This is a genomic window from Rhodoblastus sp. 17X3 (assembly GCF_030056575.1).
GTDB lineage: Bacteria > Pseudomonadota > Alphaproteobacteria > Rhizobiales > Beijerinckiaceae > Rhodoblastus.
This window is the reverse complement of sequence record NZ_JASHHX010000001.1, coordinates 1-57,671: the sequence shown is the minus strand read 5'-3', so window position 1 is coordinate 57,671 and position 57,671 is coordinate 1. Positions and strand designations below refer to the sequence as shown.

Here is a 57,671-nt window from a genome sequence, read left to right as displayed (position 1 = left end):
GGGATCGAGATGGCCTTTCGCGATCGGCCAGCCGCTGTGCTGAACCCAGTCGCGTTTCTCGAGGTCGAACTGGCTGAACGTCTTGCACCAGCCCGCCCAGCCGCGCCGATCCGTGCTGCCGCCAAAAATTCGCACCCGGCAAAGATCCAGCGGCTCATAGCGCAGGCCGATATTCTCGCCGCGGCAGAGCGCCTGCGTTGAGCTTTCATAGGTCAGCCCTCCGCTTTCGAGAATGACGACCTTGACGGCCTTGTCGAGGAAATTCGTCGCCAGCGAAATGCCGGCGGCGCCGGCGCCGATAATCAGGATATCGGCATCAATGGATGTGTTGTCCGGGAGTGTTTTGGCGTCTTCGATCATGGCTGCCCCCTGTCCTCTTGCTGACGAACGAACTTGTGGCGGGTTCGAGCCGTGGTCATGAGGCCGGCGCTGTCCTGAAGCGCGAGCCACACCGGACTCCCATCATTGTGGATGTCGAATTGATCGTGATCGTCCTGCGGATATTCGTTGCTGTCCTGGCGCGAAACCAGCCGCCAGACCAGCCAGCCGGCGCAGCGGTCGTCCGCGGCGATCCGGGCCAGCCAGTTGCGATAGATTTGCGGCCGCTCCGGGTCGGACCGGGGGACGCCGAATTCTTCCAGAATGACCGGCTTGCCGTAGGAAACGGCGTAGGCGCAATATTGCGATATCTGATCCGCGAATTGCCCGGCGGAAATTTTCTGATAGCTGGCGTAGCCATGCCAGGTGCCGAAATCGACCTGGGGCAAGCGCAGCTCGGCCAGTTTGTACTGGAGGCTGGACTGTCCGCTGGCGAGCAGATGGCGGCTGTCGAGCGACTTGACGAAAGCCGCCATTTCCAAGACCCAGCCGTTGAACACCGAAAAGGGCTGGATGTCCGGCTCGTTCGCGAGCTCCCAGGCGAAAATCGTCGGGTCGTCCCGGTAAATCACCTTGGACAGGCTGTTGCGCCGCGTGACGATCGCCTGAACCAGCCGCTTGTAATCGGCCTTGGCGCGCGCATCCTCCGCGAAAAAGCGATCGTCGCCCTTGTTGCCATACCAGGCGCTGATCTGCCGCGAGCCGCCGGTATAGGCCCAGTAATCGACGAAGGCGACGATCAGGCGCAACTTGCGCTTCGACGCTTCCTTGACGACGAAATCGAGGCGCCGGAGACCATTCGCGCCTTCGTTGATCTCCATCGCCTGCGTCCTGGGATTGAACGAGGCCATATAGACGCCATTGACGCCGAGATTGCTCGAATCCGCCTTGCTGTTCCAATTGAAGACATTGGCGACGCTTCCATCAGTAGATCCGATGATCGGCGAGACGAAAATGCGCACGACATTGGCGTTCATCGCGGCGGCGTCATCGAGCACGCGCGTGACTTCGACGCGAGAGCCATAGGTCAGGTAATGGTTGTTCACGCCGGCGACGCGGAAGGTCTTGCCGTTCAGCACGAATTCATGGCCGCTGCGGGTCACGAAACCGCGCGATCCCTTTTCCGGCGCTTTCGCCTTGGGCGCCGCCGCGACGTTTTGGCCGGCGGACAGCCAGGCGAAAAGCCCCAGCCAGAGCAAATGGGAGACCGTCGCGCCTCGCGACATACGGCCATGTTTGGGAGAAGCCCTCATCGGGGCTTCTCCAACCCCTGCGAAGCAAAATACTCGGACCCCGCCGCCGCCGTCGCAACCGCATAAGCCGGTTGCGGCGCGACGCGCGGCGCAAGTCCCTGGGCCGTCGCGCCAATCCGCAAGGCGCGAAAGACGACGGGGGCCATGGCCGTGGTTTCGATCAGGAGGCCCAGCAGCCAGCCGAGCGTCAGGTCGTGCAGGTCGCCGCCTCGGCCGCCGAACAAAGCGCCGCCGAGTTCCAGAGCGCAGCCCAGCGACACCAGAACGCTGGCGCTCAGCATCTGATTGCGGACCCGCTGGATCGCAACATAGTGATATTTGATCGCGATCAGGAAGAAGCTCAATCCGAGCAGCCGGAAGCTGTCGGCTGCGACCGCCGCATAGGCCGGCGAAAACAGGCTCAGGATGAATTCCGCGCCAATCCAGCAGACCGCCGCGACGACCAGGCCGATGGCCATGGACACGCCGAGCGACGTGCGAATGCGCCCGGCCAACTCGGTCGGGTTGTTCGCGCCGACGGCATAGACCACCGTGGCCAGCGAGGCCGGCGCGAGATAGGCCACGTTGATAAGCGTCCAGGAGGCGTAAAAGGCGGCGTTGATCGATGGCGAGAGCACCACCGTGACCAGAAACGGCAACAGCAGGCTCGGCGCGAGATTGGCCATGTTCAGCCCGTGATGGCTCAGCACGTCGCCAAAATGAGACCCGAGCAGATGGAAATCGGGACGGCCCACGACCGCCTCCGCGCTTTTGCGCCGGAACGCCGCGAGCAGGACAATCGAGGCCAATTGGCCGCCGAACCAGGTCAGGAAGATGGTTTTTTCGTCGAGGCCGGCGGCGCCGAGCAGCAGCGGCGCCCCTGCGAGCAGAATGAGCTTCGTCACGGCGAAGGCGACATTGCGCGACACCTGCAACTGGCTGCGCATGAGGCCGACCAGCGACTGATCGAGAACCAGCGTCAGGCCCGTCAGGCCGCAGGCCAGGATGAAGACGACGGCGCCGCTGGAGCTGGCGATCTCGCCGAGCGACACCTTGAAAACGGCGTTGAGCGCGAGATAAACGAGGGCGAACAGGGCCGAGAATGCGCAACTCAGCGATAGGCCGGCGGTGATGAAATTTCGCGCGCGGGGGCCCTGGCTGCGCGCCTTACCCATCAGCAGCGCGCCGAGCCCCACCTCGCCAAGATGGCCGATGAAATTCATCAGCGAGATCGCCGCCGCGGCATAGCCGACCGCCTCGGCGGGAAAACTGCGCGCCGCCAGAAACCAATAGAAGAAGCCGAGCGCCGCGGAGATTCCGGTGCCCAGCGACAGCAGCGCGGCGTTGAACAGCAGCGCGTGCTGAGCGCCCAGCGCAGTGCTGAGCCGGCCCCGAGCATAACCGGCCCCGGCGCATCCCAGACCCAGCGCAACCGCTCCGGCCCGACCCATTCCCGCCGGGTCCATGCGGCGCGCGACGTCGCCGAGGTTTCGCATGACCGAACGCGTCAGCGTTTGCGCGACATAGGCGCGCTCGCTCGCAAGGGAACGCTCGCTTCCGGCCAGCGTGCTGAGGCGGGCCTTGGACATCCCTTCGGCGTAACAACGTTTGGAGAAATAGGACGCGGTCAGCCGCGCGGCGGGGACCTTGTGCAGAATGCGCGCGGCCGGCTCATGGATGAAATGACCTCCAGTTTCCTTGGTGGCGCGAATGCAGAATTCGGTTTCCTCGCAGCCGTGCGGCAATCCCTTTTGCGAGCGTCCGAGGCTGGCGTCGAAGCCGCCGACCCTGTCGAAAATATCGCGGCGCAGGCACATCGCCGCGCCGAGAAGATTGCGGGTCGGGCCGGGCTGCAATCCCTCGTAGGAGCAGCCCACGACCCAGAGAAATTCCGACGGAAACCAGCGCGGGCGGGCGGCCAGAAGGGCCGGCTCGATATGCGCGCTGGCGCCGATCGCGCCGGCCTCAACGCAACTGCGCGTCAACAGCGCGACGCAATCCGGCGCCGCGACGGCGTCGTCGTCGAGAAAGAAAATGAAGTCGCCCCCGGCCTGAGCGACGCCCGAATTTCGCGCGCCCGACAGTCCGGGATCGAAGACATTCTCGATCACGATGATCTCATCCGCGAGGCGGCTTCGGATTTCCACCTTGAGGTCCGGATTATGATCGACCACCACGATGATTTCGGCGAGCCGAGGCTGCTGGCTTTCGAGCGACTGAACCGCCTCGACGACGTCGTTCAACCGGTCGAACGTATAGGCGCAGACGACGGCGCTGACTTGTGGCGGCTGTGAGGTCATGGTTTTGATTCCCGATGCCTGAACGACGAAATCATGGCGGCGGCGTCAGCGCCGTCACGATTGATGCGACATGTGCGCGACGCGCGCTGCGCCGCCTCCAGGCTGCCGGACCTTGTTCGGGCTGCCATAGATCGTCTCGATCTTGGGCACAACCGACCTGGCCTTGAAGGTTTCCGCCCTGGCGAGGGCGCCCTCCTCCAGCCTTCTTCGCAGGTCCGGGGAGTCGATCAGCAGTTGCATGGTCTCGGCCAGCGAGCCGGCGTCGCTCGGCACGACATGCAAGCCGCTGCGGCCGTGTTCGACCAGCTCCGCCAGCCCGCCGTGATTGGCGGCGATCATGGTCTTGCCGACCACATTGGCTTCCATCACAATGGTGCCGCACGGCTCAATGAATGTGGAAGGCGCAAGGCCGAACAGGCATCTCTGCCAGGCGTGCATGACCGCGTGATGCGGCCAACTTTCAAACAGGAAGACGTTCGGAGGGAGTTCGTTCGGCGTCCCCGGCGTGCGCCTTCCGATCAGCACCAGCGGCGGCGCCCGCTCCAGCCGCGCATAGGCCTGGAGCAGAATATGCACGCCCTTGTGGCGGTTCAGATCGCCGACGAAGAGCAGGTAGCCGTCGGGCGGAAGCTGGCGCAATCTCGGATCGATCGAGGCCGGAGGGGAGCCCAGATCGTCCGGGATGAAAGTCGGGATCACGCTATACGGGGTCGAACCGTCGACCAGCCCCGATTTTTCCGCGACCGCGTGGCTGACCGCTATAAAATTATCGACGCCGCGGTGAAGCAGCGGCTTGGTGAGGAAATGCGCGGCCGCCGTGACCTGTCCCTTGACGAGGCCGAAATGCGCGCCCGCGCAGGAAAGGCATTTAGCCACCCCCGGTCCGCTGCAATAGTCGCCATTGCGAAGAAGAGTCTTGATCGAACAGGTGAAGCTGTAATCATGCAATGTCGACACGAGCTTGGCTTTGTTGGCCAGCTTCAGCGGCAGATATTGATGGATCATCCAGTTATGGCCGTGGACGACGTCCGGCTTGAATTTCGAAACCAGCCGGCTGAGGCGAAATGTCAGCTCCGGATCCGGGAAGGGCGGCGCATGCGGACGCTCCTCTTCGCTGAACAGCGCCGAGGCTCGCTGCATCGAGCCTTGCAGGCTGTGAACGGCGACGCCGTTCAGATATTCGACCGGCGCGCGATCCGGGTGGGGCATGGTCGCGACCGCCACCTGGTGGCCGCGGGCGACCAGCGCTTCGCTCAGCGAAAAGACATGCCGCTCTTCGCCGCCGATCACCGGCGGAAAGAATTGGGCGAGCATCAAGACACGCATTACCGCACCCCCACTGTTGGCTTGGACAAGGAAACGCGGCGGTAAAGGACTGGCTGTGATCCATTCCGAAAGAGCCGCGCTTCAATTCGCTGTTCGGGACTGGCTTCGTCGTCGGGCGCCGTCATCTGCTCGACAATCTGTTCATTGTCGGCAAGAACCAGATTGGTGTGGCGCGCGACGATCTTGCCGTTGAGCGTCAGCTCGAGATCGTAGCTAACCGTCTGCCTTTCCTTGTTGTGGACGCCGATGACGACCCGGTGATGGTCGCGGCCGTCGTAGGGTGTGATCCAGAATTCCGTATAGGCGAACTGCTGGTGCGCGAGAGCGCCATTGCGGGCCGTCACAAGCGCAAACGCGACCAGCCCGCACACCGTCAAAAGGCTCGCCGCCTGATAGGGATTGATGGCGAGCCGACGCCGGGGCGCTCCCTCGGGCGCCGCTTGCGCGTCAGCGGCGTTGCGACGCGACAGCAGCCAGGCCCCAAGGCAGAAGGCGGGCAGCAGAAGCGCCCATCCTGAAGGCGCGAGGGCGTTGAACCTGTGCAGGACCAGCGCCAGGATGATGACCAAGGCGACACTCACGCCAAGCGTCAGTATGGCGCTTTCAAAACTGGGCATGGGCTGGGGCCGGACGTTTTGCAGCAGCAGAAATCCCGGCAGGACGAAGACCAGGGCGACGGCAAGAGCCGGCCTGAAGCCGAAATAGACAAGCGCGATCGCGCCGGCTGCGGCGACGAGCCAGCCAAGAACATAAGGGGTCGCGGCGGCGTTACGGTCGTCCACTGAGCGCCCTCACGTCATAGATGATCGAATAGCCGTTATCGAAGATGCGGTTCACGCCCTCGATGGAGTCATATTTGAACGTCGCGGCGGGCAGAGGCGGCGCGTCGAGCATCTCGTCGGCGCGCGCGCCGTCGAAATAGGCCCCGACGACCGGCCGTCCCGTGGTCAGGCGCAGGTCCGCGAAGAGATATTCCATTCCCAGCTTGCGAATGACGTCCAGCTCCTCGTCGCCGAAGGTCGGCGCGGCCAGCGTGACGCCGGCGTCATAGCCGTGCTGGAGCGTCGTCGAGACAAGCTGGCGCCCGAAGCCGGCAAGCAGCAGACGGTTGACGCGATCGGCGGCGAAACGATTGCCGGGGCCGAGCCATTCCTTGGTCCATTCCGCCGCGCGGATGCCCATGGGCTCGATCGAGGCGCCGTCCGCCGAGACCTGATAGCGCGCGGGCACCAGAATGCGCGGACCTTCCGAGCTGATGATTCCGCCGATCAGGATGACCGTCATCGCTGCGCCGATCACGGCGGCGCGCAGGACATTGCCAGATTTTCCCTGCAACAGGCTCGTTACGCAGATCGCGAGCACGAGGCCGACGCCGAGGAAGGCAAAAGGACCGATGCGATTGCCGATTTCCCATCCGCTTCGGGTCATTCGGAAAACCATGCTGACCGGATAGCCGATGGTGATGAGCGTCAGCAGGATGTGCCGGCTGTTGCTCCAGCAAAAGATCGCCGGCCATGACGAGGGACTGCGGCGGCTGAAAAGCCCCGCCCAGGACAGGCTGCGAAAGAACCCCAGCGCCAGCCCCACGCAGATGAAGCCGACCGATCCCAGCGTCAGGACCCTTTGCCAGAGCGGCGCCACGACGCCATCGTCGCCGGTGAATAATTTGCGGTTCGACTCGCCCAGATGCAGGATGAATTGCGACACTTCCCGAAGCCCGTTCTGGAAGACAGGTCCGAGATAGCCGGCGCCCGGATTGCCCATCGCTTTCGACCACAGCACGGGAACGAGCACCGCCAGCGCCGCCGTGACGCCGCAGCGCCACAAGGTCCCCTTGCCCGGATCGCGCCGGATCGCCTCGACGAGGAAAAAGCCGAGCAGCAGGAACCCCAGCGCATAGGCGGTGACATGATGCGTCATGGACAGGGCGAAGAGGGCGACCAGGAACAGCGGCAGGCGCAAGAGCCAGCGGCCGCCATCGTCGCCAAGCCTCAGATCCAGCAGCAGCGCCAGGGTCAGGAGGAACATGGCGAGGCTGGCGTAAGAAAAATTCGTGTCGAAAAAGACGAAGGTGGACGAACCCATGTAAAACAGGCAGCCGAGCGCCGCGACGCGGGCCGAGCCCGAGATCCGTTCGTAGATAAGGAACAGCGCGCCGATGAACAGGGAGCGCGCAACCATCAGCACGAGGATCGCAGACGCGAAGAACGACAGACCGGAGAGATTGGCGAAGGCCGTCGTCACGATTTCGAGGCCGGGATAATAGGGGCCTATGGGAAACAGCACATTGGCCGCAAACAGATGTCGGTCTTCCATGATCTGCTGCGCGCCGACCCAATGGAGATATTCGTCATGGCCTACGAAGACGACGGGCGCCCGGATGACGCGCAACGCGAACAGGCCGAGCGTGACGATCATCACATTGGCGATGCGTTCCGTTCGCGAAACATTCACCAGGACGAGCCGCGCCGCGATGGGCGCGAACATCAGGGCGATGGAGCAATAAAACCCGGGGACGGCCCATGACTGGCCGACCCGGCTGGCGTTCGCCGCGCAAGCCGCAAGCACGAGCGCCGCAGCCACATTGATCGCCAGCAATTGGGGCCAGATCAGCCCGCCGGAATCGATCTGCGCATCCGCCTCGGGCTGAACCGCGCCAATGCCGAGCCACCGCATTATCAGCCGCCAGACGCCAGACTTTCCCGCGCGACGGGAGGGCGGCTGGTAGGACGCCCGAGCGCCCGTTCCCAACGCCCCGTCGATGAACTGCAGAACAAGTGGGCGACGAGCGCTCGACATTTTCACGTCATTCCTGAAGCATCGCGCAATAAGATCTTCCGAGCCAATTCGATGGACCTGAAAGACTCGGAACCAGAAAGACTCGGGACATGGCCTCGAAATCGGTCGAAGCTATTCCGCCGGCGCCGGCGCCAGGGCCTTTGGCGTGACCCGTTCCCGCAGGATGGCTTTCAGGATTCGCCAGCCGTCGGGCAGCGCGCGCAAATTGCTCTCGCCGTGGATGCGGACGGATTCGAAGCTGGCGACCTCGACGATCTTCAGCTTGTTCTGAAGGGCCTTGATGTTCAGGATCGTCTCGACCTCGAAGCCGGAGCAGTCCGAGCGCAACACAGGGAAACAGCGTTTCCAGAAGGCGACATATCCGTAGCAGAGGTCGCTGAAGGATCCGCCATAGAGCGTGCGGACGGCCATGGTGAGGCCCCAGTTTCCGAGCTTCCGGATCAGGGTCATGTCAACCGTGCCGGCGCCCTGGATGAAACGCGAGCCCTTGACGAAATCGGCGCCCGACATCAGCGTCGCGACATAGAGAATGATCTCTTCCGGATCCATCGATCCATCGGCGTCGAGCATGACGATGATGTCGCCGGCGGCGGCCTCGAAACCCGTCATCAGCGCGACGCCCTTGCCGCGGCGTTTCTCAGTGATGATGCGCGCCCCCGGATAGAGCCGGCGCACGACCTCGACCGTGCCATCGGTCGAGCAGCCGTCGACGATGAGCAATTCGAAAATCCAGGACGGCAGGCGCGGCAACAGCCAGGCCAGGTTCTCCGCCTCGTTGAGCGTCGGGACCACCAGCGAAACGCGAGGCAAAGGCATATTCGACGTCAAGTTGGAATTGGCGGGGTTCGCCGCTAACGCTGTTGAGCCTGCATATGACGCGTTTTGCATGATGCTCTCCTACACTTGACTTCCAGAACAGATGAAACCTCGAGTATCGACCGCTCGCGATGGGCGGCTCGCGGCAAACTAGTCTTTCGCGTTGAGCGCCGGACGGGTCCGCGCCTGGACGAGATCGCCCGGCTGAAGCACGGTCGTGCCCGTGGCGGTAAACTGGGCGACGCCTTCTCCCTGGCGCCGGACGATCACGAATTCCGTATCGAGAGCCCCCGGCGTCGAAAGCCGCGTCCGCGCCATAGCTCTCAGCACATTGGCCGCGGCGTCGCTTTCTCCCGCCGCGATGGTCGCCTCGGCGCGGGCTTCGCTCGCGTCCTTCTGGGCGTTGACCTCCGCCTGGTCCTGACGGGCCTGCAATTGCTGGCGCGCCTGGTTGTAGCGGTCGCGCGCCAGATTGAGGGAATTCAGAGTCTGCTGATTGCGATCCTGGACTTCCATCAATTCCGTCTGGGCCTGAATCAGCACCGGCCGGGCGATCGTGCCCGAGTTCATCAGCTTGTTCAGATTGGCGACGCGCTCCTTCCTCAGTTCGATCGACTGGTTCAGGATCGGCAGGCGCGCCTGTTGCAATTCCATTTCGGCTGAGGCGGATTCGACCGCGCCCTTCATGGAGGCTTCGTCCGAGGCGAGCGCCTGCATTTCCGCGCGGCGCGGCGCGAACTCATTGAAGACGAGCGCTTTCGCCTTCTCCTGGCCGGCGAGATTGGCGAGTTCAGCCGGGATGGCCGGCCGCCCCGTCGTGCGCGCGGCTTCGATCGCCGTGCTGCGCGCCATCATGCGCATGGCGCGGTCGAGCGCGGTTTGCAGCCGTTCTGTTTCGCGGGTCAGCTCGGCGACAACCCATGGCTCGACCGGCGCCTTGTCGAAACCGCCCGCGAGCGCGACGGCGTGCAGCACAGTCATGCCGGGCGTATAATCATAGCTGCCCGCGTTCTTGATCTGGCCGATTACATAGATCGGCGGATTGACGACGCTCAGGACGTTGACGAAGCCCTTACGCCCCAGAAAGGCGTCGAAGGCGCATTCGACCTGCCGCTGAAAGTCGCCCGTCCTGCGGCCCGCGGCGTTGAATTGCCCCAGCATCGGGATCGAGATCGCGCCGTCGTCCTGGACGATATATTCGGCGGACAATTCCGCACGCAACTGGAAGGCTTTCGCTGGCTCCTGATGCTGCCTTTCGCCGCCCCACTTGCCGTCTTGCGTCGGCAGCACTTCGTAGAAAGACATCTTCACCTTGTCGCCGCGACCGATCGCGACGCCCTTGCCGCTGTTCCCGGTCTGATCGGCGGCATCCTTCTGCGCGCAATCCTGCGCAGGCGACACGATTGGCGTCGCGGCCGCGTTTGCGTTTGACGAGACGGCGGTCACGGGCGCGGCCGGCGACGACTGGTCCGCCTGCGCCTGAACGGGACGCTTGGCTCCGCTTTCCTGTCCGGCCATGGCAGGGGTGTAGGCCGGCCTTCCGTCGGCGCAAATCAGGACAAACCCGGCGGCGAGGCCCAGCGCGACGAGCGAGGTGCTTTTCACCTTGTTCGACCTGGCGGATTTCGGCATGAAACCGCCTTCATTGACGGGAGCCGGTTGCGGCGCCGCCGCAGGGATGTCATCCGCGAATCCTTGCCGGAATTCCTCGCGGATTTCCGCGGCGGCCACGGAGCCCATGGGCGGCAGCGAGGCCAAGGGCGCCAGGGAGGCCAAGGGCGCCGCCGGTTTTGCCGCGCGACCCGATCTGGCCCCGATGACGACGCGATAGATGTCGAGGAGATTGCTCGTGCAATCGTCCCAATTGGCGATCTCCACATTCGGCGGGCGGCCGGGCGGGCAGTCGATGAGATCGAGCACGGCGTGGGCGATCTCAGCCGGCGGCGCGTCGGGATCGATCGTGCGCAGAAGGCCCTTGGCGGCCATTTCGACGAAGCCGGTCGAATTGCTGGCCAGAACGGCGCGTCCGAGCGAAATCGCCTCGAGCGCCGCCACGGGATGGGCTTCGTAGTCGCTCAGCAGGACGACCGCCGAGGCTCCGGCGAGGAAGTTCGACATGTGCCGGCGATTTTCGGGCGGGATGCCGCCGATCGTCACACGGTCTTCGACGCCCAGCTCGCGCGCCGTCTCGATCAGCGTTTGCTTGTACGGCCCCTCGCCGAGGACGCGCAGCCTCGCGCCGGGACGCGTCTTCAGGACTTCCGCGAAGGCCCGGATGACCCGATGATGTCCCTTGTAGCGCTCCAGCCTGCCAATCGTCACGATCAGCGGCGACGCCGGATCCAGCGCCGACGATTCATCCCCCGGCTCGATCTCGGCGCCGTTCGGCACGACGATGAATTTTTCGCGCGGGATCCGAAGAGTGCGCGAAAACAGATCCGCCTCGAATTCCGATACGCCGATCAGCTTGTCGGCGCGCTTGATGAGCGGCCTTAGCACTTCGCGCTGAACCCCCCGGATCAGATTGCGGAAATCCGACGAATGGCCGCCGCTATGGAAGGTCATGACGAAGGGAGCCTTCTTGCGGATCGCCGCCAATTGCGCGATCGGCGGCACGAAGGTGTGAAAGCCCTGAACATGGACGATGTCGGAATCCGCTTGCAAAACCTCGCGGTAAAGCTCCGGGGCGAAGAAAGCGTCGCTGGATTGCGGATAGACCGGGACGCGCGTCACGCGTATCCCCGATACGATCTCTTCCCGGGGCAACTCGCCTGTGGGATCGCCCGTAAGGACCCGCACATTATGGCCCCGTGCAGCCATTCGTCGCCCGACCTCGAACGTGTGCATTTCGATTCCGCCAATAAAAGGCAGAAATTTATGCGCGACCAGGAGGATATTAAGGCGGTCCGGGGAGTTGCTTGCAGAATTGGACTCGCCCGACACGCGCTTACCAGGAGTTTTCGTCGCCGACTTTTCCATTGGAGCCTCGTCTAAGCTTGAAAAGACGCCGTGCATTCTGTGTAACGCCAACTAATATGCTGGCGTCGCGCGCTGCGATCTCGGTCTTGCTGGCGAGAGCGCCGCCTGCGCGCCTCACCCTTTAATGAGCGCATTAATTAACTATTAACTAATCATTGATTAATTTGGCTGTCAAGGCGCTCGGGATTAAGCTCTGCCTTGAGCGCCGCTCTCGCAAGGCTCAAGCCTGTAGCGCAAGCATCGCTGCATTTCTGCGCCGCCCTTGAAATTGCTGCCTTTTCGTCGAGCCTCCCGTCTTCCGGATCATTTTGGAACGAGGCAATGGAATCCGGCCAAAAACGGCGGCACAATTCGCAGATTCGGCAGAGTTTCGCCTCTTGGGACGGCTGTTCACGCCAACGGCCATAGGCTGGCGCCTTCCGGAGCAGGCGGTCGGAAGTTTAATTCAAATCGTTGTTTTTATTTGATGATCTGGGAAAGGGCGGAGCCGCTTATTCATGCGGTGCGCAAATAAGGAAACATGTGACTAATGAAGCTTTGACCTTGACGATCCCAAGCCCGGTAATTAATTATCACGTTTTAGTGAGGCTTTCCGCGGCTGATCGGCAGGCAATGATAGCGGAGGACCAGCCGGCGGCGCGGATTCCGCGAGAATGCGCTTGATACGCTGAGCGACCTTGCTGGGAATTTTCGCCTGCAGCTGGAAACGGACATGTCCGCCAGGAACGCCGCTCATAAGGACAACCAATTTGCACGTAACGATCATGAACGCCCCAACCATGTTGTAACACGCTTGAGCAAGACTTTTAATTAAGAAGGCGTACCCTTAAATAGGGTGGCACTTAAGTCATATGATCGCCACACTATCATAGTCATTATTGCGCCGCAACAAAGCGTCCTTTAAAAATCAGCGGGCGAGGTTCGGATGGCTAGCAGGCGGCGATTTGCCCTTAAATTAGAATGCGCTTAATATGAAGCATGAAGAGCAAATCGCGATGCTGATTCCTGATACGCCCGGCCTTTCCGGCACTCCCTCGAACGATGGGAAGAAGGCCCTGTTTGCGGAGCGTTTGCGCGCCGTCATGGCCGAAAAGCGGCTGTCCGTTTCTTCATTGGCCAAGCTTGTACAGAACGAACTGCCGGGCGAGACCTTCAACCCGGTGAATATCTCGCATTACCGCGCGGGACGGTCCATGCCGCGTCCGCGCATCTTGCGCGCGCTGACGCAGGCGCTTGGGGCCAGCTTCGAAGATATCGCGCCATCCGCGGCCGAGGACGCGTTTCGCACGCCGCCGGCCATCACCGACGAACATAAGGTTCCGGGTGACGCCTCAGGGTCGGGCCCGGATCTTGCCCAGCTCGCGGGCGCCGACGCGGCGGGAACAATTCCTTCGTTTCACCTCGAGGATCTGGCAGGCGGCGAGGCGTGGCTGCAAATCAACCAGCGCCTGTCATGGTCGACCGTGATCAAGATTCTTCAAGCGTTGAAGGGCAAGGACTGAGCGGGGCGCAGGGTCCCGTTGCAGCCGAGCAAAGACGCCGCCGGGTGCGTGCGTTTACGCTGCGGCTAGACAGGCGATCCGCGGAGAAATCGAAATAGCGCGGCGGCTCGAAATCCGCCAGCGTCGGGAGCCGAAACGCCCGACGCCAGCGAAGTTCGCGTTCAGGAATGTCCCGGCCGGCTCAGGAACGACTCGTCGTGCGAGAACGCCGCCGCCATTTTCGTCGTCAGCGGCGCTGCTCCCTGATCCTTCTCGAAGCCGCCAGCGATATACTGATTCAGCAGCGCGACGGCGTTCGCGGTCGAAGCCGGCGTCATGGGCGGCGGATCGACCACGACGATTGACTGCTTGGCCGAGGTCGCAACAGCCCCGCCAATCGTGTCGCTCGCCGACACCGACAGCGTCGCGATCGGGTGCTGAGAGCCGGTATAATGCGACGTCAGCGTCAGGCCGCTATTGACCTCGGCCGCGCTCAACGGGATCGACTGGCCAGAGTAGGTATGCCCGAGACCGTCGGAAATGGTTTCGTAGGACGGGAGTCCTGCGATCGTGACCTTCACGTCGGTTGCGGAGGCCGACGCCGCCACCTTCACGCCCAGGGGGACTGTTCCGCCGCCCCCGGCGACGTTCAGGCTTGGATCGGCGATCGTGAGCGTGGGGGCCATGCTCGCGTCGGTCTCTGTGCTGATCCTGAAATTATTGGCGCTCAACTTGTCCGGCGTCACGCCCGCGATATCGATCGATCCCGTAGCCCCCAGCGCGAGCAGCGTGCCGCCGTTTCCATCGCTCTTCAAGGCGCCCAGGATGCTGCTGACCGAGCTATAGCCGCCCGCATTGTTGCGAAGTTCGATATAGCCGTTCCGGTCCTGCGCGAATCCATTGATGACGTTGGCGCCGGAACTGGTGTCGACCGCGATGCGCAGGCCGGAGCCGGTGTCGAATATGGTCGCATTGACGCCGCCGCCGAGGATCGCCGTTTCGTTATTGCCGCCCAGTCGAAGCGTCGCCGCGCCCCCGGTCAGGATGATCGTATCGTTGCCCTGGCCGCCATTGACGACGTTTGCGCCCGCGCCGAGCGTCACCGAATTGTTCCAGCCGGCAAGGGTGATCGTGTTCGCGCCGCCGCCCGCGACAATGGTCGCATTGCCTTGGCCGCCACTGACGACGTTCGTTCCTCCTCCGAGCGTCACTGAATTGTTCCAGCCGGCAAGGGTAACCAAGTTCGCGCCATTGCCCGCGACGACGGTCGCGTTGCCGGCGCCCGCATTGATCGCGTTCTTGCCATTGCCGGCGGTGACGACGTTATAATAGCCCCCAAGCGTCACGGTGTCGGAGCCGTCGCCAAGCGTGACATTATTATTTCCGCCGCCGCCGATGACCGTGTCATTTCCGCCGCCGGCCGTCACGACATTGTAATAACCGTTCAAATTGACAGCATATGGATTATCGCCCAGCGCCAGCGTCTGATTGCCGGAACTGCTGTTGATGTTGGTTACAGTGGCGACAGGCGCCACCGGCGTCGTCGGCGTGACCGGCGCAGTAGGTGTAATTGGCGCAGTCGGCGCGACCGTCGTCAGGTTGAAGGTCACGGCGTTCGACGTTCCCGTGCCGGCGACGTTGGAATCCGTCGCGGTCAGGACATTCGCGCCCGTATGGGCCAGCGTCACATTCGTCGACCATTTTCCGTCCGCGCCGACGACCGCCGTCCCGACCTGAGCGGTTCCGTCCAGAATCTTCACCGTCGAGCCGGCGTCCGCGATATCGACCGTGCCCGAGATCGTCTGGCTCGCCTGCGCGACCGTTCCGCCCGCGCTGGTGATCGCCACTGTCGGCGCCGCCGTCGTCAGGTTGAAGGTCACGGCGTTCGACGTTCCCGTCCCGGCGACGTTGGAATCCGTCGCCGTCAGGACATTCGCGCCTGTATGGGCCAGCGTCACATTCGTCGACCATTTTCCGTCCGCGCCGACGACCGCCGTCCCGACCTGCGCCGTTCCGTCCAGAATCTTCACCGTCGAACCGGCGTCCGCGATGTCAACCGTGCCCGAGATCGCCTGGCTCGCCTGCGCGACCGTTCCGCCCGCGCTGGTGATCGCCACCGTCGGGACGGTCGCGGTCGGGGCGCTCACATTGGAGCCCATGATCGTGTCGCCGCTGCCCGCCTTTTGATAGAGCTGAACGTCATTGACCAGTATTTGCATCGATTGCGGAGTCGAACTGTCCATGCTGGTGCGCCATGAGGATGCGGCCGAAGTCGCAACCTGATTGCACATGATCAATTCCATCGGCTCGTTAGGGATCGGCGCCTCGGCGCTGGTGATCTGCGCCATTTGCTTGCCGTCGAGGTACCAGGTGATCGACTGACCCGGCACCCAGTTGATCGCATAGGTGTGGAAGCCGGCCGTCAGGTCGACGCCAGTATCGATCACGCCGCCGAAGGTGCCGACTGGCGTATGAAGATGATAGGAGAACGTATCATTCGGATTGGCGGAACCATTGGTAAAGCCGCCTTCCTGGATGTCGATTTCAAAATTATTGCCGACATTTCCTGCGCCGGAGGCCGGCAGCAGCCACAGGCCGGGCCAGGAGCCGGCGCCGCCGGGCTGCTTCATGCTGATTTGAAGGTAGCCGCCGTTGAATTCGACCTTGCCATAGGTGTCGACGACACCCGCCGTCACCGGAAAGGTCTGGGGCACCACCGCGCCGTTCACATAATTCGCGCCGAGGACGCTTTTCTGCTCGGCGTTAAGCGTCAAGCCATTGTTGACCGAGACTTCGTAGGGCATGAAATATTCGGCATCATAAATGCCGCCCAGCCCGCTTCCACCATTTCCATTGCTGTCCCATGGACCGCCCTGGGTGGAATTGCTGGTCATATAGGTATTCCAATAGGCGGAATTTAAACCCGAACCGGAAAAGTCATCGCTGAAAACGAGATCGCTCGAGCTGAAGCCCGAGGGCGGGGGGAGATTTGCAGACATTTTCGTTCCTTGGTTCGACGAAAAGTATCCGAAGCCCCCACTCCGAATAGCGTATTTGTTTCCGTTGCGAGAAGCGCCTCCACAGCAACAACAACTCAAGCAACCCTTGGCTGCCCCAGAAACCAGGCTCGATTACGAATCACTTGTACGAGCCATATATTCCAGACCTAAATCGCAACTATGGCAAAAACGTGCCAGCGACACTTTATCCCGCAACGCAGCAACGACTTGTCCTTGCTAAACTTCGCAGTCCCTCGCGATTAATCCGCTAATGGCGCCATTAAGCGGAGAGGATCGGCCGCCGGCGTCGCGCGCCCTCAACCTTCGCGCCGCCGCCGCCCCGGCACGAGCCTGAATATGCCAATCATCGCTTTTGACGAGCCCAAGGAGGCGCAAAGGCGAAAACCAACGGCCCATTCCGTTCACGTCCCTTTCATTTCGTCGCCCAATCTATTTTCGCTGTTTTCATACTGCTTAATTTAATGTAATTTATCTTCATGGCATTGCTCGAAGGCGGTTCCGCGTGAAAGGGCAGATGGATCGATGACGTTCATTTCACGCGCATTTCGCAGTCCCTTATCGGCCGGAGCGCAACTCACGTCGCGCCAGCAACGTGAATCCGCCGTCCTGACGCCTGCGACAGGCCCGGCGGCGAGATTAAAGCCGTCGACATTCGGGAGATGGCGCTGAAGTAAAACATTGGCGATCGAGAACGTTCGGGGGCGTCTCGCGCCATTTGCTTTCGCAGCGCGTCTAAACAAATTCAGACATTGCTTTTCTGGTGTGCCCCCACATGCCGGAGAACGGCCCGGCGGACGCTTTGCGAAAGGCGTTGTAGGGATTCGAGCACGCTCGATCAAAACCCTGGGTATCCCTCGCGCCGGGTTCGAATTCGCCAGCCGCTCGGTTTTCGTGTGAGGCCGCTGGCAAGCGAGCGATTTGATGACGCGCGCGTCGCGGGCGTTTGCCTCCTCTCAAAGAGCCAATCGGCGGCCCGTAGGGCCGCCCCCCAAGAAAGGAAGCCGGCCAGATTGGACAGGATCTGAACGGGAAATGACAAGTAGCGCCAATTCCAGCTGACCATGGAAGTCCACATCGCCGCCCATTCCGGGAACAGGAGGATTGTTCAAATGACCAACCAGTTCGCTGTCATCGTGGGCGCGGCGATTATCGCCCTTACAATCCTTCTCGGGAATGTCAGCGATTCATACCAGATCTCGGCGGGCACCGACTCGCATGGCAATCCGTTCGTCTGGCGCGTTAATGTGCGCTCCGGAAAGATTCAGAATTGCTATCTCGATCGCAATGCGCCGAGTGCGGAGGTGCAGCCCCAGGGCGCCCCGCCGAAGATGATCATTCAATGCAACCCCGAGTGATAGGCGCTGGGGCCTTCTTCGGCGAAGCATCGGATGAACAGAAACGCGTCTGACGCGTCCCGCGCGTTCAGCAGATCAGGGCATGGCTGGAAAATCGCTCCGCCTGTGGGCGGCCACCAGTTGCTTCAATGACTGGGGCTCAATGACCTCGACCTTGTCGCCCCACGCATAGAGGTGCCAGCACATCTCCAGCTGGCCAGACGCCCTGAAACGAACGACGAGCGAGCCATCGGCCTCGTCCTCCATCGTCTGATCCGGGTGAAACTGGTAAAGCCGCGCATGCTCCGCCGCTTCGGGACAGAACCGCCACGCCACGTCGCCATATTCGGCGTCATTCTGATAGACGCCGAAGGCCCGGTTGGCGAAAGTCTGAAGATCGAAATTGCCCGGGCGGACGAAAGGCTGGTCGGTGACGCGCGCCGCGTCGACGCCGTCAAGCCGATAGGTGCGGATTGCGCCATGCGGGTCGTTGACGGGGCGCCCGACGATATAGCGGCGCGCGCCGGCAAGGACCCCATAAGGCGCGACAAGGCGGATTTTTGCCGCTTCATCCTTCCGGGAGCGGTAACGCAGCTCGAGAATGCGGCAGCTCTTGAGGGCTTCGAGGATCGCTTCTCCCGCCGCCTCGTCGAACTTGGGCCGCGGGCCGGGCCGGGCGATGACCCCCTGCGCCTCCAGCAAGGCTTCGTGGTCGGTTTCGAGCCGCGCCATCGAACGCCGGGGCACCAGAGTCAGGATCTTGTCCTTCAGCCGGTGCAAAGCGCGAACTTCCGGCTCCGATCCGGAGCGGCCCAGTTCTGAGATGGCGAGGTCGAGCGCCGCCAGTTCCTCAGGCGCGAGGCTCATCAGATCGCGGAGGTGTCCGCCCTCGAATCGCCAGCGTTTGCGCCCGTCCTCGCCAAACGAGGCGACGACGTCGGGAAACGAATCCTCGAGCGCGCCCATCATCCTCTGAGCCGTGCGATGTGCGCAGCGGAAACGCTCCGTCACATCGTCCAGCGTGATGCCGGTATGGCGACCAGCCGCCAATGTCGCGAGTTCGAGAAGCTGATCGGCCTTGGCGAACGACATCCACCCACTCCCATGACACTATCTGTCACCCCCATGCTACAGGCGAAGCCTTGAACAGGACAACAGGGGGCGGGCGCCGCCGGTCGACTTCAGCGCCGCAGGGCGCCAAGCGGGCGAATTCGGCGTCCAGGACGCCCTGAATATCCCGTTTATGCTTTGTTCAGATGTCCGTTTCTGTCGTCCCGGCGTGCAATTTTCATTTCAACGCAGATGAAGGAAATCGCCATGCTTACGAGACACGCTGAAATGCGCTGCCAGCAGCGCGGCGTCCGCCCCGAAGTCGTCGCCACGCTTCTTGACTATGGCCGGAGCGTCCGCCGGCACGGCGCCGACATCTGCTTCATGGATCGCTCGGCCCGCCGCCGCGCCCGGAACGCCTTGGGAGCCGACGCCTATGCGCGGGTCGCGGACCGGCTCGACGGCTATCTCGTCGTCGCCGACGACGGTCAGATCATCACCGTCGCCCCGCGTCTCAAGCGGCTCAAATTCTGACGCCGGCAAGACACGGGGAGTTCAAGCCTGCCTTCAATACCAACTACGTCGATATTGTTCCTGCCGCCGACAGTAAATCCAGCCTTTTTGAAATTCCTTTGTAGAAAAGAGAGTGCTTATGTGTGAGCGTAAATCATATCAACAAACCCGATCGCCGAGCGATCCCGCCGAGACCAGATATCTGGTCTGCCTCAACGGATATCCTGTGGCGTCCGCGCCGGATTTCGACGACGCAGTCGCTCAGGCGCAGCAGATATGGCCGCGCTCCTGCGAGGATTCCTTTTCGATTTACGAGATTGAGAGCCGCATTCATTTCGACCTGATCACGGGCGACGGCGGCAGGCGGATAAATCCGCGGTGATCGGCGCCTTTGCGCGACGGGCCTTGTCCAGGAACGAGGCCCGCCTTTCCGAGCAGAACCGGGAGGAGATGGTTCGCTCCAAGCCTCGATTTCCGGCCGGTCCGTCGGCTTCTCCCTGGGCGCGCCAATTCAATTCGGGGACGAATATATCGCTGTCAAGTTTCCTCTCCGAAAACCGGGCGCGGCAGGCAGGAGAGCGTCCGCTTCCAGACGCTGGTCGACTGATCAATCCGCCATTGTCTCGGCGGAAATCCGGCTCCCGAACACTGAGACGACTTTCGCGATGGCGCCGTGAGATTTGTCGGGCGCATCAATTCGTCAGTTGCGCCGCCCGTTCGCTGGCCGCCTTCACCGCCCCCCAATCACCCGCCGCAATCAATTCGGGCTTGAGCATCCAGGAGCCGCCGACGCAAATGATGTTCGGAAGGGCAAGATAGCTCGGCGCGCTTTCGAGCGTCACGCCTCCCGTCGGACAAAAGCGCAATTGCGGCAAGGGCGAAGCCAGCGCCTTCAGATAGGGCGCTCCGCCCGCCGGCTCGGCGGGGAAGAACTTTGCGAAGCGGTAGCCCCGCTCGATCAACGCCATGGCCTGGGACGCATTGGCGACGCCCGGCAAGAGCAGCGCGCCCGAAGAGTCTGCCGCGTCCAGCAAAGCTTCCGTCGCCCCCGGCGACACCGCAAAGCGCGCTCCAGCTTCCTGCGCCGCCGCAAGTTGACGCGGATTTAGCACCGTCCCGACGCCGACCACCGCGCCTTCGACTTCGGCGGCGATGATGCGGATCGCTTCCAGCGCCGCCTCGGTCCGCAGCGTCACTTCGATGGCGGACAGTCCGCCGGCCACAAGGGCGCGCGCTAATGGCGCCGCGTCAGCCAGCTTCTCGATCACGACGACAGGGACGACCGGCGCGCGGCGTAGAATGTCTTCGAGGCCGTCTTGCGGAAGTTGCGTCGTCATGCTTTCGCTCCTGAGAAGATGCTTGCGCCCCTGTCGGCGGACCCGACCGAAGCGCGAAACTGGGAAAAGAGCTCGCGGCCCGTTCCCACATGCGAGGCGGAGAGATCTTCGCTGGCGAGCGGACGCGCCGCCCATTCCTCGGCGGGAACCAGAACCGTCAGCGTACCGGCGACAGCATCGAGCCGAATGATGTCGCCATCCTGGACTTTGGCGATGGGGCCGCCGTCCAGAGCTTCCGGCGTCAGATGGATCGCCGCGGGAACTTTGCCCGAAGCGCCCGACATCCGGCCATCGGTGACGAGCGCGACCTTGAAGCCTCGATCCTGCAAGACGCCGAGCGGCGGCGTCAGCTTGTGCAATTCCGGCATGCCGATCGCGCGCGGCCCCTGAAAGCGTATGACGGCGATGAAATCGCGCTCGAGCTCCCCCGCCTTGAAGGCCGCCTGCAGCGCCTCCTGCGAATGGAACACCAGCGCCGGCGCCTCGATGATATGCCGCTCCGGCGCGACCGCGGAGGTTTTGATCACCGCCCTGCCGAGATCGCCTTCGAGGATGCGCAAGCCGCCCGTGGCGCTGAAGGGCGCCTGCACGCCGCGCAAGATCGCATCGTCCCCACTCGACGCCGGACCTTCGCGCCAGGCGACTTCTCCGTCGTCGCCGAGGGTCGGCTCCTGGCAGTAGGAGGCCAAGGTCCCGCCAAAAACGGTGGCGGCGTCCGCATGCAGCAGCCCGGCGCCCAGCAATTCGCGGATGACATAGACGGTGCCGCCCGCAGCATGAAACTGGTTCACGTCGGCCTGACCGTTCGGATAGACCCGCGCCAGCAGGGGCGTGACTTCGGCGACCTGTTCGAAATCGCGCAGGTCCAGCGTCAATCCTGCCGCCGCCGCCATGGCGACGAGATGGATTACGGCGTTGGTCGAGCCGCCGGTTGCGGCAAGGCCCGCCATCGCATTGACGACGGAACGCTCGTCGATCATCTGGCCGACAGGCAGGAATTGCGCGCCCAATGCGCTGTGGGCGATGACCTGCCGGACCGCAGCCCGGGTCAAGGCGTCGCGCAAGGGCGTATCCGGGTTGACGAAGGATGAGCCCGGAAGATGCAGGCCCATGAATTCCATGAGCATCTCGTTGGTGTTGGCCGTGCCGTAGAATGTGCAGGTGCCCGGCGCATGATAGGAACGCGCCTCCACCTCCAGCAGTGCGGCCCGATCGACCTTGCCCTCGGCGAAGAGCTGGCGGACGCGGTTTTTCTCGGCGTTCGGGACGCCCGAGGGCATAGGTCCCGAAGGAATGAAAATGGCCGGCAGATGCCCGAAGGACAAGGCGCCGATCACGAGCCCCGGAACGATCTTGTCGCAGATGCCGAGCAGCGCCACGGCGTCGAAGGTCTGATGCGACAGCGCGACGGCCACCGCCAGGGCGATGACGTCGCGCGAGAATAGCGACAGCTCCATGCCGGCCTCGCCCTGCGTGATCCCGTCGCACATGGCGGGGACGCCGCCGGCGACCTGGGCCGTCGCGCCAAACGCGCGCGCCGCGGACCGGATCAGTTCGGGATAGCGCTCATAGGGCCTGTGGGCGGAGAGCATATCGTTATAGGCGGTGACGATGCCCAGATTTGGCGTCGAACCCTTGCGCAGCGCCTCCTTGTCATCGGCAGCGCAGGCGGCGAAGCCATGCGCCTGATTGGCGCAGCCCAGGCGCCGGCGCTGAGGCGCGGCGGACGCGGCGGCGGCGATCCGGTCAAGATAGCGCGTCCGCGCGTCCCTGCTGCGCCGGGCGATCGCCCCGGTGACGTCGCCAATTCTGTCGTTCAAAATAGCCATGATCTGTCCTCGATTTCTGATCGCCTTGCGTCAGCAACGTCAGGCGCGCCAGAACGTCTCCAGCGGCCGGTCGCCGCGCAAAAATGCGCGAATGGGCATGTCTTCGACCGGCCCCGGCTGTTCGGCCGCGCGCAAGGCGCGCAGCTTCGCCTCGCCTTCGATGTGCAGAAGGATCAGGCCGGCGTTCCTGAGCGTTGGAAAGTTGAGCGTGACGCGCGGCTCGACGGCCCCGGGCGCGCGGACGATCGCCACTTTCCGCTTGGTCGAAGGGTTCAGGGCTTCCGCCAGACCGTCGCCGTTCGGGAAGAACGAGGCGGTGTGGCCGTCCTCGCCCATGCCAAGGACGGCGACCGCCAAAGGGAACGACAGAGCGTCGATACGAGCGGCGACCTCCTCAATTCCGCCTTCAGGCGACGGACTCGGACTGGTCAGCGGGATGAACCGCGCCGCAGCCGCGCCGCCGCGCAAAAGACAATTGCGCACCAATCGGGCGTTCGAGCGTCCGGACAATTCGCCGACCCAACGCTCGTCGACCAGCGTGATGTCGACCGCGCCCCAGTCGATTGGCTGCGCGGAAAGCGCTTCGAAAAACTGAAGCGGCGTTGAGCCGCCCGACACGGCCAGAATAGCACGGGGGGCAGTTTGCAGCCGCTCCGCCAAAGCTGCGGCGACCCGACGGGCCAGCGCGCTGGCCAGCGCCTCGCTTGTCTCGAAAGTTCGCAGCGCGACTGGCGTTGGGCCTTTGGACCGGGACTCGCTCATTCGCCGTCCTCGACCCAGGTCCGGCCGTCGCGCTCGATCAGGGCGATCGAGGCCGACGGCCCCCAACTGCCCGCGACATAGGGACGCGGCGCCTCTTTCGACTCCGCCCAGGCCTGACGGATCGGGTCGATGAACGCCCAGGCGGCCTCGACTTCGTCGCGCCGCATGAACAAGGTGGCGTTGCCCCGGATCACGTCCATCAGCAGCCGCTCATAGGCCTCGGGGGTATGAACGCCGAAGGCTTCGGCGAAGCTCATATCGAGCGGCACATGCTGAAGGCGGAAGCCTCCCGGCCCCGGCTCCTTGATCATCAGCCAGAGCTTGATGCCTTCATCGGGTTGGAGCCTGATGACAAGCTTGGTCTGGTGAACCTTGCCGGCGCTCGATGGAAACAAGGCGTGCGGAGCTTTGCGGAAGACCACGACGATTTCGGAAATGCGTTCGGGCAATCTCTTGCCGGTGCGCAGATAAAAGGGAACGCCCGCCCAGCGCCAGTTCTCGATTTCGAGTTTCAACGCGACGAAGGTCTCGGTGACGGTGTCGGGATCGCCGACTTCGTCGACATAGCCGCGCACGGCCTCGCCGAACGCCGCGCCCGCGCGATATTGTCCGCGCACGGTCCGCTCCGAGGCGTTGCCCGCGTCGATCTTCAGCAGCGACTGGAGCACCTTGCGCTTTTCATCGCGCACGGCGTCGGCGGTCAGCGACGCCGGCGGCTCCATCGCGACGAGACAGAGCAGTTGCAGGAGATGGTTTTGCACCATGTCCCGCAGCGCGCCGGATTTGTCGTAATAACCTGCGCGGCTTTCGACGCCGATGCTTTCGGACACGGTGATCTGCACGTGATCGATATGGCCGGAGTTCCAGAGCGGCTCGAACAGGGCGTTGGCGAAACGCAAGGCCATCAGGTTCTGAACCGTCTCCTTGCCGAGATAATGATCGATGCGGTAAATCTGGCTTTCCGCGAACACAGCGCCCAGGGCGTCGTTGATCGCGGCGGCCGACGCGCCATCCTTGCCGATGGGCTTTTCGACGATCACGCGCGCCGCCGGCGTGATCAATTGATGCGCTGAAAGCCGGTTCGCGATCTTGCCGAATAATTCGGGCGATGTGGCGAGATAGAAAGCCCGGACGCGCGCCGGATCGTCTCCCAGAATTGTCCCGAGATCGGCCCATCCTGCGTCGCCGCCCGCATCCACGGTGACGTAATCCAGCAAGGCGACGAAGGCTTCAAGCGCGTCGGAGTCCTTGACGTGGGCCGGATCGAAACGCTTCAGCGCATCGGCGACGGCGAAGGCGAATTCGTCGCGGCTCATGCGCTGGCGCGACACGCCGACGATGCGTGTCCCCGGCGAAAGCTGGCCCTCGATATGGCGGCGGAACAAGGCCGGATAAAGCTTGCGATAGGACAGATCCCCGGTCCCGCCGAAAACCACCAGATCGAACGGCTCGACTTGCAGAATTTGTGTGGTCATTGCAGAGAAACCTGTCTCGTGTTTCACGGTGATCGATCCGCATGTTCGTGTTCAGGCGGCGCCGGCGCGCTGAGGCGGCCCGGCGGCGTAGGGTGAAAATTTTGCGCGAAGTTCGGGAGCGGCGCGGCTGAATGTCTTGACGACAGAATTTTCAGCCACGTCGGACGAGGTCAGAACACCTTCAGCTGCCGCTCATTCCTGCTGATATCCTCGGCGCCAATCCCGGCTGCTTTCGCGAGGTCGACATTCAATTTGAAGCCGACGATGAAGGCGCTCGGAATATTGCTCGCCCGCTTCGGCTCGTTGAGGTTGTCCGGGTTGATGATAGCCTGCAGGTTCGGCGAAAGCTGGACCGCCGGCGTGATCTGCCAGCCGTAGTTCAGCTCCATCATGACCATGTAGGGCGGCGGCTTTGTGAAGCTGCCAACCGTCGCGCGCGCCAGCCGGACATTATTGAGCGCGTTGTCGCTCCACTTCTCCAGGTTGACGACGAAACCGAGCGTATCGGCGTCGCGCCCTGCGAAGGTTCCCTGCTGCAGCAGCCCGAGTTCGTAATATTGCTGCATGACCGGCTGACCGGAGGTCGCGCTCATGAAGACGCCGAAAACGGTCAGGCCGCGATTGGAATGGGGATCGGGCCGCGTGATCATCTGGTCGAACCGCGCCCAGACGCCGGAACGGCCGAACAAGGTCGCGTAGGGCTGGCCATTGATCGCAGCGAAGCCGCCGTTTTCGGAATAAATCGGGCTGGTATAGGTGGAGCGGTCAACCCAGCCGCCAATCTGGTAATGACGCGGCAGATCGTCATTCTTGAAGCTGGTCGCATAGCCGGCCTCGAAGGGGACGATCGCGCCGGTCGCATTGGCCGTACTCCAGATGCCCCATGGATAGGCCTGGTCGTGATCGAGAGGATTGACCTCCCAGACGCCGCCGTGGAGGTAGATCTTGTCGGTCAGCCAGGCCTTGACGTCGCCGCCCCAGCTCGACGACGGAAAGCCGGAAAAATTACTGGCGAAATAGATCAGCGCCGGATTGCCGCAGGTCGAGTTCACCATGAAATGGCAATAGATCGGCGAATCCAGGAAGGCGATATTGGCGGGGCTGCGCCCGATCGTGACATCCAGGCGATCGTCGAAGAACTTGCGCTCGAGCGTGAACACCGCGAGATGCACGCTCTGGATGCCATAGATTTCCTGAGGTCCGATCGAGCTTCCGATATAATAGCGGGACAATTGGATGCCCTGCCGATCGACCATGGCGAAATGGACAAAAGTGTCTTTCGCCGCTTGCGAGGCGAGCATTTTGCCGAGGTCGATGTCCAGGCCGAAATAGACCTGGCCAGCATAGGTGGCGCCTCGGCTTATTCCGCCGACCGGATTGCCCGCCGGCTCAGCCGTATAGCTGGACGACACGGTAACGCCATGGTCGTACAGGGTCTGCCCGACATTGGCGAAACTGTTCTGCACCTGCGCGCCGACAAGGTCGCTGGCGCTGGCGCCGAAACCGGGCGTGGCGACCGCCTTGTCCGAACCCGCTTGCTGCGCGAAGGCTTGCGCTCCCATGAACAGCGCCACCGATCCGGCCAAGGCTGCGATTGAAACTCGTGTCATTTCGTCCTCCCTCCCGACCGATTGCGCTTAACGATGAGATTCCCAGCCCGCATAGTCGGACACGTTTTTCCGGGTCACAAGCTGAGGCGGGATGAGCGTGGTGGCGGCGGCAGGCTTTTTCCCGTTGAGCAGGTCATTGCCGAGCTGCACGCCAAGCTTCGCCATCGCATAAGGGTCCTGGCTGGCGGACGCCTCGATCAGGGTGTTCGCCTTCAGCGCCTTTTCGATATCGGGCGCGCCATCGACGGACGTGATGACAATATTCGTGCGCCCGAGCTGCTTGGCGGCGAGATCGCTGCCGATGGCCTGCGGATCATTGATCGTGAAAACGGCGTCGAGCTTGGGGTAACGGGTCAGGTATCCCTGCATCACGGCAAGGCCGCCGTCGCGCGAGCCTTTGGCGTCCTGATCGGCGGAGAGAACCTTGATTCCGGGAGCAGCCGAGAACGCCTTCTTGCAGCCTGTCACGCGATCGATCACCGAAGAAACCTGCGGGCCGTTTTCGATGATAACGTCGCCCTTCCCGCCAAGCTTGTCGACAATGAACTGGCAGGCTTCTTCGCCAGCTTTCACATTGTCGGTCATGATCGTGATGTCGGCGCCATCGGCGGCGGTGTCCACCGCCACCACGACAATGCCGGCGGCTTGCGCACGCTTGATCGCGGGGGCGACCGCATGGGGGTCGCCCGGGTTGAGCAGGATGAGATCGACGCCGGCGGCGATGAAATTGTCGATCTGGTTGAATTGCTTGTTGAGGTCGTAATCATAACCCAGGGTCGTCACCTTGACTCCCGGGTTGATTTTTTGCGCCTCCGCCGCCGCGCCCTTCGAGATGGCGACGAAGAAGGGATTGCCCAGCGAGGCGAGCGAAATGCCGACCGACTTGAGTTCCTTCGCTTCCGCCGGCAGCGTCAGCATGACGGCAAGCAGCGCGCCCGCGATTTTCAATTTAGACATTTTCTTCCTCCCGTTGATTTTTTCGTGTCGTTTCAGGTCCGCGCGGAGCCGCGCAGGCGATAGCGGTCGAGCGCAACAGCGCCGATGATGACGAAGCCCTTGATGATGAATTGCCAGATGTCCGAGACGCCGGTCAGGACAAGGCCATTGGTCAGGACCGAGATGATCAGCGCGCCGATCAGGGTTCCCCAGATCGAACCGACGCCGCCGACGAAGCTGGTTCCGCCCAGAATGACCGCGGCGATGGCGTCGAGCTCATAGGACTGGCCGAGCTGCAGGCCGTTGGCGGCATAGAGGCGCGCCGCGGACATGGCGCCGCCGAGGCCGGACAGAAGGCCCGAGACGCCATAGACGAAGAGCAGAACAAGCGGCACCCTGATGCCGGATAGCCGTGCGGCGTCGGGGCTGCCGCCGACCGCATAGATGTGCAGGCCGAGCACCGTACGGCGCAGGACCGCCCAGGAGATCACGACGGTCGCGAAAGCGATGACAACGAGCCAGGGGATGTTGAAGATCGAGCCATTGCCGATGAAGGCAAAGGGTAGATCGGGATTGAAGACGGTTGTGTCATTGCCGAGCAACCGGGCAAGACCGCGCACAGCCGTCATCGACCCAAGCGTCACGATGAAGGGCGGCAGCCGCAGGAAGGCGATCAGTCCGCCATTGCACAGGCCCAGGACCAGACCTCCGGCGAGCGCCGCGGGGAAAGCCAGAAAGGAGGCGCCGGGGACCAGGGAAATCGAGACGGCGACCATTGCGGAGGCTGCAAGGATCGACCCGACCGAGAGATCGATTCCCCCCGTCAATATGACGAAGGTCATCCCGGCGCCCAAGACCGTATTGATGGAAGCCTGCTGGGCGATGATGGATAGATTTTGCCAGCTCAGAAACCGGCCGCTTTGCCACGCATGGCTGAAATCGGCGGTTTCCGCATATCCCGTGACCAATTGGAACAGGATGCACAGAATGAGGAGAACCGGCAGCATGCCCATCGTCTGGATGAGCGGCATGAAATTGAGCTGATGCTTCTTCAAAGCATCCTGCAAGGCATTCCCGGTTGATGCGTTCATGATGCGCGGCTTTCCAGGTTTGAATAGTGGGTGTGGCGATGCTCGGGGACATCGCATTCGGATGCGGCCGTCAGAATGGCGGCGATATTGTTCTGGTTGATCGCGGCGTTGGACGGACCGCCTAGTTCGCCAGCGATGCAGCCCTCGCGCATCACCAGAACCCGATCGCAAATGCCGATCAGCTCGGGCAATTCCGACGAGATGACGATGACGCCGATGCCTCGCTGGGCCAGATTGTCGATCAGGCGATAAATCTCGGATTTGGCGCCAATGTCGACGCCCCGCGTGGGCTCGTCGAGGATCAGCACCCGAGGATTCAACTCCAGCAGCCGCGACAGCAGGACCTTCTGCTGATTGCCGCCCGAAAGCGCGCCGACGAGTCCCTTCGGCGAAGACACCTTGATGTTGAGATCCTTGATCGCCTGGGCGCTTCGTTCCCGGCTTCTGCGGAAATTGAGCAGTCCGCCCATCCGCGCGTCCCGGCTGGCGACCCCGACATTGATGTTGTTGCAGATGGACATGTCGAGGAAGAGCCCAAGCTCCTTGCGATCCTCGGTCAGATAGAGAATGCCGGCGCGAATGGCGTCGAGCGGCGTCGCGATCCGCTTGACGACGCCATCGACCGCGACGCTCCCGGCGCTCGCTTTGTCGGCTCCGTAAATCAGGCGCGCCAATTCGGTGCGTCCGGCGCCAACCAGTCCGGCGATGCCGAGGACCTCGTTCTCATGCAGTTCGAGCGAGCAGCCCTTGACGCGCCGGGCGTCGGACATTCCCTTGACCGAAAGGATCGGCTTGCCGCGAAGATTATGGGCGTCGTGATTCTTTTTGTAGAAGGTCGAAATGTCGCGCCCGACCATCATCTGCACGATGGCGCTGGGGCTGATCGCATGCGTTTCGAGCGTTCCGACATAGGTTCCGTCACGCAAGACCGTCACCCGATCGGAGAGCTCATAGATCTCTTCCATGCGGTGGCTGATGTAGACGATGGCGAGACCTTCATCGCGCAGCGCGCGAATGATCGTGAAAAGCCGTTCGGTTTCGCGCTCGGAAAGCGTCGTCGTCGGCTCGTCCATGATCAGGATTTTCGAATTGGAATGGACGGCGCGCGCGATCTCGACGAGCTGCCGCTCGGCAAGGGTGAGATCGCAAACCTTGGCGTCCGCCGTGAACGAAGCTCCGAGGCGGCGAAGCACATCGGCCGAGCCTTCGATCATCGCCGCCCGATCGAGCCAGCCGGCGGCTAGCCCTTTCCCCCGAAGCTCGCGCCCGAGATAGATGTTCTCGGCGACGCTCAGATTGGGAGAGAGCGAAAGCTCCTGGTAAATGACCGCGACGCCGAGCGCCTTTGCGGCCATTGGCCCGGTCATGGCGACCAAGGTTCCGCCGATTGAAATTTCGGATCCGGCGTCGGGGCGGATGGCCCCGGCGAGAATTTTCATGAGCGTCGATTTCCCGGCGCCGTTTTCGCCCATCAAGGCGTGGATTTCGCCTTGGGCGACGCTGAATTGCACATTGCGCAGCGCCCTGAGCTTGCCGAACGTCTTGGAGATATTGCGCATCTCCAGGATCGGGCCAGCCGATCGCAATTCGATCTCCGACATGTTTCCCTCCCCGACTGACACGGTCTTGAATGAGCCTTGCTCATCGATCGGACGCTGTTTGTCGCGCCTCTGTGTCTGTTCTGGTGATCCAACCTCCCACCAGTTCGCTCCCTTGTCAATAGATAAATCATTTTGGTTTAATAATTGACGCAGACGCCGATCTGGTGCATGTTGAGAACAACGCACAGGCCTCGACGCCAAAAGGCGGCGCTTGCGCCGCGCCAAGCCACAATAGAGAATTTCCGCGTTTCTTCGTTTCTGGACAGCCCTGATGATATTTGACGCAGCTGCGACGCCCCTGGCCGGAGAGAAATCTCGCGGCACCAATCTTCTCGGAGTTCGGGCCTATAATGAGCGGCTCGTCCTTTCCCTCGTGCGCCGTTTCGGCCATCTGCCAAAGGCCGAAATCGCCAGGATGACCAGCCTGTCGGCGCAGACGGCTTCCGTCATCGTGAGGTCGCTTGAAGCGGATGGATTGCTGCTGCGCATGGAGCCCAGCCGCGGCCGGGTCGGCCAGCCCTCGGTGCCGTTGAAACTCAATCCCGACGGCGCCTATGCGCTCGGGCTCCACATCGGCCGCCGCACCGCCCACCTCATGCTGATGGACTTTGTCGGCTCCGTTCGCGACCAGATCCGCTGCTCCTACGCCTATCCGGATGTTGGCGAAATTCTGACGTTCACCACCAAGGGCCTCAACGAGCTGACCAGCAAATTGAGCGGCGCGCAGCAGCAAAGGATCGCCGGCCTTGGCGTCGCGGTTCCCTTCGAACTGTGGAACTGGTGCAGCGAAGTCGGGGCTCCCGACGCAGCACTCGAGGCCTGGCGGAACTGCAATCTGCAAACCGACCTCGAAACCCTGTCGGGATTGCCGGTTTCAATCTCGAATGACGCGACCTCCGCCTGCGGCGCCGAGCTGACGTTCGGCAAGGGCCGCGAACACGAAGACTTCCTCTATTTCTTCATCGGCTATTTCGCCGGAGGCGGCATCGTTCTGAATGGCTCACTCTATCCGGGGCGTCAGGGCAACGCCGGCGCGCTCGGCTCGATGCCTGTCCTCGTCAGGAACAGAAAGACCGGCGTTTTGGAAAAGCGACAACTGATCCATTCGGCTTCGCTGCACAGCCTGGAGCAACGTCTGATCGCCGCCAACATCGATCCGGTCGCCTTCTTCAAATCCCAGGCGTGGGATGGCCTCGGCTCGATCCTTGACGATTGGCTCGAGGAAGCTTCGGACGCCCTCGCCCAGGCCATCGTCGCCTCGGTGTCCGTACTCGATTTCAGCCGTGTGATCATCGACGGCGGCTTTCCCGCCGAAATACGGCAGCGGCTCGTCGCTCTGGTGCGCGAAAAAGCGCGCGCCTCCGATCTTCAGGGGCTTTCGCCTTTCGAGATCGACGAAGGGTCGATCGGCGCGACCGCCCGCGCCATGGGCGCCGCGAGCCTCCCTTTCTTCTCCCGTTTTCTGCTCGACCAGAATGTTCTTTTCAAAGGAGACGCATGATGCTCAAGGGCATCGATCCCTTGCTCGGACCCGAACTGTTGTGCGCGTTGCGCGCGATGGGGCATGGCGATGAAATCGCCATCGTGGACGCCAACTATCCCGCGCAGGCCCACGCCAAACGCTGCCTGCGCGCCGATGGCCATTCGGCGACCGCCATGCTCGAGGCCATCCTGACCGTGTTGCCGCTCGATCGCATGGTTGAAGCAGCAGCCTTCCGACCCGTCCCGCCCGATCGCCCCGCGCATGCAATCCATTTTGAATTCGACGAACTCGTCGCCGCCTATGAGCCGGGACTCCCTGTCGCGCCACTGTTGGGCGAGTCGTTCTACGAACGCGTCAAATCCGCCTATCTGATTTTGGCGACCGGCGAACGGCGTCTTTACGGCAATATCATCCTGCGCAAGGGCGTCATTGAAGAAGACGTCGAGGCGCGCGACGACGTAACCGAAAAGGGCCGGCGGCCCCGCCAGATCGAAAGGCTTGCGCAATGATCCTCGTTTGCGGCGAAGCCCTGGTCGATCTGTTCGTCGATGAAAATCCGGATTCAGGACTGGCGGCGCGGGTCACGCTCGGCGGTTCGCCCATGAATGTCGCGATCGGCCTCGCCCGTCTCGACGAAAAGGTCGCCTTTTGCGGCGGGATTTCCTCCGACCGTTTCGGCCTGGCCCTGCGGCGAAAGCTGGAAGCCGAGCGGGTCGACCTCAAATTCGTCATCGACTCGGACCGGCTGACGACCATTTCAGTCATCACGACCGATTCCTCGGGCCAGCCCAGCTATTCGTTTCACGGCGAAGGCAAGGCGGACCGGGAAGTCGCCTTCTCGATGATGCCAAACCGCTTGCCGGACGACGTTCACGCGCTGACTTTCGGCTCCTACACATTGGCTGTGGCGCCGGTTGCGGATTCCTATCTCGCGCTGGCGCAGCGGGAAGCCGCGCGCCGGGTCATATCGGTCGATCCCAATCTTCGCCTGACCGTCACGCCCGATCTCGCAGCCTGGAAGAGACGCTTTGACGCCTTTCTGTCGCTGGCCGACATCGTCAAGGCGAGTGAGGAAGACATCGCCCTAGCCTATGGGGAAGAGGCCTCGATCGACGAGGTCGTCGCCGGATGGTTCGCGGCGGGCGCAACGCTGGTGCTCGTCACCCACGGCGGCAACGGCGCGACCGGCTATCTGAAAAGCGGCGAGACAATTGCCGTCCCCGGAAAACGGGTCGATGTCGTTGATACGGTCGGCGCGGGCGACACCTTTCACGCCGCGATCCTGAGCTATCTCAACAAGTCCGGGCAATTGAGCAAGAGCGGCGTCGCCGGTCTGACCGCGCAGGAAGTCGGGCGCGCCATTGATTTCGCGGTGACGGCGGCCGCCATCACCTGTTCCCGGCAAGGCGCGGACCTGCCGAGCAAGACGGACGTCGCGGCGATGGTCAGCGGGTAAACGACGCGACATCCGGCGCTCGCTCGCCCGCGTGCAAAGCAAGACAGAGGCAGTCCATCACGACGTTCGCGAGACGGCGGCGGCTTTCGGCTGCCTCGGATTAGCCGCCCGATGACCCAAATGAGGCTTCAAAACCATGAAAAGCGATGCAATCGAAAAGATCTGGAAGCAGCTTGCAATCGAGCATGAGAGAACGGCGCATCATTCGCTCATCGATCTCTTCGCCGACGACGAGACCCGCTTCGAAGCCTTCTCGGCCGGGCTGGACGATCTGCTGCTCGATTTTTCAAAGACCGCGCTGAGCAAGCCCGCGCTCGAACTTCTCCTTCAACTGGCCGAGGCCTGCGAAGTCGCCCAAAAGCGGGAAGCGATGTTCGATGGCGCGCCAATCAACATCACCGAAAATCGCGCCGTGCTGCATACGGCGCTGAGAAATCAAACAGATCGTCCGGTCGTCGTGGACGGCAAGGACGTCATGCCGGGAATACGCGACGAACTCGTGCGCCTCGGCCGTTTCGCCGAAGGCGTCCGCTCCGGCTCGATCAAGACCGCGCGCGGACAAAGCTTTTCCGATGTGATCCACATCGGCATCGGCGGTTCGGATCTGGGCCCCGTCATGACCGTGCAGGCGCTCGCTCCCTATCATGACGGGCCGCGTCTGCACTTCGTTTCGAATGTGGATGGCGCCCATCTCGCGGATACGATCAAAAATTTGGATCCGGCGCGGACGCTCGTCATCGCCGCCTCCAAAACCTTCACGACAATCGAAACCATGACCAACGCCAATGGGGCGCGCGATTGGCTCGCGAACACGCTTGGCGACGCGGCGACGACCGCGCATCTTGTGGCCCTTTCCAATGCGGTCGATCGAGCCGCCGAATTTGGCGTCGCGCCAGATCGAATCTTCGGTTTCGGGGACTGGGTTGGCGGCCGCTATTCGATCTGGTCGTCTATCGGCCTCCCCTTGATGCTGGCCATCGGCGAGGCGCGCTTCAAAGCTTTTCTCGCTGGGGCCTTCGCGATGGACGAACATTTCCGGTCCGCGCCCTTGCATGAAAATTTACCGGTTTTGCTCGGCCTGGTCGGAATCTGGCATCGCAATATTTGCGGTTATCCCTCGCGGGCCATCCTTCCCTATGACCAGCGGCTTCACCGCCTGCCCGCCTATCTTCAACAACTCGACATGGAATCGAACGGTAAAGGCGTGACCCTTTGCGGCGCGCCCGTGACGCGGCCGACCGGCCCGATCATCTGGGGCGAACCGGGCACGAACGGCCAGCACGCGTTCTATCAACTGCTGCACCAGGGCGCCGACGTCATCCCGTGCGAATTCATTGTCGCGGCGCAGGGACACGAAGCGGATCTCGCCCACCACCATTTGCTCCTGGTCGCAAATTGCCTCGCGCAATCTGAGGCGCTGATGATTGGGAGGAGCGCCGCCGAAGCCGAGTCGATCCATCTTGCAAAAACAGGCGACGCGGCGGCGGCGCGAGCGCTCGCGCCGCATAAAGCCTTTCCCGGCAATCGCCCGTCGACAACAATCGCCTATCGCAAACTCGACCCCTATGCGCTGGGACGTCTGATCGCGCTCTACGAGCATCGCGTTTTCGTGGAAGCCGCCATCTTCAATATCAACGCCTTCGATCAATGGGGCGTCGAACTCGGCAAGGAACTCGCGACAAACCTCCTTCCCATCGTTTCGGGCGTCGAGACTGCGACCGGCAAGGATGCGTCGACCTTCGGCCTGATCGCGCATCTTCGAACGCTTGCATCGCCGACGCCGCAATATTCCCGCCCCGCCGAGGTCTCGCCATGCCCCTGACTATCGCCGTCATCGCCCATGACGAAAAGAAAAGGGTCCTCGCCGAATGGGTCATCCGCCATCAGGCGCATTTGCGCGCCCATCGGTTGATCGGCACGGCGTCGACCGGAACATTGCTCCACGAGTCCTGCCCGGACCTCCACATCGATCTCGTGAAGTCAGGTCCCCTCGGCGGCGACCAGCAAATCGGCGCCATGATCGCGGAAGGAAAGATTGATCTTCTGGTCTTCTTCCCCGACCCGCTCACGTCCATGCCGCATGACGTCGATGTGAAGGCGCTCCTGCGGCTCGCCCTCGTCTACGACACGCCCTGCGCCTTCAACTCCGCCAGCGCCGACCAGATTGTCGCGAGCGGAATGCTCAGACCCAAGTCGCCAGACGCGAACCTGAGCGGACAAAAATAGCAGATCCGCCCAAAACTCCGCCGCCCGCATGATGGCCTCTTCGGGTCCGGAAGGCGCGTCATGCTCCGGCCCTCAAGGAGAAGCCGCGTGCGCCATGACTTTAAGCATCCGTTTAACGGCAAATCATTGCCGTCAACCACCGCGGCGATCGTGGGCGCACCCTGATTTGCCTCCTTCGGGAGGTCTAAACGAAAAAAAACTCCGGCTGGAGGGCCGGAGCTTTTGGTTGAGCAAATCCATTTGGTTGCGAGGGGGCGCAACCACCGAAAATTGACGCTTAATTGCAAAGCCTAAGGTCGCCAACGAAATTTCGATCGCCGAACGTCTCAGACGGCCGTGGCGTGTTGCAGTTGACCGCAGTCGACCCAATTCGGAAGTTGGCGGCAGGTGCGCCAGCGGCTGCCGTCGGGGACATTGCGGACCTTCCCGAGGAACTTGTCTCGGCGGTGTGGAACATTCGGCAGGCGACGTCAGGATTGTCATGTATTGGTGTCGAAGATGATCGATTTGCTCATGCCCTGATCGATGCGGTTGCACGAGCGTCGAGTCGTAGGACAGAATGTTCGATCATGGGCTAAAGGCGACATGGCGCGATCCATGTTGACGATCTCGGCCACCCGGAACTGGCTATCCGCTCGCGCCGCTATCGGCCATATCCCGAACCTCTAAGCGCAGCAATCATATTAATGTAATCGTCCGTCCACGGCGCAATCGTTGGAAGATTGTCATCTCGTCCCAACGCCGACCACCGCTTTTCCGTCAGCAAAGGCGCCAAACGTTCAGGCTGGCGCGCCAAGACGACCACAGACGAGGAGGTGTGGATGACGTTCGATCTATCAAGCGTCACGGTCACCGCGCCTGAGAGACCTCGTCTCAACGCGATGGCTTTGATTATGGGCCTCAGGTCGTAAAACCGATTGGAAACATGAAATACGATCACGCCGTCCGCGGCTAGGTGAGAGAGGTAGACGTCCAACGCCTCCTGCGTCACAAGATGGGTTGGAATGGCGTCACCGGAGAAGGCGTCGACTAGAATAAAGTCATATGGCTCCGCATTGCGGTCGCGGGCGGCAAAATTCAGTCGGGCGTCGCCGATAATAACCTCAAGCCGGGCAACGGAGTCCTTTAGATACGTAAATCGCTCCCGGGCCAAAGCCTCGATCCCCGGATCAATCTCATAGAAGTCCACATGCTCGTTCGCTTCGAACCATATCGCGCTCGCGCCTGTGCCCAGACCAATCACGGCGCTGCGCGACGGGTGCACTCTGATGCTTGCCGCTTGCTGTAAGGCGCCTCCGTGATAATAGTAGGTAACAGATTCGTCGCGACGCGCGGCGTTCAGGAACTGCGCGCCATGGATCGTCCACCCATACGCAAGTGTGCGATATGCCGGCACATCGTTCTTTGCTGCCATATCCCGGACGGTTTTGACCCCGTAGAAATTGCGAAAATGCTGACTATGCCCCGTTACCCAATCTGCAACGACAAGAAAGCCGATGCAGGCAACCGTCAGCAGCGTTAACAGCGTAAATCGCATCCCACCCTTAAGAATCGGCAAGCGCCACCATCTCAGGATGCGGTTGGAACGCCAACTAGCGGCGACGACTGCGAGAGCGGCTATCGGGAATTCCGCCACGGTCGTAAAGGCGACGGGCGCAACAAGGCTGACCACCATGCCACCAATCAGGCCGCCGACTGCAATCGTCAGGTAAAATGCAGTCAGTTGGCTGGAAGGAGGCCGGAGGAGATAGAGACATCTATTCGCAATGAGACATAGTGCAAAAAATAAAATCAAAACTCCAGCGATTGCCCATATGCCCAAGAAAAAGATACGGCCGAATATCAACGCGCAAATTGCGATTTCGATCGCGTAGGCGTCCAGGACGCGAACGAGACCGATGGGCCTCCTCGCGAATACGACGATGAAGCTTCCGAGATATAAAGCCAGCGGCAAGACCCATATCAGCGAGATTGAGCCAACCTCATAAGCGATGACATTCGTCGTGGCGACGAGCAATGCGGAAGACGCCGTGCTCAGCGCCAACCATCTACCGACGACGGTCCAGGCGACGCGATCCGTGTTGGCGGGTGGAATCACGCTGCGTGTTTCTCGTCGAGGCCGCAGCATCAGCCATGTGAGGGCTGTTGCTCCGATATAGGCTAAATAGATGACGCTCCATATCCAGCGTTGCGCCGTTACGCCCAAAAAAGGTTCGATCACGAATGGGTAGCCGAGCAGCCCGACCATCGCCCCGAAGTTCGAAACGCCGTAGAGGAAAAATGGCTCCGACAAGCTCTCGGCGGTTGAGGTCCGATACCACCAAACCTGCGCGACGACGGCGGTCGAGCTGAGAACAACAAAGGGCAGCGATATCTGACTGAACAATCCGAACGTCAATGCCGCAATCGGGGCTTGAGGCGCCACGGCGGAACTGAAGCTCAACGGCAACTGAACGATTGGCATTAGAACGATAATAAGGTGCCAACCGCCAATTCGAGGCGCTACAAGGTGTGCATAGAGATATCCCGCAAGGAGCAGCGCCTGAAAGACCATCAGGCTGACGGCCCAGACATGGACGGCGCCGCCGAAAAACGGCGTCACCATTCTTCCGACGATTGGCTCCATCACAAACGTAAGAAACGCGCCTATGAAAACCATGGCGGCGGTAGAATATGTCAAACCCCGCTGAGGCGAATTCCGAGCGAACGTCAATTTCAATTTGAGATTCCCGGTAAGTAGTTACACTAAAATTACGGCACGTCGACAATGGGAGATAAATATAGAGCCTCGTGTCGATATCGACGGTTGTGAGATGCACAACTTCGAAATCGCCGCTAGCAACTGCCGAAAGCTCGCATTGGTCTTCTTGTCCCTGAAGGAGACTGCTCCCCAAGCCGTGAAGGATTGGTAAGCGGCGATTGGTTCGCAACTTGACGCGATGATAGCCCCTCAGGCCCCTTTCCATTTAATCTCTGCCTTTCGGCCTAGGACCTGTTCCCGCCCATTTGAGCCGATGAGGATTCCCGGCGCGAATTTCCGCCTTGGGTCATTATTACCGGTTCGTTCGCTGAATCCAGAGTCTGCTATCTCCAAAGTGGCGGTCCAATGAGGAAGGACAACTCGGCGCCAAGTCCGGACATTGCCGGGCACTATGGCTATCTTCCGGAATCGGATCGAAGCAGTCTTTCGGAGAAGACACTGGCGAGCGATAAGCGTCTCCGGCGTCTGCGCGGCCGGCGTTTCCGGCTTGGCCAAACGCCACTCGTGGGACAATGTCGGCGCGTGGTTCCTATTCGAAACGCAATGCGACGATCGGATCCAGCCGCGCGGCGCGTTGAGCGGGATAAAGGCCAAACGTCGTCCCGATCAATCCGGCGAAGCCACAGGCCACAAAAATTGACTGCGGACTGATCAGGACAGGCCAGCCGGCCTCCCATGCGATCAGGACCGCCGCGACGGCGCCGAGTAATGCCCCGCTCACGCCGCCGACCAGGGCCAACAGCGACGACTCGATCAGAAACTGGCTTCTTACATCGCTGCGGCTCGCCCCGACCGCCATACGCAGGCCGATTTCTCTGGTGCGTTCGGTAACCGACACCAGCATGATGTTCATGATGCTAATGCCGCCGACAACGAGCGAAACCGACGCCACGGCGGTCAACAGAATGCCCAGGATCTGCGCCGAAGCCCCTCTCGCATTCAGGACGTCAGCTGGATTTTCGATTCCGAAATCGTCAGGCTCGTCACGCTGAACGCGATGCCGCTGCCGCAGCAACATTTGTATCTCGCCGGTCACATCCGCCATCGCCGCCGCGTCCGTGACCTTGACCGCAATGAAATCCATGGCGTCACGGGAGGCGCCTCGCACGGCGCCAAGAACACGGCTTTTCGCGGTCGAGAGGGGAATGAAGACGACATCATCCTGACTACGGTTGGCCGCGCCTAATCCTTTCTTGTCCAACACGCCAATGACCGTGAAGGGCGCGGCGCCGATCCGGACCGTCTCGCCGATTCCATCGCGGCCTTCGAACAAGGCCTCGACAATGGCCGATCCGACTATCGCGACTTTCGCGCCGGATTCCATCTCACTGTCCGCGAACGTGCGGCCCGCTGTTATCTGCCATTCACGGGCCACCAGATAGTCGGTGTTGATCCCGGCAACCAGCGTCTTCCAGTTTCTGTTTCCGGCAACAAGGGGCATGGAGCGCGACAATAAGGGGGCGGCGACTTGTACATCCGTCAGTTCGCGGCGAATTGCCGCCGCGTCTTCTTCGGTCAATGTTGGCCGCGTTCCCGCTTCCAGCCTGACTCCGCCGGAACTTTGCGCCCCGGGGACGACGAACAGGAGGTTGGCGCCAAGGGTGCGGATCTTTTCGGAAACTTCCGCCTGAGCGCCTGCTCCGACCGACACCATGCAAACCACCGCCGCTACCCCGACGACGATCCCCAACGCCGTCAATGCGCTTCGCAGCTTGTTGGCGCGCAGCGCGGTCGTGGCGATGCGCAGGCTTTCCAATAGATTCATAGCTTTTCGCTCAGGATAAGATCGTCGGGTTTCGGTCCCTCATTCGGCGCCGCGTCATCCTTGATGATCTTCCCGTCATGCAAGGTGATCTGGCGTTCAACGCGCCGCGCGACCTCAGCGCCATGCGTGACGATGATGATCGTGCGGCCTTCGCGATGAAGATCTTGGAACAAGGACAGGATTTGGTCGCTGGTGACGCTATCCAGCGCGCCGGTCGGTTCGTCGGCCAAAATGAGCGCTGGATCGTTCACAAGCGCGCGCGCAATGGCGACCCGCTGCTGTTCTCCGCCGGACAGCTGGTTGGGGTAGTGGCGGATGCGATCGGACAGACCAACCCGATCCAGCGCGGATTCCGCTCTGTGGCGCCGCTCGCGGCGGGTCGCGCCCGCATAGATCAGCGGCAGTTCGACGTTCTCCCGCGCGGTCGCCCGCGGCAAGAGGGCTGGCAATTGGAAGACAAAGCCGATTTCCCGGTTCCTTAGTACGGCGCGGGCAGACTCGCTCAAACTGGCCACCGCGCGACCGCTCAAAACGTATTCGCCGCAATCCGGCCGCTCCAAAAGACCGAGAATATTGAGCAAGGTCGATTTCCCGGAGCCCGATCGCCCGCGAATGGCGATAAATTCGCCGCTTTCGACGGACATTGAAACGTCCGAAGCTGCATGAATGACCGTCCCGCCTGAGGGGTATAATTTCGAAAGTCGGCGGGCGCTGATGAGTGGCGGCATGTCAGAACCCCAACCGAAACCCGAAATAATCCTTCCGCTTCTGCGAATTCGCGAACCCGATGATTAACGCCTGGCCCTTGGTCAACGGGCCGTCAAGCAACGCCGCGCCGGTGTCGTCGCTGGCGCCCAGCTTCACGGCGAGCGGATTCGGCCGTCCATCGCTGCCGAGCACCCACACGATGGCGCTCGAACGGGGCGGGGTTTGGTTCCCGAGTCGGCTGCCGGCCAATCCGCTTCCCGTTTGGCCGCCCTCGATTTTTGGCCGGAACCGCAACGCCTGACCGGGGATTTTGAGAACCTCGCCGGTATCGCTCACTGCGATCCGAAGCTGGGCCGTCATTCCCGGTAAGAGCAGGAGATCCGGATTTGGGGCGGAGATGATCGCCGTATAAGTGACGACGTTTTGGACGACCTCGGGAGTTTTGCGGATCTGTATGACTTTGCCGCCGAAGGTCTGGTCTGGATAGGCGTCCACGGTGAACCTGGCGATCTGGCCAATTCGAAGCTGCCCAACGTCAGCCTCGTCGATCTTTCCTTGGACGTCCATCTCCCGCAGCTCATTCGCGATTTTGAACAATGTCTTCGCTTCGAGGCTGACAGCGACTGTTTGGCCCGGATTGACGTCTCGTTTGATGATAATTCCATCAATCGGAGCGCGCAGGACGGTGCGATCGAAGTCGACCTTCGCCTGATCGAGCGCTGCCTGTTTTTGCTCGACGACCGCTTGCGCATTGTCCAGATTTGCCTCGGCCATATGCGTTTCTGCTTCAGCAATCGCAATGGCTTCCGCTTTCATCTGAATTTGCGCAAGCGACGCGCGCAAATCGGAGGCTCCGGTGTCGCGCAGCGCCCGCGCCTGGCTCAAATCTCGTTCCGAACCGCTGCCCGTTCGCTCCAGCTGGACCTTCCTTTGGAAATCCCTTTCCAGTTCGCCTTGTTTCGTCTTGATCGCGACCGCCTGCTCTTCCGCAAGCGATTTGGCGGTTTGCGCAGTTGTCACCTCGACTTTCGCCCGTTCGAGCGCCGCATCTTGCACCAGTGCGGTCGCGCGGGCGACGCGCAATGCGGCGCCCGCCTCGTTCACTCGGGCTGCGTAAATGTCTTGGTCGAGCTGTGCAATCGGCTGTCCGGCTTTGACAGAATCATTGAAATCGACAAAGACGTCGGCAATCCGGCCCGAGAGTTGCGAACTGACATCGACAGTGACTACCGCCTCTACGGAGCCGCTCGCTTTGACAAAAGTCGCGATCCTCCCCGGCCGGACTGGAGCGGTGAGGTAGGTCGGCGCCGAGCCCGTCTGGTCGTAAAAAAAGCCTAGCCCCGCGATCAGGACGCCGACCGGAATAGCGAGTTTCAGGAAAGGCATGGCGCCATACCTCTCGCGGATGCCGACCGCCCCCTTTAGCCAAAGGGGGCTGAGGCAAAGTGACACGCTGCGTTAGGGCTTCTGTGTGACATTCTGACAGGCGATGTCATATTGGGAGACCGCGTTCGGACTTCCGGCATGGATGGCCGACGGACCCGATCCGGCGTAAACCTGTCCGGCCTTGCCGCCCGAACTCGTCGCCGATGGCTCGTTGAACGGCGCACCTGGCGACGCCGCCGAATGGCCGGGCGTCAATAAGGCGGAGCCGGATCCACAATTCACGCCCGCTGACGTGCCCGGTTGTCCCATGGCCAAGACCGGTTGCGCAGCCGATAACGCAAGGACAGCACCGACCGCAAAAGATGTAATGATGGTTTTCATGCCTAAGCTCCTTTCGCAATTCCGATCAGGTCGCAGAGCTATATCTGTCATAACAGACGCCGCTGCGCCCTTCGCTAACCGACGCATGAGGCCAACGGCCGCAGTGGAGCAGCAATGGAGGCAAATATCACAAGAACGTCAGATTCTCCGACCACGGGTTTTGCGCTACGAGGCCAAGGCCACAGCAGGCTGGCGCATTACGCAGACGATCGCATGGCGATCAATGGTTCCTGATCGCCGGTCTCGCAGGCGCTCCAACGTCGCGAGAACGGATTCAGGCAGAAAACACGTGTATTTTCAAATGACTAATTCGACAGATTCTGACAAAATTGTTAGTTTCGGAATATCCGAATTTGGATCACGAAAACGTGGAAATACTTATCGGCAAGATGATCTGACCGGTTTCGCCTTGACGTCCATTTTTGAATCAGCCGGCGCCTTCCGAACTGAAAGGACGCAACTCGCCGGATTGTTGAAGCTTAAGTCGCACGACAAGTCCCGGCGCTTTGTCGATAAGTTCGACACGCGCCCCATGAAGACGCGCGACCGCGGCGACGAGGCTGAGGCCTAACCCGTTGCCCGGGCTTTGGCGGCTTCGCTCGAGCCTGTAGAAGCGCTCGAAAACATGCTGATGTTCGGATAATGGAATTCCCGGTCCGTCGTCGGCGACGGAAACAACCGAATCGCCGTCGCTTTTTTTGACTTCCACCGACACCTGGCCCTTGGGGCGACCATGCTTGACGGCGTTGTCGACGAGATTGGCGACGGCGTCGAACAGGAGATCTCGGTCGCCCATCGCGACGACGTCGGGATCTCCAATGACTTTGAGATGAACTCCGGATTCTTCGGCGGCGGCGTCGAATAATTCGACGACCTCATTCGCTATGGCGAACAAGTTGACCGGCCGAAGCGGCGTCGATCCTTCATTTGCTTCGATTTGGGAAATTCGCGTAAGCGAGGCGAACATGCGCAGGACGCCATCGAGTTCGATGATAGCTTCCCCAATCACGGACTGGTCGCGCGCGGCTTCGCGCTCCCCATGGTATGCTTTTTCGAGCCGTCCGCGCATGCGGGCGAGCGGCGTACGGAGATCATGCGCCACATTGTCGCTCACCTGTTTCACTTGCTCCATCAATTCTTCGATGCGGTCGAGCGACCGATTGAGGTTTGCAGCCAGTTCATCCCATTCGTCATGTGTCCCGCGCAGCGGAATTCGCTGACCCAGACCGCATTGCATGATGGCGCGGCTGGTCGCATTGACAGCCTCGATGCGCCCCACCGTTCGCCGCGTCACAGCCACGCTGGCGAAAACTGCAAGCGCGAAAATGAACGCCAGGCTGAAAACAAAGGCCGCCTTGATTTTTTCGGTGAAACGGTCGAGCTCGGCAATGTCCCGACCGACAAGCAGGTGGCTGCCATCGGGCAGCGTCGCGGCGACGGCGCCCAACAAAGGCGCGCCATTACGCATTCTGAATTCCACCCATCCGACCGATGTTTTCGCGGACGGCGGCCACCCAGCGAGATTGCCGGCAACAGGCGCAAAAGACGGATCGGCGAGCAGATAGACATTGCTTTTGGATGCCGGGACGGAGGCTTTTTGCGACAGTGCGGCGATCAACGCATCTCGCCCCTTCGTCACAAAGACGTCCCGCAACTCGCCCATCTCGGTTTCGGTCGCGCGCGTCGAGTGATCCAGGACATAATTCGTCGTCGCCCAAAAGACATAAGCGAATAGCCCGACGACGACCGCGCCAAAGATCAGGATCGCAGCGAGGGCCTGCCGGAATGTCGAGGATCGAAGCGTTTTAGCCAGGAGCTCGGACACAGAAGCCTACGCCCCTTATGGTGTGAATGAGTGGATATGCTTGACCGGCCTCGATCTTCCGGCGCACGCGGCCAACATAGACGTCGATGATGTTGGTCATGGGGTCGAAATGCAGATCCCACACATGTTGCAGAAGCATCGCCCGTGGGACGACATGGCCCTGATTGCGCACGAGAAATTCAAGCACCTGAAACTCTCTTGGCAGCAAGTCGATCTTCTGGTTGCGGCGGGTGACTTCCCGCGACACCAGGTCGAGCTCAAGGTCGCCGACGCGCAAGACGATTTCCTTGCCGGGGCTTTCACTTCGACGCAAGAGGGCCTCGACACGCGCAAGTAGTTCCGCGAAGGCGAAGGGCTTGACGAGATAATCGTCTCCGCCAGCGCGCAGGCCGCGTACGCGATCGTCAACCTCGCCAAGTGCGCTCACGATCAGGGCGGGCGTGAAAACACCCTCGTCCCTCAGCAGTCGGATCAGTGAAATTCCGTCAATGCCCGGGAGCATGCGGTCTATCGTCATTGCGGCGTAATTGACTGAACGACCGAGCTTCAGACCTTGATCGCCGTCGAGGGCGAGGTCGACTTCGTAGCCATGCGTCGCAAGCGAATCCACGAGCTGCTCAGCCGTCTCGCAGTCGTCTTCAATGACAAGAATGCGTGATGGTTTGCCGATCATTTCGCGGCATCTCTAAGTTTGCGCCGGAAGCTGCTTGCGATGATGATCCTGTCACAACAATAGACATCCGAAAACTAACTTTTTTGTCAGAAACTGTCGCATTAGTCATTTGAAATAATTTGACTATTCTGGTTCCATCGGATCCCGCGATCTTGGAGCGCCGGTGCGCCCGTCTCGCTTATCGAGGATCGGATCATGAAAAACCGACGGTTGATTGGCTTGGCCGCTGCGGCGCTCGGCGGGGCGATGATGGTTGCGGCGCCGGCTGCGGCGTTCCGCGGCGGCGGGGGCTTTGGGGGCATGCACGGCGGCGGAATGCATTTCGGCGGCGGCGGCTTCGGCGCGATGCGTGGCGGCCCGGCGCATTTTGGCGGCGGCGGATTTCGCGGGGGCATGGCGTTTGGCCCAAGAGCCGGAGCGCCATTTGTTCACCAGCGCGTCGCCTTCCATAATTTCGCCTTCCGGCGGCATCACCGTTTCAACAATGTCGTGTTCGTCGGCGCGCCCTTTGTCGGCGCAGGCTATTATGGGGATACGTGCTGGCGCCGCATATGGACTTATTACGGCTGGCAATGGGCCAACATTTGTAATGACTACGGCTATTGAGCCGCCCGACCGGCGATGACCCAGGCTTCCTTCGGACGCCGGCGCTCGTGTGCAGGTGAAATCGACTATGTCCGTGCTCACGATCAGAGGCTTGACGATGCCTGGACGGAGCTGTTGGCGCTCAAAGGCCGGTCACTGGGCGTCGTTCGCCCTGGCAGCCGCGATTGGCGTAGGCGTCGTCGTGGGATCGTCCGCACGCTTCAGCGCCGCTGCGGCTGAGATTGATCCGCAGGACGCCGAATTTCTCGCCACCATCAATAGGATCATCACGGAATCCGCAGCCCATCCTGCAGCGCAGACCCATCACGCTTGCGATCGGATTGTGACGACGGCGATCAATATGGACGCCGTCGCCCAGAGCGCGACGGGACCGGTCTGGGTCCGCATGTCGCCCCAGCAGCGCGTCGCCTTTCGCGCGGCTGCGCGACGATGGGCGATCCGCGATTGTATTCGGCAAAACCAGGGGGCCGAGGGAAACCTTCTCGAATTGCTTGGATTGAAGCGGGGCGAGGACAGCGCGCGTCTCCTCGCCACGCGTTCCAGCAAGCCGGCCCACATGATTATCTGGCGTCTTCACGGCGTCGGAAAAGCACAGGCAGTGGATGTCGTGGTCGATGGTCGCAGCGCGGTCATTTCACTGCGGAACGAAACGAAGGCTCTTCTCGGCCGCAACAATGACGACATTGACGTCGCGACGGAGATGCTGGGCCGCTAAATGCGGGATCGTGTTTGAGAGACCTTTCGATATGACGGCTTTGTCTCCGTTGATCCGCCTCGAGAATGTCAGCCGCAAATTTGATGACGGCGCGGTTGTCGCATTATGCGACGTAAGCCTCTCGACCTATGCGAGCGACTGCATCGCCCTCTTGGGCAAGAGCGGCAGCGGCAAGAGCTCTCTCATTCATATGCTGTCCGGCTGCGACGAAGCGACGACCGGCAAAGTCTTTTGGCGCGAGGAAGAAGTGTGCGACCAGCGTGGGTGGCGAAGACTTCGCGGGCGCCATATCGGCATCGTGTTCCAGGAATTTTATCTGCTGCCGACATTAACCGCGATGGAAAATGTCGAATTGGCGCTGATGGATGGACGCTCTTCGCGCGAGCGCCGGCGCCGCGCCGCCGAACTGCTGGCGAGGGTTGGATTGGAAGCGCGCATGCGCCACCTTCCGGCGGCTCTATCAGGTGGCGAGCGTCAGCGCGTCGCGATCGCCAGAAGTCTGGCGAACACGCCGGCCCTGCTGCTCGCAGACGAGCCGACAGGCAACCTCGATTCCGCCAATGCCGCATCGATCACGGAGCTCCTGCTGGAAATCCAGCAAACGCACTGCATGGCTCTGGTCATTGCGACCCATGACGAAAATCTCGCCGGGCGTTGTCGCCGCCGCGTCACGATCATGGATGGGCGCATTGTCGACGACTCGAGCGCACCGCTGGCGGCCGTTGAAATTGGGAAAGCGCGTCAGCAACGAACGATGGGGACATCGCCGTGAATCTGTTCACGCTCGCGCTTCGCAACCTGCAACGAAGAGCCACGCGTACGGCGGTCGTCTCGTTCAGCGTCGGCCTCGCTGTCGCCTCTGCTCTGAGTTTGGTCGCGCTTGCAGACAGCGTCAGCCGTGGCGTCGCAGAAGGGGTGGATGAGCGCGGCGCCGATCTCACCGTTCTCTCACGCAACGCCTCCGATATTTTTTCCGGCTTCATTGCCGAAGATGTCCAGAACAAGCTTGCGTCGCTCCACGGCGTCAAGGCTGTCGCAGGCGAGCTCTTGATGTATGCGCCGGTGGATCACGATCAACAGAAAGTCCTGACCGGCTGGGCCGCAGACAGCTTCTTCTGGAAAGGAATGCCAATCGCCAGCGGCCATGTTCCCGGGCCGCACGAAGGTAGGGGCGTCGTCCTTGGGGCGGGAGCAGCGGAAGCATTGCACAAGGATGTCGGAGACACGCTCGACATCCTCGACACAAGGTTCCGCGTCGTCGGGATCGCGAGTTATCAGTCCGCGCTCAACCGCTCGATGATCTACATGGCCTTGTCCGAAATGCAGGAGATCGCCTACAGGCAAAATCAGGTCACGATGTTTGAGATCAAGCTACAGCCGACGCTTCCGCCGGCTGCGATCGAGGCGATCAAGTCGGAGATCGGGCGAATGGATTTGCTATTCGCCACGCCGACAGATCAATTGCTCCAGCGCGACCGCAATCTTCTGGTCATGAAGGCCATATCGCGATCGGTATCGCTGATCGCGCTCACGATGGGGGGGCTGAGCGTCCTCAATTCACTGCTGATGGCGGTGCAGGAGCGTACGCGGGAGATCGGAATCCTATCGGCGATCGGATGGTCCAGGGCGCGAACAATGGCGTCGATCGTGTTCGAGGGCGTCCTGATCGGGATAGCGGGCTGTATCATCGGGATTCCGCTGTCCTACGCCATATCCCTGCTGTTCAAATACCTCCCGGCCATTGGCGATATTTTATCTTTTCACCCCAGCCTCTCGATGACGCCGCCGACGCTGCTGGCGTCGATCGCCCTCTGCGCGGTCGGATCGCTTTATCCTGCCTGGCGCGCGGCGTCGATGAGCCCGGCGGAGGCGCTGCGGAGACCTTGAATCCTGGCCGTCGCGGCGAGGCGACCGCCCCGGACACACTGCTCGCAAAACGAGAGGAGAGAATGAAATGGCGTCTTTGTCAGACTACGAAATTCTTCTCGCCCCCGCTCGCCAACGCTTCGACGAAAGCTTTGGCGTGAAAAGCCTGCAGGCAATGGAGGATGCGACCCGCGCGGAACTGTTCCTGATGAATTTCTGCGCCTTGGGCGCGCATATGACTCAGCCGGTAGAGGGCTGGATTCGCCGTGCGGGCGTTCGTTGCGAGCAGATCGGGTTCACGCAGGTCGGACGCGCATTGGCCCGTCATGCCTCCGCGGAGGCTGATCATCACCTCTTGATGATCGCCGATCTGCGGTCTCTCGCCGCGCGATGGAACGCAACCCACGCGCCCTCCGTGGACGCCGATGACATGCTCGATCAGGCGCCCAGCCCCGGCGTCATGACATATTGCCAGATGCACGAAGAAAACATCGCGGGCGAAACGCCATTCGCTCAGGTCGCGATCGAATATGAAATCGAGATGCTGCCCTTGCGTTACGGCCAGCTGGTTGTGGGGCGTTGCATCGAATTGCTCGGTCCCGACATTATTTCCTGCCTTAGTTTTATCACGAAGCACATCATTCTGGATGGCGCCCACACGGCCCTCAATGCGCGAGCGCTGAACGATCTGATCGAGCGCGCGCCCTGGAGTCTTTCCGCGCTCGCAGCAGCGGGTGATGCGTCTCTAGTGGCTTATCCAAGCTTTCTTGGCGACTGCGTGCGGCTCGCCGATATGCAAGCGAAGGGCGCCCAAAGCCATTGCGTCCCTCGCGCGTCGCTCAGCTGGCGGCTGAAAGAGCCGCCCGGTTGGAAACTGGATCGGGACAATAACAGGTCAACTCTCGATTGGCTCGCAGAGGTCAGGGCTCTTCGCGGGAAGGCTTTTTACGAAGGCGGCCGCCGGCCGGCGTTCAGGACTCCGGCCGGCGCCTTTCTCGATCCTGATCCAATTGATCGCCACGCCTTTCATGTCCTGGCCTATGACGGGTCCAAACTCGTCGGTTGCGTGCGGCTCTATCACCTCGATCGTGATGGACCCGCGTGTCTCACCGAAAAAACTCTCGGCGCGGAAATGTTTTCGCAGATGCTGCGAATATTGGGAGCAAGACACGATGAAATTGTGGAAATCGGGAGATGGGTCGTCGACCCTGAATATCGCGCGAAAAATCGCGATTTCGGACTGAGCGTTCAGTTGGCGGCGGCATCGGCCGCCGTTGCTGACGCTATCGGGAAAGCTTCCGGCACGTTGCATGGCTTCGCGATTTGCGGCGCGGGAACAAGAGATCGTCAAGACAGGATGCTGACCCGGCTCGGCATGGCGCCGATCGCCGGAATCGGCCCCGTTTACTGCGAAAAATATCGCGACGCTATCAGCGTGCTCTGTTGTTCCTCGGCACAGCGATTGTCTCCGCTGTTAACAGGGCTAATCGATAAAATGGCGGAAAAAATTGGACTGTTTAACGCCCTCGGGGATCCATTCCTTTTCGGACAGGAACTTGTCCAGCGGCGAGATCCTGGTTCATATCCTGCCGGATGAAGAACTTTGCAATCAGTCGGAAATTCATGGGGCTCCATCCGGCGTTGTGAGCGCAAGCGCGGCCAAGACTCGTTCTGTGATCCTGCGGCACCTCGCGCCCTCGAATGAGAACGCTTCGTTCAGGTTGGCTCCGACGCGTTGTTCGAGCGTCCATCTGAGCCTGGCGCGAGCGCGATGCAGCCGGGTCTTTACTGTGGCCTGCGGTAAATTCAGCGCGGCGGCCACCTCATCGATGGTCATGTCCTCGACGGCGCGCATCATGAAGACCGTACGAAACGGCGGCGGAAGGTCGTCGATGGCTTTTTCGAGCATTTTACGGATCTGCGCCCGTTCGGCGTCTGTTTCCGGATTGCTTCGGTTTGAAGGGAAGGCGATGACCTCGGCCTCCAATCGGTCATCCAGCTTTTCGATCTCGATCATGGGACGTTGCTTCCTTCGCCGCCCGAAAGCTTCGTTGAGGACAATCCGCACGAGCCAGGTCGACGCCTGGGATTCGCCGCGAAAGCCGCCTGCGGCCGCAAAGGCATGCGTCCAGCCCGCCTGGACAATGTCCTCGGCCTCGACGTCATTGCCCGCCACCGCTCTCGCGACCCGATAAAGGCGGCGATTGTGCCGCTGCATCAACGCGACAAATGCTTGCGTGTCGCCGGCTCCCGTGCGCGCCAACAGTTCGATGTCTGATACGGCGTCAAGAATCGTGGCCCGGGTCGTGCTTTCTTTCATTTGAATGCTCCGAACTGCCTGGCCTGCGATGTTGATCCGCCCGCGACGCACAAAAAAGCGCGCCGCAGCGTCCGTCAGAGAATTGACGGTCGCGCCGGGAAAAAGTTCCCGGGAACCTTTTTTCAGGACCGGCATCCAATGGCCGCCGTCAAAAAGGGGCGGAGCTTGTTGGCCTCCGTCTCCCCAAGGAGAACAACCATGATCCATGCACGAAGCATCCTCGCGGGCGCGGCCCTGTGCGCTTTGGCGATCGGCGCGCAAGCGCAATCGCCTTCACCGCTAACCGACCCGCAAATCGCTCACATCGCCTATACTGCGGGACAGATCGACATTGAGGCGGCGAACCAGGCGCTGCAGAAGTCGAAGGATAAAGACGTCCGCGCATTCGCGGAAGAAATGGCCAGAGATCATGCGGCCGTCAATAATCAGGCGCTTGCGCTGGTCAAGAAGCTCAATGTCAAGCCCGAGGACAACGCCACCAGTCAATCCCTCGTGCAAGGGGCCGACAAGAAAAGAGGGGAATTGGCTAAGCTGAGCGGTTCCGCTTTCGACAAGGCCTATGCCGAGAACGAAGTCGCCTATCACAAGACTGTCAACGGCGCCCTTGCCGGCAGCTTGATTCCTTCAGCGAAAAACACCGAACTGAAGGGACTCCTGGAGACTGGATTGAAGCTTTTTACGGAACATGAAAAGCACGCCGAACATCTCGTTGGCGAGCTGAAATAGGTTGCTTGCATGATCAAATCTATGGTCACAAGGACGCTGACAGCCTCGCTCGTAGCCTTGATCGCGACGGGCGGCGCGACGGCTGATCCGTCGGTGCATTCGATCGTCGTGAATCATCTCGCCTATGGCGAGGCGCCAGAGGGACTGCGGGTCGGCGACGTCATTGAATGGAACAACGCCGATATCTTCCGGCATACAGCGACCGCCACGGACGGCAGTTTCGATATTGACCTGCCGCCCGGTGCGAAAGGCAGGACTATGCTCAAGCGAGAAGGCGACATCCATTACTTTTGTCGCTTTCATCCTGGAATGAAAGGCGCGCTGAATATTGCCCCCTGAACCGAAGGAGACCTTTGCGTGGCGCTCGCCGATTCTCTCCAATTTCGAGGGGTCTGTTACGTGCGTTCGAATTGAACCGCACTTTCCGTCAATTTTGGATGATCGTCGCGCGGTCGCGCAGTCTGCCGCCAATACACCAATCGTCGATTTTCAGGCAGGCAAGATCGCGGCGTCTCAGTTTGCAGTCGATCGCCAAGTTGAACATCGGGAGGTCGCGCTTTCACCATGCGCCATGTCGAACTCAAGATTCCTCTGGCGGTTTCAGATGCCGGAATTGGCGCAGCAGCAAGAGGTCATAGACGATCTTGAGGCTGCCGCAGATGACGAGCGGCGCCGCCGGCCAGGACAAGGCGAAAAGCGCGCCGGCGAGCGCCGGGCTCAGCGATGAGGCGAGGCTGCGCGGAACAGAAGTGAAGCTCGCGGCGGCCGCGCGTTCAGGCGGGGTGACCACGGCCATGACATAGGATGAGCGTGTCGGCACGTCCATCTGCGAGAGCGCCGCTCGCGCCAGCAACAGCCCCAGGGTCAAGGGCAACGACGGCGCGAAGGCGGCTGCGATGAGGCAGGCGCTCGACGGAATGTGGGTGAACACCATCGTATTGACGAGGCCGATGCGGGCCGCCAGCCATGCGGCGACCGGAAACGAGAATGCGGAGAGCACGCCGGTCCAGAAGAAGAACAGGCTGGCTTGAGAAAGCGACAGATCGAAACGCTGGAATAGCCAAAGAGCCAACAGGGACTGAACGACAAAGCCGCCAGCGAAAGCGTCGAGGCTGAACAAGGCGGCGAGCTTGTAGACGATCTTGCGCGACGGACCGAGCGCTGCGCCTGCCGCCTGTTCGGGCGGCGGCGGGCGGCGCGGAACGCAAGCATAGAGAAGACCGCCGCCAAGCCCGAGCGCCGCATAAAGAAGGAACATCGCTTTTGTGGCGGATGGCTCCGACGCGCCAGCTCTGACGAGAAAGTCGGGCAGCGACGCGGCGAGAGCGCCTCCGGCCCCGGCCAAGGCCCCGACGAGGCTATAGCGGGCGAACACCCGCGTGCGATCCGCGTCCGTCGCCTCGCGCGTCATGACGGCGTGTTCGATCGGGACGAAGGCGCTGGCGCTGCCGCCGGAGGGGTTGATGGTCCCGACAAAGGCGACGACGAGCAGGGGCGCGTAGGCGTCGACAAGCGACAGGGCCAGACCGGTCGCCGTCATCAGGCCGGCGGCGCAGAGCAGCAAGCGCCGGAGATCATGGCGCGTTCCAAGATGGCCGATCGCCAAGGTGAGCAAGGCGGAACCGAGCAGCGCCGTCCCCGCCAGCGCGCCGACTTCGAATGCCGAAAAGCCGAGGCGCAGCAGGTGAAGCGGCAGCAGCACCGCGACGAAGCCATCGCCGAAGTCGCGCGTTCCACGCGCCAAAAAGAGAAGCGTTAGCGGCGCGCCCATTGGTTGCAATCGGGAGCCGCTTGTTGCTCGTTGTTTGGTCACCGCACAAAACCGTCGAGTATGACTTCCGTCCCTTCGACGACGAGCTTCACCGCGGCGCCCTTCTTCCAGACGACATAGCAGCTCTGACCAAAACTGTCGGTCACGCAGAGGCGATTGCCCTGGATCACCCATTTGTCCGTGACTTTGCGGCCCATGCTCATCCCCTCGATCACGCCCTTGGGGCGATAGCGAAAGGAGAAATGGATGTCATCGGAAAACGTCCTGCCGACGAGCGCCTGCGTGATTTGGGGACCTGTAAGCTGTCGAAACCCTTCGCTCTGCGGTGAAGCGCCGAAGGCCGCAGAGCAGACTATGAGGCTCGTGGCGAATAGCCCCATTCCGGTCATTTTCCGCATTGCGATCAATTCGTTCCCACTTGGTTGCTGTTCCGCGCCCAAGAGCGCGTCATTTCGGCCGATAGGCCCGGATTTCGGCTGGTCGGCCCGCATGGGCTGGAACGGCGACGAACAAACGGTCGCGTTCAGGCGCAAACAGGCCGGTGCGCGCGCCAGAGCGGGTTTGCAGCAGCGACTGGCTTCGAAGGCCGCCATGGCTGGCGTCGAGCACGGCGATCGCGCCTTCGCCGCAGATAACGTAAACGCGGTCGCGCGCGGCGTCGTGAAAGACGTCGTCGGCGTCGCGGCAGGTTGCGAACTGGCTCGAAAGCGCGCCGCTGCTTGTGTCGATGGCTGCGATCAGGGCTGGCAAGCGGTAGACGATGAATAGCCGGCGCCCCTTCACGTCCAGCGCCATCGGAAAATTGGCCGCCGCGCCCGGCGCGCCCCAGTGCGCCGTCTCCTGTCTGGACGCGCGCGCGATCACGGCGGTCCGCAAGACGCGCGGCTCATTGACAAAAATGCGGTCGCCGCCCGGCTCGGGCAGAAAAGCCTCAGGATGCGCCGCAAGCGGAATGTCCGTGGTTTTCTCGCTGCTTGCCGCGTCGAGCACTGCGAGGGCGCCGCCGCCATAACCGACGATGACCCTGTCAGGACCGTCCAAGCGGATATTGTCGGCATCCTCGCCCAAGGCGATTTCCCGGATGAGCGCGAGATCATCGCCCTTGCGCATCTGGACGACGCCCGTGCCGCCATTGGCGATGAACAAGCGATCCGTTTCCGGCGCATAAGCGACGCCCTGCGGCTCGCTCAGTCCTTTTATCCGCTGAGCCAATTTGCCCGCCTTCAAGTCGATGACGGCGAGGGAGTTGTTCGCCAGTTCCGCGACAAACAGCCGTCCGCGGCGCAAATCGATGGCCATATGGTCGAGTCGGCCTTTGACCGCGCCGAGCGGAATAGCTTCCGCCAGGGTCAATTCCGGAACTGTCGCGGCGGGAGCTTCGCCGAGGCCAAGCGCCGTCGCCACATCGGTCGCGAACAGCACGCAGATCGGGAAGCACGCAGCCGCGGCGGCCAGCATAAGGGCCGGCGCGCCAACAACGTAGCCTGAGTGAGGTTTCATGGGATCGTCGTCCAGCGGCGCCTTTCGATCGCAGCGAAGAGGAGCACGGCGTCGGGCTCACTCCTCGCGGCTATATTGGTCGAAGAGCTTGGCGGCGTTGTCCCAGCGGATCGCCTCCATGAAGGCGTCGACATAGGCGCCAGCTTTCGCTCCATAATCCATGTGATAGGCGTGCTCGTACATATCGAGTACGAGAATTGGCCGACCGCCGGCGATCGTCGTCGTGTGGTCGGCGGCCCATTGATTGACCAACCTCTTGTCGCGCGGAGAAAAAGCGAGGATGACCCATCCGGACCCGCCGCCCTCGGCCTTGCCCATCGCGGAAAATTCCGAGCGCCAGCGATCTAAACTGCCGAAGTCGCGGTCGATCGCGTCGGCGAGCGCGTCCAAGGGCGCGCCGCCGCCGCCGAGGCTGTCGAAATAGGCCTCATGCAAGATCATTGAATTCAGGGCGATGAGTTCTTCGCGCTTGAGGCCGTTGACGATAAAATTCGGCGCCTTAACGAAATCGAGTTCCGCCAGTTGCACGCCGATGGCGTTGAGGCGCTTCACCGCGCCAAGGTAATTGTTCTCGTAATGGCTGACGAGGACTTTATCTGAAATGCCTTTGACGTTTTTGGGGTCGAAAGACATCGGTTTTGGTTCATAGGACATCGGCTTCTTCCCATGAATGGACACAGTTTCAGCGCGAGCGGAGGCTTCAGCGTTGACGGCGAGGATTGCGGCCCCCGAAAGCGCTCCGGCGCCCTGCAAAAAGCTTCGACGTTCGATTGGATGTGGCATGGCAGTTCCTCCAACTGCGGCGAATATGCGGCCACCCGGTTAGAAGCAGCAGCGTCGTCAATTCCGTCATTTCCTTTTCCCGGGCGCGGCGGCGTGCGCGGCGTGCGATTCGTCGACGGCGTCGCGACACCAACGGTAGAAGGCGTCGTAAAGCGCGAGCCCGGCTTCAAGCTGGTCCAGATCGTCCGCGTGAAGGCGCGACAGGCCGAGCGAGGCCGCGAGCAGTCCGGCGGCCTCGGGAACGAGATCGAGCCGCGCGGTGTCTGCGCCGCGCACTATGGCCGCCAGCCGCAACAGCGGCTCCGTTTTGAGGCCGAGTTCGTCGACCATCGCGTCGAAGACGCAATTGGCGCCGCGATGCGACCAGAACACGCCTTCGACATCGAAGGGCGCCGCCTGGAACGTTTCGGCCACGCCGAGAACGTCCGCTGGGGGAACGAAGAGAAACACGGCGTTGGGATCGACGAAGCGGCGGATCAGCCAGGGACAGGCTATCCGGTCGACCTTCGGCCTCGCGCGCGTCACCCAGATGGTGCGGCCTTGCACGTCGCGCGGGGGCAATTTCATTTCGGGAACCAGCGGCAAACCTGCCGCCGCCCAGGCCTCATGGCCTCCTTCCAGCGTCTCGGCGCGCACGCCCTCGTGACGAAGCCAGGCCGCGACGCCGTGGCTGCGATCCGCCCCTCGTTGGCCGATCACGATCGTCGCCGTTCCTGCGAGAGTTCGCCCCCAGAGCGGGATGGCGCCGGCGTCTCGACGGACTGCACCGGGAATTAGGCGCGGGTCGGAGGCGAATTCCGCTTCCTGGCGGGTATCGATCAGAGTGGGCCCCTTGGGCGAGCCCAGCAGGCGCGAGAGCTTATCGGGAGATATCGTCGTATAGGCAGACATGCAGCGTCCTCGGCTTAAAGAGCGGGACGCGATTCTTCGGCATGTCGCCTCGTGGGGAGACCGCGTTCCCCATGGCGCGGAATAGAACTCCACGCCGCGCATTTGTCAATATTGGTCCCTCCCTCGCCCAAAGCGCCCGCTTCTGCTGGTCGTGGGACAAATATGTTAAAGGGGCTCCATTTGCCCGAATGACCGCTCCCATCTCTGGCCTGGCGTTCCGATGGCGTTTTTTGGAGCCTCGACGCCATTGTCAAAGCCGCTGCTCGGCGCCATCGACCCTGGTGAGTTCGGCTATGGTCGAACCGACCCCCGCCTTCAGCAAAAAGCGATCGTGCGACCTCATCGACGGAAACGATCACAAACGGCAACATCCCCTCAATTCCAACGAATGGATTTGATAGCGCCTGCGGGAACGAAGGGCCGTGAACCGATCAAATCGGCGCCGTTCAGCACTGACATATTATTCGGCCAGAACTGACTTCGGCGCTTTCCTTGCGATCGAAGATATCGGCGCAGTCCGCGAAGCAGTCAGCTAACAACTGGCCGCGTTTCAGCGCTCCGGCCCTTTGCGGCTTAAGATCCAGCACAAGGGTCTTGCGCGTCCTATCTAATTTCATAAGCTTCGTGCGACTTTGAAAGCCTCGAAGGGATCTAGCGATGAGCGGAACAGATTTCGGTACGTGGCGGCCCATCGCCACAGCACCAAGGGACGGCGCGCGGCTTCTCGTGATCATTCGCGCCTCGGAGCAAGGGGCGGGCGAAGTCGATGTCGTCAAATGGGGACGTCCAAAGCATTCGAGCGACGACTGCTGGATCGCAGTGGATTCGGATGCGGAATGCCAGTTCGTCTATACTGATACGGAGTTGGTTTTCTGGATGCCGCTGCCGACGAATTTTCCGACGCGCCGCGCTGCTCTTTTGGATGCCGATTTGCCTGAGCCTCCCTTCCTGAGCGAGGACAGCGGATCGGGGATTTAGCCATACCGTCGTGCATTGGTTGTTTGCCAATCGAGTACAATCGTCGCGGAAAGCGGGACTTGCCACGTTGTAGAAGCGGGTCAGGCTAACCGATGTCGCCCGTCAATTGATAAAGTCAGCTTTCCGCTAACAATTGCTGCACCAGGTGATATCGACGGACGACCGGAACGGGTCAACTTGAGACCGTCGCGGGCTTGTTTGGGAAAGTCGGCTTCGAGCCGCATGCCGCCGCTTCGGCGATGGACGCTTTCCGCGGAAAGGCGTCATTCGTCCTCCCTGCTGGTCCGCCCCCTTCTTGGCCGCCAAATAAGCCCTCCCTAATCCTTGACCATGCGGATACACGATCATTGGCAAGAACCGCTACGGCTGCGCCACGCGAAAGCAGAAGGGAGCCTGCGACAACAATCGCACGATCACACGGCAAGAAATTGAGGCGCGCGTTTTTGACGGGCTCAAGGAAAGGCTTTTGGCGCCCGATCTCGTCACGGAGTTCATCAAGGCGATGCAGGACCAAGTCGCCTCCCTGCGCCGTGCACGCAAGGCAAATGACGCAAAACGAGCGCGTAAATGCGCGGAGATCGATCGCAAGATATCCGGAATGATGCGGGCGATCGAGAATGGCCTTTACGAACCTTCCATGAAGGAACGGCTGAAGACCCTTCAGAATGAACGCCAGGCGCTCGATGTCGGTGACGTTGCGGCGGCCGAGACCGAGATGACGATCCTTGCGAACCCGAACCTGCCGGAGCTTTACCGCCGTAAGGTCGAACGACTGGAAGCGATCCTAGAGGGGCCGGACCGGGTCGAGGCCATGGATCTTATCCGTTCGATGATCGATCGGATCGACCTTCACCCTCGCGCGGAAGCCAAGGAGCACGACGCTATTCTTCACGGCGACCTCGCGGCGATTCTCGCGGCCTGCGCGGGAGCCGCGCAAAAAGAAAACGCCCCGGATCTTGCGATCGCGCGGCGTCAACTATCG

The 57,671-nt window shown here is 61.6% G+C and carries 47 protein-coding genes and 1 pseudogene (1 of these 48 running past the window's edge); 17 read left to right on the top strand and 31 right to left on the bottom strand.

Annotated elements, in window-relative coordinates:
• From QM467_RS00240 to QM467_RS00205, 8 genes are all read right to left on the bottom strand, one after another.
• Positions 1-360: the start of a GMC oxidoreductase gene (locus QM467_RS00240; RefSeq protein ID WP_283364271.1), read on the bottom strand. The gene continues 1,326 nt to the left of window position 1, outside the view; only the first 360 of its 1,686 coding nucleotides appear in the window; it begins with the start codon at positions 358-360; its stop codon lies off the left edge, out of view.
• The gene (locus QM467_RS00235; RefSeq protein ID WP_283364270.1) at positions 357-1,631 is read right to left on the bottom strand and encodes a glycoside hydrolase 5 family protein; all 1,275 of its coding nucleotides are present in this window, start codon (positions 1,629-1,631) and stop codon (positions 357-359) included. The genes QM467_RS00240 and QM467_RS00235 overlap by 4 nt, the downstream gene beginning before the upstream one ends.
• Positions 1,628-3,910 (bottom strand): glycosyltransferase, encoded by a 2,283-nt coding sequence (locus tag QM467_RS00230; RefSeq protein WP_283364269.1) that lies wholly within the window; start codon positions 3,908-3,910, stop codon positions 1,628-1,630. The genes QM467_RS00235 and QM467_RS00230 overlap by 4 nt, the downstream gene beginning before the upstream one ends.
• Before the next feature lie 54 nt (positions 3,911-3,964).
• Positions 3,965-5,236, bottom strand: coding sequence for a glycosyltransferase family 4 protein (locus tag QM467_RS00225; protein ID WP_283364268.1), 1,272 nt, complete (start codon positions 5,234-5,236; stop codon positions 3,965-3,967).
• Positions 5,236-6,018 carry a hypothetical protein gene (locus tag QM467_RS00220; RefSeq protein WP_283364267.1) on the bottom strand — a complete coding sequence of 261 codons (783 nt, stop codon included), beginning with the start codon at positions 6,016-6,018 and terminating at the stop codon, positions 5,236-5,238. The genes QM467_RS00225 and QM467_RS00220 overlap by 1 nt, the downstream gene beginning before the upstream one ends.
• Entirely contained in the window at positions 6,005-7,912 is a 1,908-nt protein-coding gene (locus QM467_RS00215; protein ID WP_283364266.1) for a glycosyltransferase family 39 protein, read from the bottom strand. The genes QM467_RS00220 and QM467_RS00215 overlap by 14 nt, the downstream gene beginning before the upstream one ends.
• Before the next feature lie 234 nt (positions 7,913-8,146).
• On the bottom strand, positions 8,147-8,851 hold the full coding sequence (locus QM467_RS00210) for a glycosyltransferase family 2 protein (RefSeq protein WP_283364265.1): 705 nt from the start codon (positions 8,849-8,851) through the stop codon (positions 8,147-8,149).
• Between the two features lie 150 nt (positions 8,852-9,001).
• Positions 9,002-11,830, bottom strand: a complete 2,829-nt coding sequence (locus tag QM467_RS00205; protein ID WP_283364264.1) for a glycosyltransferase — start codon at positions 11,828-11,830, stop codon at positions 9,002-9,004.
• A gap of 995 nt (positions 11,831-12,825) precedes the next feature.
• Between QM467_RS00205 and QM467_RS00200 the strand changes: the two genes are divergently transcribed.
• Positions 12,826-13,332, top strand: a complete 507-nt coding sequence (locus QM467_RS00200; protein ID WP_283364263.1) for a helix-turn-helix domain-containing protein — start codon at positions 12,826-12,828, stop codon at positions 13,330-13,332.
• Positions 13,333-13,493: 161 nt separating this feature from the next.
• Here the strand turns inward: QM467_RS00200 and QM467_RS00195 are convergent, their stop codons facing one another.
• Positions 13,494-16,205, bottom strand: coding sequence for a family 16 glycosylhydrolase (locus QM467_RS00195; protein WP_283364262.1), 2,712 nt, complete (start codon positions 16,203-16,205; stop codon positions 13,494-13,496).
• Between the two features lie 1,235 nt (positions 16,206-17,440).
• Here QM467_RS00195 and QM467_RS00190 point away from each other — a divergent pair.
• Positions 17,441-17,686, top strand: coding sequence for a hypothetical protein (locus QM467_RS00190; protein ID WP_283364261.1), 246 nt, complete (start codon positions 17,441-17,443; stop codon positions 17,684-17,686).
• Positions 17,687-17,761: 75 nt separating this feature from the next.
• Here the strand turns inward: QM467_RS00190 and QM467_RS00185 are convergent, their stop codons facing one another.
• On the bottom strand, positions 17,762-18,757 hold the full coding sequence (locus QM467_RS00185) for a helix-turn-helix transcriptional regulator (RefSeq protein WP_283364260.1): 996 nt from the start codon (positions 18,755-18,757) through the stop codon (positions 17,762-17,764).
• Between the two features lie 225 nt (positions 18,758-18,982).
• On the opposite strand from QM467_RS00185, the gene QM467_RS00180 reads away from it, so the two are divergent.
• Entirely contained in the window at positions 18,983-19,249 is a 267-nt protein-coding gene (locus QM467_RS00180) for a hypothetical protein (protein ID WP_283364259.1), read from the top strand.
• Between the two features lie 671 nt (positions 19,250-19,920).
• Here the strand turns inward: QM467_RS00180 and eda are convergent.
• From eda to QM467_RS00140, 8 genes are all read right to left on the bottom strand, one after another.
• A complete protein-coding gene (gene eda / locus QM467_RS00175) occupies positions 19,921-20,565 on the bottom strand; it encodes a bifunctional 4-hydroxy-2-oxoglutarate aldolase/2-dehydro-3-deoxy-phosphogluconate aldolase (RefSeq protein WP_283364258.1) in 645 nt (214 codons plus the stop codon).
• Positions 20,562-22,394: a phosphogluconate dehydratase gene (edd, locus tag QM467_RS00170; protein ID WP_283364257.1), complete on the bottom strand. Its 1,833-nt coding sequence runs from the start codon at positions 22,392-22,394 to the stop codon at positions 20,562-20,564. Before edd ends, eda begins: the two co-directional genes overlap by 4 nt.
• 39 nt (positions 22,395-22,433) lie before the next feature.
• On the bottom strand, positions 22,434-23,156 hold the full coding sequence (pgl, locus tag QM467_RS00165) for a 6-phosphogluconolactonase (protein ID WP_283364256.1): 723 nt from the start codon (positions 23,154-23,156) through the stop codon (positions 22,434-22,436).
• Positions 23,153-24,631 (bottom strand): glucose-6-phosphate dehydrogenase, encoded by a 1,479-nt coding sequence (gene zwf, locus QM467_RS00160; RefSeq protein ID WP_283364255.1) that lies wholly within the window; start codon positions 24,629-24,631, stop codon positions 23,153-23,155. The genes pgl and zwf overlap by 4 nt, the downstream gene beginning before the upstream one ends.
• 170 nt (positions 24,632-24,801) lie before the next feature.
• Positions 24,802-26,241: a carbohydrate porin gene (locus tag QM467_RS00155; protein ID WP_283364254.1), complete on the bottom strand. Its 1,440-nt coding sequence runs from the start codon at positions 26,239-26,241 to the stop codon at positions 24,802-24,804.
• A 27-nt stretch (positions 26,242-26,268) separates the two neighbouring features.
• A complete protein-coding gene (locus QM467_RS00150) occupies positions 26,269-27,198 on the bottom strand; it encodes an ABC transporter substrate-binding protein (RefSeq protein ID WP_283364253.1) in 930 nt (309 codons plus the stop codon).
• 32 nt (positions 27,199-27,230) lie between these two features.
• Entirely contained in the window at positions 27,231-28,208 is a 978-nt protein-coding gene (locus QM467_RS00145; protein ID WP_283364728.1) for an ABC transporter permease subunit, read from the bottom strand.
• A gap of 56 nt (positions 28,209-28,264) precedes the next feature.
• On the bottom strand, positions 28,265-29,869 hold the full coding sequence (locus QM467_RS00140) for a sugar ABC transporter ATP-binding protein (RefSeq protein WP_283364252.1): 1,605 nt from the start codon (positions 29,867-29,869) through the stop codon (positions 28,265-28,267).
• 271 nt (positions 29,870-30,140) lie between these two features.
• Between QM467_RS00140 and QM467_RS00135 the strand changes: the two genes are divergently transcribed.
• The 5 genes from QM467_RS00135 (at position 30,141) to QM467_RS00115 (ending at position 35,034) form a co-directional block, all read left to right on the top strand.
• Positions 30,141-31,370 carry an ROK family transcriptional regulator gene (locus QM467_RS00135; RefSeq protein ID WP_283364251.1) on the top strand — a complete coding sequence of 410 codons (1,230 nt, stop codon included), beginning with the start codon at positions 30,141-30,143 and terminating at the stop codon, positions 31,368-31,370.
• A complete protein-coding gene (locus tag QM467_RS00130) occupies positions 31,370-31,861 on the top strand; it encodes an RbsD/FucU family protein (RefSeq protein WP_283364250.1) in 492 nt (163 codons plus the stop codon). The genes QM467_RS00135 and QM467_RS00130 overlap by 1 nt, the downstream gene beginning before the upstream one ends.
• The gene (locus tag QM467_RS00125) at positions 31,858-32,808 is read left to right on the top strand and encodes a carbohydrate kinase family protein (RefSeq protein WP_283364249.1); all 951 of its coding nucleotides are present in this window, start codon (positions 31,858-31,860) and stop codon (positions 32,806-32,808) included. Before QM467_RS00130 ends, QM467_RS00125 begins: the two co-directional genes overlap by 4 nt.
• A gap of 136 nt (positions 32,809-32,944) precedes the next feature.
• Positions 32,945-34,630: a glucose-6-phosphate isomerase gene (gene pgi, locus QM467_RS00120; protein ID WP_283364248.1), complete on the top strand. Its 1,686-nt coding sequence runs from the start codon at positions 32,945-32,947 to the stop codon at positions 34,628-34,630.
• On the top strand, positions 34,621-35,034 hold the full coding sequence (locus QM467_RS00115) for a methylglyoxal synthase (protein WP_283364247.1): 414 nt from the start codon (positions 34,621-34,623) through the stop codon (positions 35,032-35,034). Before pgi ends, QM467_RS00115 begins: the two co-directional genes overlap by 10 nt.
• A 643-nt stretch (positions 35,035-35,677) precedes the next feature.
• Here QM467_RS00115 and QM467_RS00110 read toward each other — a convergent pair.
• The 7 genes from QM467_RS00110 to QM467_RS00080 form a co-directional block, all read right to left on the bottom strand.
• Positions 35,678-37,753 (bottom strand): fused MFS/spermidine synthase, encoded by a 2,076-nt coding sequence (locus QM467_RS00110; protein WP_283364246.1) that lies wholly within the window; start codon positions 37,751-37,753, stop codon positions 35,678-35,680.
• Positions 37,754-38,324: 571 nt separating this feature from the next.
• Positions 38,325-39,560, bottom strand: coding sequence for an ABC transporter permease (locus tag QM467_RS00105; RefSeq protein WP_283364245.1), 1,236 nt, complete (start codon positions 39,558-39,560; stop codon positions 38,325-38,327).
• Positions 39,557-40,204 carry an ABC transporter ATP-binding protein gene (locus QM467_RS00100; protein WP_283364244.1) on the bottom strand — a complete coding sequence of 216 codons (648 nt, stop codon included), beginning with the start codon at positions 40,202-40,204 and terminating at the stop codon, positions 39,557-39,559. The genes QM467_RS00105 and QM467_RS00100 overlap by 4 nt, the downstream gene beginning before the upstream one ends.
• Positions 40,205-40,289: 85 nt before the next feature.
• Positions 40,290-41,654 carry an efflux RND transporter periplasmic adaptor subunit gene (locus QM467_RS00095; protein ID WP_283364243.1) on the bottom strand — a complete coding sequence of 455 codons (1,365 nt, stop codon included), beginning with the start codon at positions 41,652-41,654 and terminating at the stop codon, positions 40,290-40,292.
• A 72-nt stretch (positions 41,655-41,726) separates the two neighbouring features.
• Entirely contained in the window at positions 41,727-42,035 is a 309-nt protein-coding gene (locus QM467_RS00090; RefSeq protein ID WP_283364242.1) for a hypothetical protein, read from the bottom strand.
• 427 nt (positions 42,036-42,462) lie between these two features.
• Positions 42,463-43,860 (bottom strand): sensor histidine kinase, encoded by a 1,398-nt coding sequence (locus QM467_RS00085; RefSeq protein WP_283364241.1) that lies wholly within the window; start codon positions 43,858-43,860, stop codon positions 42,463-42,465.
• Positions 43,841-44,533 carry a response regulator transcription factor gene (locus tag QM467_RS00080; RefSeq protein ID WP_283364240.1) on the bottom strand — a complete coding sequence of 231 codons (693 nt, stop codon included), beginning with the start codon at positions 44,531-44,533 and terminating at the stop codon, positions 43,841-43,843. Before QM467_RS00080 ends, QM467_RS00085 begins: the two co-directional genes overlap by 20 nt.
• A gap of 195 nt (positions 44,534-44,728) precedes the next feature.
• Between QM467_RS00080 and QM467_RS00075 the strand changes: the two genes are divergently transcribed.
• From QM467_RS00075 to QM467_RS00055, 5 genes are all read left to right on the top strand, one after another.
• Positions 44,729-45,139 (top strand): hypothetical protein, encoded by a 411-nt coding sequence (locus tag QM467_RS00075; RefSeq protein ID WP_283364239.1) that lies wholly within the window; start codon positions 44,729-44,731, stop codon positions 45,137-45,139.
• Between the two features lie 49 nt (positions 45,140-45,188).
• Entirely contained in the window at positions 45,189-45,854 is a 666-nt protein-coding gene (locus tag QM467_RS00070) for an ABC transporter substrate-binding protein (RefSeq protein ID WP_283364238.1), read from the top strand.
• Positions 45,814-46,626, top strand: a complete 813-nt coding sequence (locus QM467_RS00065) for an ABC transporter ATP-binding protein (RefSeq protein ID WP_283364237.1) — start codon at positions 45,814-45,816, stop codon at positions 46,624-46,626. Before QM467_RS00070 ends, QM467_RS00065 begins: the two co-directional genes overlap by 41 nt.
• Complete coding sequence (locus tag QM467_RS00060; protein ID WP_283364236.1) at positions 46,623-47,741, top strand: ABC transporter permease; 1,119 nt, start codon at positions 46,623-46,625, stop codon at positions 47,739-47,741. The genes QM467_RS00065 and QM467_RS00060 overlap by 4 nt, the downstream gene beginning before the upstream one ends.
• 67 nt (positions 47,742-47,808) lie before the next feature.
• Positions 47,809-49,317: a GNAT family N-acyltransferase gene (locus tag QM467_RS00055; RefSeq protein ID WP_283364235.1), complete on the top strand. Its 1,509-nt coding sequence runs from the start codon at positions 47,809-47,811 to the stop codon at positions 49,315-49,317.
• A 24-nt stretch (positions 49,318-49,341) separates the two neighbouring features.
• Here the strand turns inward: QM467_RS00055 and QM467_RS00050 are convergent, their stop codons facing one another.
• Positions 49,342-50,175, bottom strand: a complete 834-nt coding sequence (locus QM467_RS00050; protein WP_283364234.1) for an RNA polymerase sigma factor — start codon at positions 50,173-50,175, stop codon at positions 49,342-49,344.
• Positions 50,176-50,238: 63 nt separating this feature from the next.
• Between QM467_RS00050 and QM467_RS00045 the strand changes: the two genes are divergently transcribed.
• Both QM467_RS00045 and QM467_RS00040 read left to right on the top strand, forming a co-directional pair.
• The gene (locus QM467_RS00045) at positions 50,239-50,766 is read left to right on the top strand and encodes a DUF4142 domain-containing protein (RefSeq protein WP_283364727.1); all 528 of its coding nucleotides are present in this window, start codon (positions 50,239-50,241) and stop codon (positions 50,764-50,766) included.
• A 21-nt stretch (positions 50,767-50,787) separates the two neighbouring features.
• Positions 50,788-51,105 (top strand): hypothetical protein, encoded by a 318-nt coding sequence (locus QM467_RS00040; protein WP_283364233.1) that lies wholly within the window; start codon positions 50,788-50,790, stop codon positions 51,103-51,105.
• A gap of 241 nt (positions 51,106-51,346) precedes the next feature.
• On the opposite strand, the gene QM467_RS00035 is transcribed toward QM467_RS00040, so the two are convergent.
• The 5 genes from QM467_RS00035 to QM467_RS00015 form a co-directional block, all read right to left on the bottom strand.
• Positions 51,347-52,537 carry an MFS transporter gene (locus tag QM467_RS00035; protein WP_283364232.1) on the bottom strand — a complete coding sequence of 397 codons (1,191 nt, stop codon included), beginning with the start codon at positions 52,535-52,537 and terminating at the stop codon, positions 51,347-51,349.
• A 38-nt stretch (positions 52,538-52,575) separates the two neighbouring features.
• A complete protein-coding gene (locus QM467_RS00030) occupies positions 52,576-52,977 on the bottom strand; it encodes a hypothetical protein (RefSeq protein WP_283364231.1) in 402 nt (133 codons plus the stop codon).
• 7 nt (positions 52,978-52,984) lie between these two features.
• On the bottom strand, positions 52,985-54,037 hold the full coding sequence (locus QM467_RS00025) for a YncE family protein (protein ID WP_283364230.1): 1,053 nt from the start codon (positions 54,035-54,037) through the stop codon (positions 52,985-52,987).
• 57 nt (positions 54,038-54,094) lie between these two features.
• The gene (locus QM467_RS00020) at positions 54,095-54,691 is read right to left on the bottom strand and encodes a superoxide dismutase (protein ID WP_283364229.1); all 597 of its coding nucleotides are present in this window, start codon (positions 54,689-54,691) and stop codon (positions 54,095-54,097) included.
• 195 nt (positions 54,692-54,886) lie between these two features.
• Positions 54,887-55,711 carry a sulfurtransferase/chromate resistance protein gene (locus QM467_RS00015; RefSeq protein WP_283364228.1) on the bottom strand — a complete coding sequence of 275 codons (825 nt, stop codon included), beginning with the start codon at positions 55,709-55,711 and terminating at the stop codon, positions 54,887-54,889.
• A gap of 657 nt (positions 55,712-56,368) precedes the next feature.
• On the opposite strand from QM467_RS00015, the gene QM467_RS00010 reads away from it, so the two are divergent.
• Both QM467_RS00010 and QM467_RS00005 read left to right on the top strand, forming a co-directional pair.
• On the top strand, positions 56,369-56,689 hold the full coding sequence (locus tag QM467_RS00010) for a hypothetical protein (protein WP_283364227.1): 321 nt from the start codon (positions 56,369-56,371) through the stop codon (positions 56,687-56,689).
• Positions 56,690-57,155: 466 nt separating this feature from the next.
• Positions 57,156-57,671: pseudogene (locus QM467_RS00005) on the top strand (hypothetical protein); the annotation flags it as partial.

What these genes read in the sequence shown, in the direction of transcription:
- QM467_RS00210 (WP_283364265.1), bottom strand. Translation starts at nt 8,851, where the DNA reads ATGCCTTTGCCTCGCGTTTCGCTGGTGGTCCCGACGCTCAACGAGGCG.
- QM467_RS00140 (WP_283364252.1), bottom strand. Translation starts at nt 29,869, where the DNA reads ATGTCGGAGATCGAATTGCGATCGGCTGGCCCGATCCTGGAGATGCGC.
- QM467_RS00130 (WP_283364250.1), top strand. Translation starts at nt 31,370, where the DNA reads ATGCTCAAGGGCATCGATCCCTTGCTCGGACCCGAACTGTTGTGCGCG.
- QM467_RS00010 (WP_283364227.1), top strand. Translation starts at nt 56,369, where the DNA reads ATGAGCGGAACAGATTTCGGTACGTGGCGGCCCATCGCCACAGCACCA.
- QM467_RS00075 (WP_283364239.1), top strand. Translation starts at nt 44,729, where the DNA reads ATGAAAAACCGACGGTTGATTGGCTTGGCCGCTGCGGCGCTCGGCGGG.
- QM467_RS00225 (WP_283364268.1), bottom strand. Translation starts at nt 5,236, where the DNA reads ATGCGTGTCTTGATGCTCGCCCAATTCTTTCCGCCGGTGATCGGCGGC.
- edd (WP_283364257.1), bottom strand. Translation starts at nt 22,394, where the DNA reads ATGGCTATTTTGAACGACAGAATTGGCGACGTCACCGGGGCGATCGCC.
- QM467_RS00135 (WP_283364251.1), top strand. Translation starts at nt 30,141, where the DNA reads ATGATATTTGACGCAGCTGCGACGCCCCTGGCCGGAGAGAAATCTCGC.
- QM467_RS00045 (WP_283364727.1), top strand. Translation starts at nt 50,239, where the DNA reads ATGATCCATGCACGAAGCATCCTCGCGGGCGCGGCCCTGTGCGCTTTG.
- QM467_RS00055 (WP_283364235.1), top strand. Translation starts at nt 47,809, where the DNA reads ATGGCGTCTTTGTCAGACTACGAAATTCTTCTCGCCCCCGCTCGCCAA.
- QM467_RS00145 (WP_283364728.1), bottom strand. Translation starts at nt 28,208, where the DNA reads ATGCCGCTCATCCAGACGATGGGCATGCTGCCGGTTCTCCTCATTCTG.
- QM467_RS00090 (WP_283364242.1), bottom strand. Translation starts at nt 42,035, where the DNA reads ATGAAAACCATCATTACATCTTTTGCGGTCGGTGCTGTCCTTGCGTTA.
- QM467_RS00035 (WP_283364232.1), bottom strand. Translation starts at nt 52,537, where the DNA reads ATGGGCGCGCCGCTAACGCTTCTCTTTTTGGCGCGTGGAACGCGCGAC.
- QM467_RS00025 (WP_283364230.1), bottom strand. Translation starts at nt 54,037, where the DNA reads ATGAAACCTCACTCAGGCTACGTTGTTGGCGCGCCGGCCCTTATGCTG.
- QM467_RS00180 (WP_283364259.1), top strand. Translation starts at nt 18,983, where the DNA reads ATGCTTACGAGACACGCTGAAATGCGCTGCCAGCAGCGCGGCGTCCGC.
- QM467_RS00195 (WP_283364262.1), bottom strand. Translation starts at nt 16,205, where the DNA reads ATGACCAGCAATTCCACCCAGGGCGGTCCATGGGACAGCAATGGAAAT.
- QM467_RS00200 (WP_283364263.1), top strand. Translation starts at nt 12,826, where the DNA reads ATGCTGATTCCTGATACGCCCGGCCTTTCCGGCACTCCCTCGAACGAT.
- QM467_RS00020 (WP_283364229.1), bottom strand. Translation starts at nt 54,691, where the DNA reads ATGTCCTATGAACCAAAACCGATGTCTTTCGACCCCAAAAACGTCAAA.
- QM467_RS00155 (WP_283364254.1), bottom strand. Translation starts at nt 26,241, where the DNA reads ATGACACGAGTTTCAATCGCAGCCTTGGCCGGATCGGTGGCGCTGTTC.
- QM467_RS00235 (WP_283364270.1), bottom strand. Translation starts at nt 1,631, where the DNA reads ATGAGGGCTTCTCCCAAACATGGCCGTATGTCGCGAGGCGCGACGGTC.
- QM467_RS00015 (WP_283364228.1), bottom strand. Translation starts at nt 55,711, where the DNA reads ATGTCTGCCTATACGACGATATCTCCCGATAAGCTCTCGCGCCTGCTG.
- QM467_RS00040 (WP_283364233.1), top strand. Translation starts at nt 50,788, where the DNA reads ATGGTCACAAGGACGCTGACAGCCTCGCTCGTAGCCTTGATCGCGACG.
- QM467_RS00190 (WP_283364261.1), top strand. Translation starts at nt 17,441, where the DNA reads ATGACCAACCAGTTCGCTGTCATCGTGGGCGCGGCGATTATCGCCCTT.
- QM467_RS00065 (WP_283364237.1), top strand. Translation starts at nt 45,814, where the DNA reads ATGACGACATTGACGTCGCGACGGAGATGCTGGGCCGCTAAATGCGGG.
- QM467_RS00050 (WP_283364234.1), bottom strand. Translation starts at nt 50,175, where the DNA reads ATGCCGGTCCTGAAAAAAGGTTCCCGGGAACTTTTTCCCGGCGCGACC.
- QM467_RS00105 (WP_283364245.1), bottom strand. Translation starts at nt 39,560, where the DNA reads ATGAATCTATTGGAAAGCCTGCGCATCGCCACGACCGCGCTGCGCGCC.
- QM467_RS00205 (WP_283364264.1), bottom strand. Translation starts at nt 11,830, where the DNA reads ATGGAAAAGTCGGCGACGAAAACTCCTGGTAAGCGCGTGTCGGGCGAG.
- QM467_RS00230 (WP_283364269.1), bottom strand. Translation starts at nt 3,910, where the DNA reads ATGACCTCACAGCCGCCACAAGTCAGCGCCGTCGTCTGCGCCTATACG.
- pgi (WP_283364248.1), top strand. Translation starts at nt 32,945, where the DNA reads ATGAAAAGCGATGCAATCGAAAAGATCTGGAAGCAGCTTGCAATCGAG.
- QM467_RS00080 (WP_283364240.1), bottom strand. Translation starts at nt 44,533, where the DNA reads ATGATCGGCAAACCATCACGCATTCTTGTCATTGAAGACGACTGCGAG.
- eda (WP_283364258.1), bottom strand. Translation starts at nt 20,565, where the DNA reads ATGACGACGCAACTTCCGCAAGACGGCCTCGAAGACATTCTACGCCGC.
- QM467_RS00115 (WP_283364247.1), top strand. Translation starts at nt 34,621, where the DNA reads ATGCCCCTGACTATCGCCGTCATCGCCCATGACGAAAAGAAAAGGGTC.
- pgl (WP_283364256.1), bottom strand. Translation starts at nt 23,156, where the DNA reads ATGAGCGAGTCCCGGTCCAAAGGCCCAACGCCAGTCGCGCTGCGAACT.
- QM467_RS00215 (WP_283364266.1), bottom strand. Translation starts at nt 7,912, where the DNA reads ATGCGGTGGCTCGGCATTGGCGCGGTTCAGCCCGAGGCGGATGCGCAG.
- QM467_RS00095 (WP_283364243.1), bottom strand. Translation starts at nt 41,654, where the DNA reads ATGCCTTTCCTGAAACTCGCTATTCCGGTCGGCGTCCTGATCGCGGGG.
- QM467_RS00125 (WP_283364249.1), top strand. Translation starts at nt 31,858, where the DNA reads ATGATCCTCGTTTGCGGCGAAGCCCTGGTCGATCTGTTCGTCGATGAA.
- QM467_RS00150 (WP_283364253.1), bottom strand. Translation starts at nt 27,198, where the DNA reads ATGTCTAAATTGAAAATCGCGGGCGCGCTGCTTGCCGTCATGCTGACG.
- zwf (WP_283364255.1), bottom strand. Translation starts at nt 24,631, where the DNA reads ATGACCACACAAATTCTGCAAGTCGAGCCGTTCGATCTGGTGGTTTTC.
- QM467_RS00100 (WP_283364244.1), bottom strand. Translation starts at nt 40,204, where the DNA reads ATGTCCGTCGAAAGCGGCGAATTTATCGCCATTCGCGGGCGATCGGGC.
- QM467_RS00185 (WP_283364260.1), bottom strand. Translation starts at nt 18,757, where the DNA reads ATGTCGTTCGCCAAGGCCGATCAGCTTCTCGAACTCGCGACATTGGCG.